Consider the following 54638-nt stretch of genomic DNA (forward strand, 5'->3'; position numbering starts at 1 on the left):
GCTGCGGTGAGCTGGCTGGTGACGCCGTCGTACGTGGTGAAGGTGCCGCGGGCGGCGAGGTGCGGGTGGGCGGGGGCCTCGCGCAGGGAGAGGACGGGGGCGACGCAGGCGTCGCTGCCGTCGAAGACCTCGGTCCACTCGTCGCGGGTGCGGGTGCGGAAGGTGTCGGCGATCAGGGTGCGCAGTTCGTCCCAGCGGGCGAGATCCGCCTGGCCGGGAGCCTTGTCCTCCAGGCCCATGAGGCGGACGAACTCGGCGTAGAACCGCGGCTCCAGCGCGCCGACCGCCATGTGGCCGCCGTCGGCGGTCTCGTACACGTCGTAGAACGGGGCGCCGCCGTCGAGCAGGTTGGAGCCGCGGCGGTCCTGCCAGTGTCCGGCGCCGAGCATGGCGTGGATCATCGACGTGAGATGCGCGGTGCCGTCCACGATGGCGGCGTCCACGGTCTGGCCCTCGCCGGTCGCGCGGGCGTGGTGGAGGGCGGCGAGGACGCCGACGACGAGGTAGAGGGAGCCCCCGGCGTAGTCGCCGAGGAGGTTGGCGGGGATCGCGGGCGGGCCGCCGGCGGGGCCGATCATGCCGAGGGCGCCGGTGACGGCGATGTAGCCGATGTCGTGGCCGGCGGTGGGCGCGAGGGGGCCGTCCTGGCCCCAGCCGGTCATCCGCCCGTACACCAGCCGGGGGTTGCGGGCGCGGCAGTCGTCGGGGCCGACGCCCAGCCGCTCGGCGACGCCGGGGCGGTAGCCCTCGATCAGGACGTCGGCCCGCTCCACGAGGTCGAGGACGGCGGCCTTCCCGTGCGGGTCCTTGAGGTCGAGGAGGACGGATCGCTTGTTGCGGTTGGTCAGGTCGTGCTCCGGGGCGACGCCCAGCCCCGCCCCGCCGGGACGGTCGACGCGTACGACGTCGGCCCCGAGGTCGGCGAGGAGCATCGCGGCGAAGGGACCGGGTCCGATTCCGGCGAGCTCCACCACCCGGACACCGTCCAGCGGACCTGCGCTCGCCATCGAACCCCCTGAAAATCGGGTGTGACACCAATTGTGTAACACCGGTGATGATAAGAACACGTTCCAGCGGGCACAAGGGTCGGCTTCGCCACACCGCCCGCGGTGAGGACTTGTCGACATTCACCGGGCCGGGACACGGCGGCGCGTCCGTCGACGGCGGGGGCCGCCCGCCCTACCCTCAAGCAGATGACCCGCGACCACGACCTCGTCCTGTTCGGCGCCACCGGTTTCACCGGCCGGCTCACCGCCGGGTATCTCGCCCGCCACGCTCCCCCCTCGCTGCGCTGGGCACTCGCCGGCCGCACCCTCGACAAGCTGCGCCGGGTACGGACGGAACTCGCCGCGGAGCATCCCGAGCTGGCGGAGCTGCCGCTGCTGCAGGCCGACGCCACGGACACCGCCGCGCTGCGCAAGGTGGCGGAGAGCACGCGGGCCGTGGCGACGACCGTCGGCCCGTACATCGTGTACGGGGGGCCGCTGGTGGCCGCCTGCGCGGAGGCCGGGACGGACTACCTCGACCTGTGCGGCGAGCCGGAGTTCGTCGATCTGACGTGGCTGCGCCATCAGGACCGGGCGGTGGAGACGGGGGCGCGGCTCATCCACGCCTGCGGTTTCGACTCCGTCCCGTACGACCTGGGCGTGCGGTTCACCGTCGAGCAGCTGCCGGAGCACGTGCCGCTGACGGTCGACGGTTTCGTACGGGTCGGGGGGCGTCCCTCCGGCGGTACGTTCGCGTCCGCGCTGACGGCGTTCTCCCGGGCCCGTCAGACGATGTCCGCCGCGCGCGCCCGGCGGGCGGCGGAACCGCGGCCGAAGGGACGCCGGGTCAGTACGCCGGTGGGGACGCCGCGGCGGGCCGGTGAGGTGGGCTGCTGGGCGGTGCCGCTGGCGACAATCGACCCGCAGATCGTCGGGCGGTCGGCGGTGGCGCTGGAACGGTACGGGCCGGAATTCCGGTACCGGAACTACGCGGCGGTCAAGCGGCTGCCCGTCGCCGTCGGCGGGGTCGCCGGGGTGGGGGCGCTGATCGCGCTGGCGCAGGTGGCGCCGGTGCGGCGGCGGCTGTCGGCCCGGCTCGCACCGGGGACGGGGCCGTCGCCGGAGCTGCGGGAGCGCAGCTGGTTCTGCGTGCGCTTCGTCGGCGAGGGCGGCGGGCGGCGGGTCGTGACGGAGGTACGGGGCGGGGATCCGGGGTACGACGAGACGGCGAAGATGCTCGCGGAGTCGGCGCTGTGCCTGCTGTCCGACGACGTGCCGCCCACCGCCGGGCAGACCACGACGGCGGCGGCGATGGGCGGGGCGCTGACGGAGCGGCTGGTGGGGGCGGGGATCACGTTCCGGGTGGTGGAGGCGTCGCCGTAGGCCCGGTGGTCACGGCTCCGGTGGAGGCGGCACCGGCGGTCACCACTGCACCGCCCGCGCCGGGCCGCAGGGCGCCTCCCGGGCCGTCAGGCGCTCGCGGGCGGCCGCCCGCACGTCCGGGTCCGGGTGGGCGCGCAGCCCCCGCAGCCGGTCGCGCCACGGCTGCGCCCACCGCGACCGCTCGCCGCCGACCGCGGTGAGGACGACCGCGAACAGCCCCTCCCCCGGCGCCAGCGCGTCCGCCGCCGCGCCCAGCGCCTCCGTCCGCCCCGGACTGCCCGCGCCCCGCAGCCGGGCGTCGAGCGCGGGCGTCAGCGCGGCCACGGCCACCGGGCGTCCGCCGCAGAGCCGTCGCACCTCGCGCAGGCCGGACACCAGCGTGTCCGCGTCGGCGTCCAGGTCGAGGGCGTGCAGCCGTATCCTCGCGGCGGCCGTGTCAAAGTCCCGGTGTCCGTGTTCGGCGAGGATTTCGCTGGTCCGCAGGAGGACGGGACGCATCGGCGTCGCAAGCCGGACGGAGCGGGTCGCGAGCTCCCCGGTGAGGTGGTCGATGCGCTGCCGGGCGGGCAGGTCGCGTTCCGGTTGCGCGTCCGGCTGGACGGCGGCGGCCGTCAGCAGCGCGGTCAGGGTGCCGGCGTACGTGTCGGCCTCCTCCGGCAGCATCCGTACGAGGTTGTCCGCCGCGAGCGCCCACGTCGACCGGTCCGTGAGGTCGGTGACGTCCGCCGCCAGCACCCGCGCCATCCCCGGGTCCCACGGCGCCCACTCCACCAGCACCGGATACAGCGCCTGCGCCACGTCCGGGTCCCGGGGTTCGCACGCCGCCCGCAGCAGCGCCGCGTACCGGGGCCGGTGCTCGGGGTCCACCTCGAACACCGTGGCCCGCGCCAGGGCCCGGCGCAGCTCGATACGGCCCTCCGCCGCGGCCCGCAGCAGCGGCCACACCGCCCGTTCGCCGAGCAGCCCCCGGGCGAACGCCACGCACGCCGCCCGGACGTCGTGATGCTGCCCGGGGACGTCGAACGCCTCCCGCAGCAGCCGTGCCGCCTCGGCGGCGGGCAGCCGGACGGCCGCGAGCCGTACGGCCTCCTTGCGGCTGGTGACCTTCACCGTCCGCGGGTCGGACGGCGCGGTGAGCGCCCGCAGCTGGGCGCCCAGCCGCGAGGGCGCCACGTACTGCGCCGCCCGCGTCGCCGCGTACACCGCGACCCGGGCCCTGTCCCCTCCGGCGTGCTCCAGCAGCAGCGGGAGGACCTCCGCCGGGTGATCCGTCCACGGCAACGCGCCGAGGGCCGCCTCCGCGAGGGGGATGCTGGGTGAGCCGGCGTACCGGCGGACGACGTCGAGGCCGGCGTCGGGGATGCGGGCGGCGCTCCAGATGGCGCCGGTGCGCAGATGCGCGACGTGTCCCGCGCCGCCGGCCGTGCGGGCGTACAGGGCGGCGGCGGCCCGGTGCTGGCGCGGTGTCCAGCGGTAGGCGTAGTACGAGGGGGGCGTCCAGTGGCTGCCGGCCGTCAGGAAGCGTCCGTAGGGCGGGGTGGGGGCGAGCGCCGGGTCGAGCAGGTCGGTGCGTCGTCTGACGAGGACGTCCAGCACCGGGGGCAGCACGGCGGCGGACGATTCGAGGGCGACGATCCGCCCGACGCGTTCGTCGCGTCCCCGCGGCTGCTCGAGCCACAGGCCGACGGCGGTGCGGACGGTGGCGTCGCTGCCGTACTGGACGGCCTGCCAGAGGAGGTCCTGGAGTTCCGGCATCCGCCACGCGCGGCGGCCCAGTGCCCGGACGAGTGCGAAGGTCAGCGCGTGGTCGGCCTTGTCGGCGCCCGCCTCCAGCCAGGGGCGCAGGGCGGCGACCACGTCGTGTTCCTGGCCGTGGCGCAGGGCGGTGTCCAGGCGGCCGATGTCGACGCCGCCGCTGTGGCCGGTGAGTCCGGTGAGGGTGTCGAGGGACCAGCCGATGAGTTCCCGGCCGCCGCCAGCGGCGTGTTCGCGCAGGACGGCGAGGGCGAGGGTGCGTACCGCCCGGCGGGTGGCCCAGGAGGAGTCGCGGGCCTCGACGGCGTCCGTCGCGATCCGGGTGAGCGGCTCGGCGGAGGCCGCGGTAAAGCACGCCGCGGGGACGTGGGTGAGGGCCTGCAGGGCGGCGGAGCGGACGGGGTCCTGTTCGTTGCGCAGCCGCTGCAGGTCGGTCAGCAGGACGGCGACCGCCCCGGGGTCGCGGGTGAGGGCGGCGTTGCGGACGAGGAGGGGGTACGCCTGGGCGCGGTCGTCGGCGTCGGAGCGGCTGACGGCGGCGAGGAGTTCGTCGCGTACCTCCGCCGGGGGCAGATGGGCGGCGGCGCGCAGGACGACGGTCCAGTGGGCGCCGGACGCCCGCGCCTGGTCGGTCATCCGGCGGGCCTCGGCGATGCGCCGTCGGTGCGGGAGTACGTCGAGCAGCGCGGGGTCGAGCATGGTGTGCGTGAGGTCCTGGCCGGCGGTCGCGGCGTCCAGGAGCGCGGGGCGGCGGGCGGGCGGGAGCTGCTTCAGCAGGGCGGCGAGGGCAACGGGGCGGGCGGCCAGGGCCTGGGCCAGGTCGGTCAGTTCGGGCGGGTCGTGGCGTACGAGGCGGCGCAGGACGGCCGGTTCGAGGCCGCGGCGCTCCAGCTCGGGGCGCAGCCGCGGGCGCAGCAGCAGCCGGACGGTGCGGCCGGGGTCGGCCTCGACGAGCAGGCGCAGCCGGCCGTAGACCTGCCACGGCAGCACCTCGTACGTCTCGAGGACAGTCAGCACGCCGAGCGGATCGTGGTCGGTGAGGGCGGCGAGGGCGTCGCCGCGCGAGAGGAGCCAGGCGTCGCGTACGCCGGGGGAGGTGTCCTCGAGGGTTCGTACGAGCTCGGCGAGCAGCGGGCCGGGGTGGCGGCGGGCGAGCAGCGGGAAGGAGGACACCCCGCGCAGCAGCCGGGGCAGCAGGCGGACGACGGTTTCACCGGTGCAGGCGGGCAGGAGTCCGGCCGCCTCGTCCGGGCCCCAGCGTTCCAGCATCGGTTCGATCAGGGACTCGGCCAGCGCCGTACGGCCGGCGACCGCGATGGTGCGTACGAGGCGGCGGCGGGCTTCGGCGGGGGCGTCGCGCAGGGCGGCGGTCACGGCGTCGTCGGCGATGCGGCCCTGGCGCAGGGCACGCAGCGCGGGAGCCCGGACGATGGCGTCGGGGTCGGCGAGGCACGCCTCGAGGTGGGCGTCGTGGCGGGCGATCCCGGCGGCGGTGGCGGCGAGACGGCGGCCGTAGGTGCCGTGCGCGGCGAGGCCGCTGAGCAGCTCGTCGAGTCCGCCGTCGGCCGCGGCGGCCCGTACGGCGCGGGCGAGTTCGCGCATGCGCTCGGGGTGGGAGAGCCGGTCGGTGGCGGCGAGGAGCTGTTCGGTGCGCTGGGACATGCGGGGGATTCTCCTCGCCGGTCCTTGCCGACGCCGCCGGTTTTTCCGCTAGTGGGGCAGCTCCTGGCGGTAGTCGGCGAGGGCGGGGGCCGTCTTGGTGGCGAGGAACTCGGTGATCTTGTACTGGGCGACGCCGGCCGTGACGAACGGGTCCTGGGCGACGAGGGCCTCGATCTCGGCGCGGGGGAGGCCGGCGGCGATGACGACGCCGCCCTCGCGCGGGTCCTTGCGGCCCGAGGCGAGGGCGACGCCGTCCTCGTAGAGCTTGCTCAGCCAGGCGACATGGGCGTCGAGCAGGGCGTCGACGCGGTCGACGGGGGCGGTGTAGGAGAGGTCGAGTACGAACATGCCCGCACTCTACGCACGGCCGGTCACCGCAGCCGTGCGACCCTCCCCTGCTCCCCCGCCGCCCAGCAGCCGGCGCGGGTGGCGCAGTCGACGGTGTCGTACGAGCCGGTGTCGAAGGGCTGCCAGGTGCGGCCGGCGTCGGTCGTGACGTCCGTGCCCGTGGGGCCGACGGCGATCGCCGTGCGCGCGCTGGACGGCAGCCAGACGACGCCGGAGCGGTACGCGGGCGGCGGCTGGTTCGCCTGCGTCCACGACGCGCCGCCGTCCGTGGAGCGGGCGGCGGCCCGCGGGGAGGGGGCGCCGGGGTTGAAGTCGCCGCCGACGGCGATGCCGTGCGCGCGGTCGCGGAACGCGAGGGCGAACACCCCGGCGGCCTCGCCGGTGGGGAGCGTCGATTCGGTGGCCGTCCAGGTGCGGCCGCGGTCCGTGGAGTGCAGGACGCGGGCGGTGGCACCGCCGCCGGTGGCGATCCAGGCGTCGGAGCGGCCCGCGGAGGTGAGGCACTGGCCGCTGGCGGCGAACGCGAACTCGCCGGGGAGGGCGGCGGGCATGCCGTCGGAGGGAAGCACGTTCCAGTGGCGGCCGCCGTCGGACGTCGACACGAGGCGGAACTTGCCGTCGACGGGGTCGCTGAGGGCGAGTCCGTTACGGGCGTCGAAGAACGTCATGCAGTCGTAGAAGGTGGCGGGGTGATCGCTGCGGAAGGTCTCCGTCCAGGACCGGCCGCCGTCGTCCGTACGGTAGACACGGGAGTCCTCGCCGGTGCCGATGGAGAGGGCGACGGCCCGCTTGGCGTCGAACGCCTCGATGTCGCGGAACTCCAGCGCCTCCGTCCCGGGCGGACCGACACTCGCCCACGTCGCGCCGCCGTCCGTGGTGCGCAGTACGGTGCCGCCCGAGCCGGAGGCCCAGGCGGTGGTACGGCTGACGGCGGACAGGCCGCGCAGCCGGGCGGTGCTTCCGGTGGGCCTGAGGTCCCAGGCGGTGCCGTGCAGGCCGCCGTGCGGTCCGCTCTCCGTGGCGCGCGGCTCGGCGCCCGCGGCGCCCGTCTGCAGACCCGCGCCGGCCAGGGCTGCCGCGAAGAGCCCGACCGTCGCTGTACGCCTCAGTGTTCCCCGCAGTCTCATGGGCCAGGAAGCTAGCAGCCCGCCGCGCCGGAGGGGAGAGCGCAACGTGCCCTGGCTCATGCCGACATGAGCGCCCGGCGCTCCTCCGCGCTCGCCGACGGCAGCGCCGGATGCCGCCCCAGCAGCACCACCCCGGCGACGATCGCCGCCAGCCCCGCCGCCTCCCAGGCCAGCGCGCCGGTGGTGAGCCGCACCCGGTCGCCCATGAAGCCGACGCCGCAGGCGATCCCGGCGAGCGGCTGGGCGGCCGTCAGCGCGGGCAGGGACGACCGCAGGGGCGCCGTCTCGAAGGCGCTCTGCACCAGCACCAGCCCCGCCACCCCGAGCCCCGCCACCGCGTACGGCTGCCACTGCGCGGCCAGCGCCGTCACCCCGTGGGCCTCGGCGAAGGTCGCGGACGTCCGGGTGAGGGCGTCCTGCAGCCCGTACAGCAGCCCGGCGGCCAGCGCCAGCAGCGTCGCCTCGACGGACGGCCGCGCCCGCCGCCCGCACACCGTCAGCACCAGCGCCAGCCCGGCGACCACCCCGAACACCGTCCAGTGCCGCAGCGGCCCGGCGTACTGCCCCCCGCCGGAGGGCTCCCCGGCGACGATGAACGCCGTCACCCCCAGCGCGAGCAGCACGGCACCCGACCAGCCGTGCCGGCCGAGCTTCTGGCCGGTAAGGCGGCGGGAGAGGGCGAGGGCGAAGAGCAGGTTCGTCGCGGTGAGCGGCGCCACGAGGGTGATCTCCCCGTGCGCGAGCGCGAAGGTGCCCAGCACCAGACCGGCGACCATCAGGGCGATGCCCGCCCGCCACTGGGGCATGCGCGTGAGGTCGAGCAGGAGCCGCAGCGACAGGAAGTCGCTGAGCGGTGCGCGCTGGGCGGCGCGCTGCTGCAGCACGAATCCGGCGCCCAGACAACAGGCGGCACCGACGGCGGAGAGTATGACCAGCACACAGCCACGCTATCGGCCCCGGCCCCGGGGAGCGACCGGTGTCGGCCAAGCCGTCGGGGGGCGGCACGGTTCGCCGCCGCGGCTGCGCCCCGCGGGCCGTTAGGGTGCCGGACATGAACGACGATCCGCCCGCCCTCGCCCTGTTCGACCTCGACGGGACGCTGTCCGACACCCGGCACCGGCTGCACTACGTCGAGCGGACGCCGAAGGACTGGAAGGCGTTCTTCCGGGCCGCCGGGGAGGATCCGCCGCTCGCGGAGGGGATCGCGCTGGCCAAGGAGTGGGCGGCGCGGTGCGAGGTCGGGTACGTCACCGGGCGGCCGGAGCACTGCCGGCGGGCCACCGTGCGGTGGCTGAAAGCCCAGGGGCTGCCCGTCGGCGGCCCGCTGTGGATGCGCGCCGCCCGCGACTTCCGCCCCGCCCGGGTCGCCAAGCTCGAACGGCTGCGCGCGCTCGCCCGGGACCGTGAGATCGCCGTGGTGGTGGACGACGACACCGAGGTCTGCGAGGTGTACGAGAAGGCGGGATTCACGGTCGTACGAGCCGACTGGATGCCCGCGAACGCCACCCTCGCCAAGGCCCAGGAATCCGAGGGCCGGACGTAGGCGGGCCCCAACTCCCCGCGGGCCGGGGCAGGGACTACCCTCCTCGCATGACGTCTCCCGGCACCGCAGATCCCGGCACCGCTGAACCGGACACCGCCGTGCACGAGCCCACCACGGACGGCACCGTCGTACGGCGCACCGGAGGGCTGACGCCGCGGCAGGCCCGGCGGGTCCGGGCGATCACCGCGGGCGTCGCCATGCTCGCGGTGGGCGTCGGGATGGTGCTCCAGCTCAGCCGCCAGCCCTCACTGGTGACCCTCGGCCTGTACGGGGCGGCACTGACGATCTCCGGGACCGCCATCATGCTCAGCCGCATCGGCCGCACCCGGGTGGCGATGGCGGTGCTGGCGGCGGCCGTTGTCCTGGTGGTCGCCGTGGACCCGCTGCTGCGCTGACCGTCCCCCGGATGATCTCTTTCCCTCCTCTTTACCCCTGGTGAGGGATGCTGGACAGCAGCACCGACAGCGCTTGCCGTCGGCATGAGGAGCAGGGGGACACATGGCCGGCAAACCAAAGGCCACGGCTGCCGGGCTGGTCGTCACCGCCCTGATCGCGGTCGTGGTCGTCATCCAGCTCCGCGACGACCCGCCGAACGCCCGTACGACACCGCCCGCGCCCAGCCCCAGCGCCTCCCCCACGCCCTCCCCGAGCGCGTCCACCCAGCAGGCCCGGCCGGCCCGGCCCGGCCCGGTGCTGGCCGTCAAGATAGACAACGCCGCGCCGGCCCGCCCGCACACGGGTCTGGACGCGGCGGACGTGATCTACGTCGAGCGGGTCGAGGCGGGCATCACCCGCTTCATGGCCGTCTTCTCCTCCAGGCTGCCCGACGTCGTCGGCCCCGTACGCAGCGCCCGCGAGACGGATCTGGAGCTGCTGAAGCAGTTCGACGACCCGGTGCTCGCGTACTCCGGCGCGCAGGGCAAGCTCAAGCCGTTCATCCGCGACGCCCCGCTGCGGGCCATGTCGGCGGACGACTTCCCGGGCATGTACTTCCGCGGCACGGACCGCCCCGTCCCGCACAACCTCTACCTGCGCACGGATGACGTCCTCGACAAGGCCCCGGAGCTGGCCACCCCGCAGAACCTGGGCTTCGAACGCGGCCCGGCCCCGGCCGGCGGTACGGCGCAGACGAGCCGCGAGGTGCGCTTCCCGGCGGCCCGCTACCGGTTCGACTGGTCGGCGACCCGGCTGCGCTGGCTCGTCTCGATGGACGGCCGCCCCGGCACCCTTGCCGACGGCTCCCCCCTCGCGCCGGCGTCGGTGATCGTCCAGGAAGTCGACATCCGCAAGGGCTCGTTCGGCGACCGCTGGGGCAACAACTCCCCGTTCACCGACACGGTCGGCACCGGCAAGGCGACCGTTCTGCGCGACGGCAAAGCGTACGACGCGCGCTGGTCGCGGGAGACGGCCGGGGATCTGACGGAGTTCACCACGCCGTCGGGCGAGACGATGACGTTCCCGGAGGGCCAGATCTGGGTCGTGTACGTGCCGAAGGCGTAGCCGCCGATATTCGATCCGCCCGGCGGGCCCCCGATGGCATGCTGAACCCGTGGACACAAACCGCCCGTTGCATGTTCGTTTCCCTGCTGAGCTGCGTTTCTTCCTCGCCCCGCAGTACCGGGCCGGCGGCGCCGCCGACGCGGCCCCCGACGGGACGTCGACCCTCGGGCATGTCGTCGAGGCCCTCGGCGTACCGCTGACCGAGGTCGGCGGGCTGCTGCTGGACGGCGCGGACGTGCCGTTCTCCCGGATCCCCGCCGGCGGCGGGACGGTGGACGTGCGGCCGGTGGCCCGGCCGCAGCAGCCGGACGGACCGCTGAGGTTCCTGCTCGACGTGCACTTCGGATCGCTCGCCCGGCGGCTGCGGCTGATCGGCCTCGACACGGCGTACCACAACGACATGGACGACCCCGAGCTCGTCGTCCAGGCCAACGCCGAGCACCGGGTGCTGCTCACGCAGGACCGGGGTCTGCTGCGCCGCAAGAACCTCTGGTGCGGCGCCTACGTCCGGGGCACGAAGGCCGACGCCCAGCTCGACGACGTACTGCGGCGCTTCGCCCCGGCCCTGCGGCCGTGGACGCGCTGCACCGCCTGCAACGGGGTGCTGGAGCCCGCCGCGAAGGAGGACGTCGCAGGCCGTCTGGCCGACGGCACCCGGCGTACGCAGGACGTCTTCGCCCGCTGCCGGGACTGCGACCAGGTGTACTGGCGCGGCGCCCACCACGCGCACCTCGAGGCCGTGGTGGCCGAGGCCGAGCGCACCGTGGTGGCGGCGCGGACGCCCGAGGAGCTCAGAGGCTGAGCCGTCCTTCGGCGGTCGCCAGGATCTCGGTGACCCGCCGGGCGAAGCGCACGTCGCAGGGGTGGGCCGTCCCGGTGCGGACGGCCTCCAGCAGGGCGTCGACGGCCCGCCCGTACGCGGCCACGGGCCCGGCCTCGTCCCGTCCCGGCAGCTCGGCGAACCCGGCCCGCCCGCGCAGCTCCACGGCGACGCCCGACGCCTCGGGCGGCACGGACATGGTGAGCGTCGCGGTGGACAGCGCACCGCCCGCGTGCCGCAGGGTGAGGTGGACCGCGTCGCCGGGCCCGCGCACGGCGTGGACCTCCTCGGCGTCACCGAGCACCGGCAGCAGCACGGACAGGGCGTGCGGGCCCACGTCCCACAGGGCGCCCTTCTCCTTGCGCCAGGGGGAGGCGGCGTACGGGCTGTCGGCGCCGCCGAACACGGGCGAGAACCAGTCGGCCCGCCCGTGCAGCCAGCCGCCCTCCGCGGCCCGTCCGTCGACCCAGGCGCCGGAGGCGTCGGCGAAGCGGAGGGTGAAGAAGACGACGGACGCCACGCCGGCGGCCGCCGCCTCGACCTCGCGGGCGAGCTCGGGCGTGGTGGCGACCGGCTTGTCGAGCAGCAGGTGCTTCCCGGCCCGCGCGGCCCGTACGGCGAGGGGGGCCTGGATGTCCGGCGGAAGGGCCACGGCGACGGCGTCGACGTCACGGATGAGGGCGTCGGCTTCCGCGTAGGGCCGGGTGGCGAGTGTACGGGCCAACTGCTCGGCGGCCTCCGGCCTGCGCCCCCACACCCCGACGAGCTCCGCCCCGGGGTGCGCCGCCAGCGCGGGCCCGTGCGTGATCCCGGCCCACGGGCCCGTTCCCAGCAGTCCGAACCGCATCCGAACTCTCCCTTCGCCTGGGGCAGAGCCTATCCGGATCACCTCGGGACGCCCGCTCCGGGCGGGGACCCTCAGTCCGCGTCCGGCTTCTTCGCCCGGCTCGGCTGCACCCGCTTCGGCTCCCCCGCCATCTTCGGGTGGTCCGGCGGATACGGCAGATCCCCCAGGCCCCGGTCCTTCTCGTCCCGGTCCGCCAGCTCCAGCAGCCCCTCCAGGCTGAACGCCTGTTCGTCCATGCCCGCGTGGACGTCGCCCTCCGCGGCGTAGCGGGTGGTCATGGTGCGGATGTCGAAGTCGCGGGGCATCACGTCGTCGACCTCCTCCCAGCGCAGGGGTGCGGAGACCGGGGCGTGCGGGGCGGGGCGGACGGAGTAGGCGGAGGCGATGGTGCGGTCGCGGGCGGTCTGGTTGTAGTCGACGAAGATCCGTTCGCCGCGTTCCTCCTTCCACCAGGCGGTCGTCACCCGGTCGGGCATCCGGCGCTCCAGCTCGCGGCCGGCGGCGATCGCCGCGCGCCGTACCTGGACGAAGGACCAGCGCGGTTCGATGGGCACGAAGACGTGCAGGCCGCGTCCGCCGGAGGTCTTGGGCCAGCCCCGGAGCCCGGCCTCCTCCAGGACGGCCCTCAGCTCGTGCGCGGCGCGGGCCGCGTCGCGGAAGTCCGTCCCGGGCTGGGGGTCGAGGTCGATCCGCAGTTCGTCGGGGTGGTCCACATGGGTGGCCCGGACCGGCCAGGGATGGAAGGTGATGGTCCCGAACTGGGCCGCCCAGATGACGGCCGCCAGTTCGGTGGGGCAGATCTCGTCGGCGCGCCGCCCGCTGGGGAAGGTGACACGGGCGGTCGGGATCCAGTCGGGAGTGTTCTTCTGAGCGCGCTTCTGGAAGAACGATTCTCCCGTCACCCCGTCCGGATAACGCTCCAGGGTGGTCGGTCTGTTCCGCAGCGCGCGGAGAATTCCGTCGCCGACGGACAGGTAGTACTGCGCGAGGTCGAGCTTGGTGTAGCCCTTCTCCGGAAAGTAGATCTTGTCCGGGCTGGACAGCCGGACCGTTCGTTCACCCGCTCGGAGTTCCGTCGCCGCACCCATGCGGCACAGGTTAGGGCGATTGTCCGTACTCCGCCTCATAATCGGCGCATGGACCTCCCGGTGATGCCCCCCGTCAAGCCCATGCTGGCCAAGTCGGCGAAGAAGATCCCGCCGGGCATGCAGTACGAGGCCAAGTGGGACGGTTTTCGCGCGATCGTGTACCGCGACGGCGACGAGCTGGAGATCGGCAGCCGTACGGGCAAGCCGCTGACGCGCTATCTGCCGGAGCTGGTGGAGGCGCTGAAGGCGAATCTCCCGGACCGGATCGTGGTGGACGGCGAGATCGTCATCGTGCGCGACGGGCGGCTGGACTTCGACGCCATAACGGAACGGATCCATCCGGCGGCCTCCCGGGTGAAGCTGCTCGCCGGGACGACGCCCGCGAGCTTCGTCGCGTTCGACGTGCTGGCGCTGGGCGACGACTCGCTGATGGACCGGCCGCTCACGGAGCGCCGCGCGGCGCTGGAGCGGGCGCTGGCGAAGGCGCGGCCGCCGGTACATCTGGCGCCCGCGACGACGGACATCGAGGTGGCGCAGGGGTGGTTCGAGCAGTACGAGGGGGCGGGGCTGGACGGGGTGGTCGCCAAGCCGCTCGATCTGCGGTACCGGCCGAACGAGCGGCTGATGACGAAGGTGAAGCACGAGCGGACGGCGGACGTGGTGCTGGCGGGCTTCCGATGGCACAAGAGCGGTCCGGTGCTCGGCTCGATGCTGCTCGGGCTGTACGACGACGCCGGGCGGCTCCAGCACGTCGGCGTCTGCGCGGCGTTCCCCATGAAGCGCCGGGAGGAGCTCGTCGCCGAGCTGGAGCCGCTGCGGATGGACTCCGTCGAGGAGCATCCGTGGGCCGACTGGGCGAAGGAGGAGGCCCACGTGTCGGACCGGCTGCCGGGCGCGCCCAGCCGGTGGAGCGGGCAGAAGGACCTGTCGTGGGTGCCGCTGCGCCCGGAGCGGGTGCTGGAGGTGGCGTACGACCACATGGAGAACGGGCAGCGCTTCCGGCACACGGCCCAGTGGCGCCGCTGGCGCCCGGACCGGGAGCCGGAGAGCTGCACGTTCGACCAGCTGGAGGAGCCGGTGTCGTACGACCTGGCGGAGGTGCTGGGGCCCTCCGGGGACTGAGCTAACCCTCCGCGGACAGCCGCCGGTCCGGCGCCAGCTGGGTCAGGACCCGGCGCAGCATCCCTCTCAGCTGGTCGCGCTCGGGCCCGGTGAGGGGCGCCAGGAGGGACTCCTGCACCGACCCGAGGCCCTCGTCGAGCCGCCCCAGTTCCGCGCGGCCCGCCGTGGTGATCGTGATGACGTTGCGCCTGCGGTCGACGGGGTCGGCGGTGCGCTCGACGTACGCCGCGTCCACCAGCCCGTTGACGGCGGCGACGACGTCGCTGCGGTCGATCCCGCAGCGCCGGCCGAGGACCGCCTGGCTCGACGGCCCGAACTCCTCGAGGGCGGCGAGCAGGGGATACCAGTACGGGCGGGCCGACGCGGCCGCGAAGGCCTCGTGCGACAACCGCGCGGCGTGCACGCCGATCTCCTTGATCAGCCAGCTGCACAGGGACACCAGCCGCTCGGGAACCTGGTCGGGGCTCGAAGTCATGGGGCGAAGCCTAACAATCGTTGGCGTCACCCACTATTGACTCTCACGCCCGAACGGGTGAACGTCCCCGGCCGGGGGGAACACCAGTGCCGTGATGGTCGTTTGGCCTGGCATGCCACTCAACGGAGAGTACGAGCCCGGGTCCTGGGACTGGGCGGCCAAGCAGGCGCAGCTGTACGAGAGCTCGGGCGGGACGGAGGGGACGACGCTGCAGGGGCTGCCCGTCGTGGTCCTGACGAGCGTCGGGGCGAAGAGCGGGAAGCTGCGGAAGAACCCGCTGATGCGGGTGGAGCACAACGGCGAGTACGCCGTGGTCGGCTCGAAGGGCGGCGATCCGGCGCATCCGGCGTGGTATCACAACGTGACGGCGAACCCGCACGTCGAGCTGCAGGACGGCCCGGTGAAGAAGGACTACCGGGCGCGGCTGGTGACGGGCGAGGAGCGGGCGCGCTGGTGGGAGCGGGCGGTGGCGGCGTTCCCCCAGTACGCCGCGTACCAGGCGCAGACGGACCGGGAGATCCCGGTGTTCGTCCTCACCGAGTTCACCCCGTAGCGGGTCGGCCGAGGGTGCGGACCGGCTCGCCGGCGAGGAACGCCTCGATGTCCTGTACGGCCTGCTGGAAGTAGCCGTCGTAGTTGCGCCGGGTGACGTAGCCCAGATGGGGCAGGCCCAGGAAGTTCGGCGCGGTGCGCAGGGGGTGGGCCGGCGGGAGGGGTTCCTCGTCGAAGACGTCGGCGGCGGCGCCGGCGATCCAGCCTTCGCCGAGGGCCTTCAGCAGGGCGTCCTGGTCGATCAGCCCGGCGCGGGAGGTGTTCACCAGATACGCCGTGGGCCGCATCTGCTTGAGCTCCGCCTCGCCGAGGAGGCCGCGGGTGTGCTCGCCGAGGACCAGATGGAGGGTGACGAAGTCGGCCGCCGCCAGCAGGGCCTCCTTCGAGGCGGCGAGCTCCACGCCGGCCTCGGCGGCCCGCTCCTCGGTGAGATTCGGCGACCAGGCGGCGACCTCCATGCCGAACGCCTGTCCGACCCGGGCCACCTGGGTGCCGATCTTCCCCAGACCGATCACGCCGAGCCGCCGCCCGTACAAATCCGTGCCGAGCGTGGACTGCCACCGCCCGCCGGACCGCAGCGCCCCGGCCTCCGGTACGACGTGCCGGGCGAGGCCCAGGATCAGCGCCCAGGTCAGCTCGGCCGGCGGCTCGGAGTTGCTGGACGTCCCGCAGACGGTAACGCCGTGCCGGGCGGCCGCGGCCAGATCCACGGAGGCGTTGCGCATCCCCGAGGTGATCAGCAGCCGCAGCCGCGGCAGCCGGGCGAACAGCGTGGCCGGGAACGGGGTGCGCTCCCGCATGATGACGACGATCTCGCAGTCCCCGACGGCGTCCGCGACCGCGGACTCACCGCCCAGATGATGGTGCAGCGCCCGTACGTCGACCTGCTCGGCGATCCGGGACCAGTCCCCCAGCCCCAGCGCCACGCCCTGGTGGTCGTCCAGGACCGCGCAGCGCAGTTTCACCGTTCCTCCCCGTGGTGCGTCGTCGGCGATGCCGCCGATGGTACGCAGAGAAGGCCGACGGGGTGGCGAAACCGCCGAGGTCCCCGGGACGGCGCCGCCCCGGGGACCCGCGCGGCCCGTCAGTGGGCGCCGCACTCCTGCCCGGAGGCGAACGGCAGCGCACCGTAGCCCGACACGTCCTGCGCGCCGAGGGTGCCGTCGGCGACGGCGTTCAGCACGGCGAGGGCGGGGACGCGGAAGAGGTTCTCCAGCTGGCCGTTGCTCTTCTGGCCGACGGAGCGGACCTCGTAGAAGATCGCGCCCTTCGTCGGCGAGACGGCCACCGGCTGTTCGCCGGCGGGGGCGGTGCCGCTCATCAGCATGCGGCTGAGGGCGGCGTTGGTGATGTCGATGACCGGGTAGTGGGCGACGTTGGCGAGGCCGTACCGGTCGATGGCCTCGGCGCTGCGCATCGTCATCCGCCGGTTGGTGAGCCACTGTTCGGCGGTCATCCGGGAGGGGTCGATGGAGCGGGCGCCGATCTGGAACTGGTTGAGGTCGTCGGTGCCGTTGACGACGGGGGCCTGGCTCATGTGGTGCATGTCGAGGGCCAGTTCGGGCCGGGTGGCGCGCCACAGCTTCCAGAAGGCGACGGACTCGCGCTGGACGAAGTTCTCCCAGTCGCGGTTGAGGTCGGTACGGGTGGGGGTGGTGCTCTGGCGGATGTTGGCCTCGGCGCCGTCGGGGTTGTACATGGGGATGACGACGACGGTGAGGGCCTCGCGGATGCGCCGGGCGTCGGGGTCGCCGGAGGCCAGATGGCGCAGGATCTGCAGGGCGGCCTCGGTGCTGTGGAGTTCGTCGCCGTGGATCCGGGCCTGCAGCCAGAACGTCTTCGGGCCGGTGCCGACGGTGGCGTACAGCAGCTGCCTGCCCTCGCCGGAAGTGCCGGCGGAGGCGACGGTGACGGCGCCGTGGGAGGTGTGCTCGATGCGGTCGAGTTCGGTGACGACGTCGGCGTAGCCGGCGACGCTCGCGCGGCTGACGTTCTGGTCCGGCTGTACGCACGGGCCGCCGGGGTTCTGGGCGGGTTCGGCCGCGACGGGGGTGATCGTGGCGGCGAGGACGGCGGCGGTGAGGGCGAGGGCGCGGAGGCCGCGGTGCGATCTGCTGGTCATGACTGTCTCCCTTTCGGGCAGGACGGTGATGGCGCATGCAGGGGTGCAGTCTGGGGTCATGTGCGTCGACCGGCAAGACTCCTGACGGCACGACTTCCCGGGGCCGTTAACCCGGTGCTGTTCCGGCCGCCGGCTGTCATGATCGGCGGCATGACTGATCGACGTACGTTCGAGGAATTGGTCGCCGAGGCGGACGCCGCTCCCACCGAGGGCTGGGACTTCTCCTGGTTCGAGGGACGGGCCACCGAGGAGCGGCCCTCGTGGGGCTATCAGCGGGCCATGGGCGAGCGGATGGCCGTGGCGCGGGCCGCGCTGGACATCCAGACCGGCGGGGGCGAGGTGCTCGCCGGGGTGCCGAAGCGGCCGGCTCTGTGCGTGGCCACGGAGGCGTGGCCGCCCAACGTCGCCAAGGCGTCGGCGCTGCTGCATCCGCTGGGTACCGTCGTGGTCGCCGACCCCGAGGAGCCGCCGCTGCCGTTCGGGGACGGGGTGTTCGATCTGGTGGTGAGCCGGCATCCGGTGGTGCCGTACTTCGCGGAGATCGCCCGGGTGCTGGCGCCGGGCGGTACGTACTTCGCGCAGCATGTGGGGCCCGCGAGCGCGGCCGAGGTCACCGACTACTTCCTCGGCGCCGAGCCCCGTACGGGGCGGGAGCCGGAGGTCGAGCGGGCCCGGGCCGAGGCGGCGGGGCTGGAGATCGTGCGGCTGCGGACGGAGCGGCTGCGGATGGAGTTCTTCGACGTCGGCGCGGTGGTGCACTTCCTGCGCAAGGTGATCTGGATGGTGCCGGGCTTCACGGTGGAGGCGTATCTGCCGCGGCTGCGGGAGCTGCATGCCGAGATCGAGGCGAAGGGGCCGTTCGTGGCGCACAGTTCGCGGACGCTGTTCGAGGCGCGGCGTCCGGCCTGAGGTCCGTCAGCAGCCGGCGCAGCGCCAGTCCGTCGGCGGCCACGGCCGTCGTGAGCCGTCCCGCCCCGGCGAGGGGTACGGATACGGCGTCCTCGGTGACCCGGACGCCCTCGGGTTCCACCGGCGGTCCCGTGGACAGCAGTTGCCCCACCGCGCGGCGTCCGGCGAGCTGGGCGGGGCCGTCCCAGCCGGGGTGGCCGGGGCCGAAGCCGGTGTGCTGGTCCAGCAGCAGGCGGCCGGCGTGGCGCACGGTGAGGCGGGAGGTGAGGCTGCCGGGCGGTTCGCCGGTGCGGCCGAGGATCTGCTCCTCGCGGTACAGCAGCCGGGCGCCGGGGGCCAGGTCGATCCGGGTGATCACGTCCAGTCGGCTGCCCGCGGCGGCGATCAGTGGTTCGGGCAGCCAGTGGAGTTCGGCGTCCTCGCCGACGGTGATGCGGATCGTGTACGACGCGGGGGCGCCCGTGCGGCCGGGCAGGGCGATCGTGGCGGCGGCACTGGTGAGGGTCAGCCGGGCGCCGGGTTCGACGGCGGCGGTCAGCGCGAGGTGGTCGCCGCCCAGGGGTGCGCTCATCGCGCCGACCAGGCAGACGCGGGCCTCCGTCCCGTACGCGCGGACCCGGCGCAGGGCGAGCGGGCCGTCGCCCGCCAACAGAGGCAGGGACGTGCTGCCCCGGGCGTCGGGCGCCGCGGTGATCCGGGCGTGCGCCGTCAGCCCCACTGCGCCAGCCGTCCGCGGACCCAGTCGGCGACCGGGCGGACGCCGTCCTCGGCCGTCAGTGCGGTGAAGGCGACGGGGTGGTCGCCGCGTTGGGCGGCGGCGTCGGCGGCCATCCGGCCGAGGTCGGCGCCGACGTAGGGGGCGAGGTCGGTCTTGTTGACGACCAGGAGGTCGGCGGTGGTGATGCCGGGGCCGCCCTTGCGGGGGATGTCGTCGCCGCCCGCGACGTCGATGACGAAGACCTGGGCGTCGGCGAGGCCGCGGGAGAAGGTGGCCGTGAGGTTGTCGCCGCCGGATTCGATCAGGATGAGGTCCAGGTCCGGCAGCGCGCGGGCCAGTTCCTCCGCCGCCTCGAGGTTCGCGGAGATGTCGTCGCGGATCGCGGTGTGCGGGCAGGCGCCCGTCTCGACGGCGGTGATCCGCTCGGGCGGCAGTACGGCCTGGGCCAGAAGGTATTCGGCGTCCTCGCGGGTGTAGATGTCGTTGGTGATGACGGCCACCGAGTACTCGTCGCGCAGTTCGCGGCACAGGGCGGCGACGGTCGCCGTCTTGCCCGAGCCGACGGGGCCGCCGAGCCCGATGCGCAGGGCCCGCCCGGGCGGGCCGTAGGTGTGGCGTTCGGGGAACGTGTCCTCGTGGTGGTGGTCCAGATGCATACGGGGTCCCTCCCGGATCAGGAGCCGAACAGCCGCACCGGGCGCGCGGCGTGGCGTTCGGCGGCGATGTCGAGCCACGGGCTCGCGGCGGCGGGCAGCGCGTCCACCCCGTCGCGGCCCGCCCGTACGGCACACGCCGCTGCGTCCGCGGCGACTGCGTCGAGCTGCGGGGCGAGGCGGGCGAGCACCGCCGTCGCGTCGAAGGGGTCGAGGCTCAGCAGCCGTACGGCGGCCGACGCCGGCCCCGACACCGCCTCGTACGCCACGGCGTGCGCGGCGTCGACGGGGGTGAGCCCCGCCGCTCGCGCCGCCGTACCGACGACGACGGGCTGGTGGGCGCCGCGGGGGTGGGCGGCGGCCAGGGCGTCGAGGTCGGGGCCGGGCCAGGCCGCGCGGGCGGCGCGCAGGGCCTGGCGCCCGAGGCGGCGGCTGACCTCGCGCAGCGCCGGCGACGGGGTGCGGGCGTCGGCGGCCTCGTCCAGCGCGGCGAGGCCCAGGCCGGCGCAGGCCGCGGCGGCCAGGGCGGCGGTGGTGAGGCCGGTGGTCGCCAGGCGCCCGGCGCAGTAGGCGTGCAGCGTCGCCGCGTCCCGGACCCGCCCGGCGCGTACGGCCTCCTCCGCGCCGCCGGAGTGGGCGTGGCCGCCGGCGGGGAAGCGTCCGTCGGCGAGGATCAGGAGGGCGGCGCGCGCAACACCGCCCATCAGAAGAGGAAGTACCGCTGCGCCATCGGCAGCTCCGTGGCGGGCGCCGGCTCCACCACGTCCCCGTCGATCGTCACCGTGAAGGTGTCGGGGTCGACGGTGACCCGCGGCAGCGCGTCGTTCTCCCGCATGTCGGCCTTCGACAGCCCCCGGGTGGAGGCCGCCGCCACGGCCCGTTTGCCGGTCGCGAACCCCGCCTCCAGGGCCAGCTCCGTCACGAAGTTGACGGAGTTCGCCGCCGGGGCCCGCCCGTACGACCCGAACATCGGCCGCGGGAGCACCGGCTGCGGGGTGGGGATGGAGGCGTTGGCGTCGCCCATCTGCGCGTACGCGATCTGCCCGCCCTTGACGACGAGATGCGGCCGTACGCCGAAGAACGCCGGCTCCCACAGCACCAGGTCCGCGAGCTTCCCGGGCTCGACGGAGCCGACCTCGCCAGCGATGCCCTGCGCCACGGCCGGGTTGATCGTGTATTTGGCGACATAGCGACGCGCCCGGTGGTTGTCCGCCCGGCCGTCGCCGGGGAGCGGGCCGCGGCGGCGTTTCATCACGTGCGCGGTCTGCCAGGTCCGCAGGACGACCTCGCCGATCCGGCCCATGGCCTGGGAGTCGGAGGAGATGATCGAGATGGCGCCGAGGTCGTGCAGAACGTCCTCCGCCGCGATGGTCGACGGCCGGATCCGGGACTCGGCGAACGCCAGGTCCTCCGGCACGGCGGGGTTGAGGTGGTGGCAGACCATCAGCATGTCGAGGTGTTCCTCGACGGTGTTCACGGTGTGCGGGCGGGTCGGGTCGGTGGAGCTGGGCAGAACGTACGGCTCGGAAACGACGGTGATGATGTCGGGCGCGTGCCCGCCGCCCGCGCCCTCCGTGTGGTACGCGTGCAGGGTGCGGCCCGCGACGGCCGCGAGCGTGTCGCCGACGAAACCGGCCTCGTTCAGGGTGTCCGTGTGGATGGACAGCTGGGCGCCGGTCTCCTCGCACACGCGCAGACAGGCGTCGATCGCGGCCGGGGTGGCGCCCCAGTCCTCGTGGATCTTGAACGCGAGTGCTCCGCCGCGCAGTTGGGCGAGCATGCCCTCCCGGGAGACGGTGCTGCCCTTGCCGAGGAGTCCGACGTTCACCGGGGAGTTCTCCAGGGCGGCGAACATCCGCTCGAGGTGCCAGGCCCCGGGGGTGACGGTCGTCGCCTTCGTGCCTTCCGCCGGGCCGGTGCCGCCGCCGATGACGGTGGTGATGCCGCCGGCCAGCGCCTCGTCGAGGAGTTGCGGCGAGATGAAGTGCACGTGGGCATCGATGGCGCCGGCGGTGAGGATACGGCCGTTGCCGGCGATGATCTCCGTCTCCGGGCCGATGGCCAGCGCGGGGTCGACGCCGTCCATGGTGTCGGGGTTGCCGGCCTTGCCCAGGGCGCTGATCCGCCCGTCGCGCAGGCCGACGTCCGCCTTGACGACGCCCCAGTGGTCGAGGATCACCGCGCCCGTGATCACGGTGTCGGGGGCGCCCTCGGCGCGGGTGCGCAGGGACTGGCCCATCGACTCGCGGATCACCTTGCCGCCGCCGAACACCGCCTCGTCACCGGCGCGTCCGGGGCCGCCGCAGCGGTCCTCCTCGATCTCGATCAGCAGATCGGTGTCGGCGAGCCGGATCCGGTCGCCGGTCGTGGGGCCGAAGAGATCGCCGTACGCCTGCCGGCTCAGCTCAGCCATCGAGCCCTCCCCCAATCTCCCCGCGCAGCCCGGGCACGGACCGCCGTCCGGCGAGCGGGACGAGCGCGACCTCGACGGGGATGCCCGGTTCGAAACGCACCGCCGTCCCGGCCGCGATGTCCAGCCGCAGCCCCCGGGCGGCCGCCCGGTCGAACTCGAGGCCGGGGTTCGCCTCGGCGAAGTGGTAATGGGAGCCGACCTGGACGGGCCGGTCGGCCGTATTGCGTACGATCAGCCGGGTCACGGGGCGGCCCTCGTTGAACGGGATCGCGCCGTCGGCGTACAGCACCTCGCCGGGGATCATGCGATCGGCTCGTGGACAGTGACGAGCTTGGTGCCGTCCGGGAAGGTGGCCTCGACCTGTACGTCGCGGATCATCTCGGGGACCCCTTCCAGTACGTCCTCACGGGTGAGGACCGTGCGTCCGGACGCCATCAGTTCGGCGACGGTACGGCCGTCGCGGGCGCCTTCCAGCAGATGGACGGTGATGAGCGCCACCGCCTCCGGATGGTTCAGCCGCAGCCCTCTGTCCCGGCGTCTGCCGGCCACGTCCGCGGCCACGTGCACCAGCAGCCGCTCCTGCTCATGGGGAGTCAGTCGCACAACCTCTCCTCACCTCGGCCCCCGCTCCGCTCGTCCACGCGGACGGGTCGCGGGTGGAACGCTAGCCGTGATGTTTTTCGGGAGCGTTACGCCGTACGGAAGGATGCTTCGGATGATTGACGTGAGGACCGCCCATACGAGCGAACTCGAACCGTCCGTCCTCGCCGGCGCCCGGCGGCTGCTGGAGGTCGTGTTCGACGGCGAGTTGACGGAACACGACTGGGAACACGCCCTCGGCGGCATCCACGCGCTCGCCTCGGAGGACGGCGAACTGATCGGCCACGCGTCCGTGGTCCAGCGCCGGCTGCTGCACGGCGGACGGGCGCTGCGCACGGGCTACGTCGAGGGGGTCGGGGTCCGCCCCGACCGGCGGCGGCGCGGCGTGGGCGGCGCGCTGATGCGCCCGCTGGAGGGGGTGGTGCGCGGCGCGTACGACCTCGGCGCCCTCGCGTCGTCGGACGCGGGCCTGCCGTTCTACGCGGCCCGGGGCTGGCGGCCGTGGCGCGGCCGGCTGTCGGCGCTGACCCCGCGGGGGATCGAGGCCACGCCGGACGAGGAGGGGTGCGTGTTCGTGCTGCCGGTGTCGGTGCCGCTGGATCTCTACGGCAGGCTGACGTGTGACTGGCGGGACGCGGACGTGTGGTGAGAGGAGCGCCGCTTCCGTTCGAGACGTCGTCAGGAACCCTCGAACGGGCGGTACGCCGTCAGGGCCTCGTTGGCCTTGGTGAGCGTGAGCGCCTCCGGCGCCCGCGCCACCTCGCCGTCGAACGCGAGGAGCTCGCCCGGCCGCAGCCCGGTGAGCTCCAGCCGCCGCAGCCGCGCGGACGCCTGCAGGGGCGCCGAACGCACGGGGCCGGTGAGGGCGGCGAGCAGCAGCCGGGTGCGGGGCAGCCGACCGGCGTACACCACCCGTACGTCGAGCAGCCCGTCGGCGAGGTCGGACCGGCGCACCGGGACGGCGCCCACCCCGCGGTACACGCAGTTCCCGGCGAAGAGCAGCCAGACCCGGCGCGGCTCGCCGTTGATCCGTACGACGGTGGGCTCGCCGGTGCGCAGCACCCGCAGCGCCGCCAGCACACCCGCCGGCCATGATCCGACGTGCGGCGCCCAGGACTCGCGGACACGGACCAGGTCCGGATACGCGCCGAGGCTGAAGGTGTTGACGAAGCGGCGGGGGGAGGCGCCGTCCGACGTGTAGACCCCCAGGTCCACCGCCACCGCCTCGCCGCCGGTCACCGCCCGGCACGTGTCCGTGACGCTGTCCAGGCCCAGGTCGTGCGCGAAGTGGTTGCGGGTGCCGCCCGGGAACACCGCGAGGGGCACCCGGTGCCGGACGGCCGCGTGCGCGGCGGCGTTGACGGTACCGTCGCCGCCGAGGACACCGAGCGCGCCGCCCCGGTCCGCCGCCGCCCGGGCGGCGTCGTCCAGCAGCGCGGCGAGCGGGGTGCCGTCGTCCTCCCGGGGGACGACCTCCGCCAGCGGCAGCAGGGTGCGGATCCGCGCCACGGGGTCGGGGATCCCGCGGCCGCCCGCCGCGTCGTTCAGCACCACCGTGAGCCCGCGCCCGCCCGGCAGCGCGGGGGCGTCGGCACGGGGCCGGGCGGGCGGGGCCAGCTGGGCGCGCGTGGGGACCAGCCCGCGGACCGCGAACGCGGCGCCGGAGCCGAGGGCCAGCCCGGCGAGCACATCGCTCGGATAGTGCACGCCGGTGTAGATCCGGGAGAACGCCACCGACCAGGCGAGGGGGGCGAGCGTCGCGCCCCAGCGCCGGGACTCCAGCGCGGCGCCCACGGCGAACGCGGCGGCGGAGGCCGCGTGCCCCGACGGGAACGACGTGGTGACGGGCTGCCGGTGCAGCCGCCGGACGAGCGGCACGGCGTCCAGCAGCGGACGCCGGCGCCGGGCGGCGCCCTTGACCACGGTGTTGACGGTCGCCGAGGCGAGCGCGAGGGACGCCACGCCGCGCGCCGCCGCCCGCCGGGCGGGCCGCCCTCCGACGGCGGCCATGGCGGCGGCGACGCCGAACCACAGCAGCCCGTGGTTGGCGCCCCGGCTCAACCGTGGCAGCACCTGTTCGGCGGCCGGCCAGTGCCGTGCGGCCACTTCGCGGAACACGGCCTCGTCCCAGCCGGCCAGGGTGCGTGCCGTCGCCGCCGTACGGCCGGTGCGGTCACGGCCCGCCCGCGGGACGGGGGGCCGCAGCGCCGATGCCGGCGAGAGCCGGACGCGGGTCCTGTTCCTGAGCCACATCACCGACGCTCACCATCCCGACCGCTGTTCCGCCTTCGACAACCGAAGCCGCCGCACCGCGTCCGGCACCGGGGCGTCCGGACGGACGGTGACCGGCTCGGGCGTACGGCCAGCGTGACAGCTGACCGTGAGCGGATCAACGCCGTCCACAACGGCCCGTCCTGCGTCTCCAGCACATCACCGATGTCCCGGGCGCGCATCAGCTGGACCGCCCCGCACCGGGGTCGATCCCGCGTCCGCCGCCCTGTCCGTACGCGAGCCCCGCCGCGTACACGTCTACCGGCAGGTGCACGCCCTGGCCGGCGGCGCCCGCGCGGCGGACACGGAGGAGCTGCGCAAGGCGATGCTCGCGGCACGCGGGCTCTTCGAGACGCTCGTCGGCGCCCGGAGCACCGACCGCACCGCGCCGGCCCGCGCCCTCGCCGGCCGGCTCCGCGTCGCGTGGCCCGGCGCCGGGAAGAGGGCGGCATCTTGACCCCGGCACAGGCGGACCCCCTCCTCCCGTTTGACGGGACACGATCCGGGCAGGCGGCACACAGTGCTTCGGACTGCAGGCACGCCCCGCGGGAGCGATCCGGGCTGGCGCCGAGGCACGACCGCCCGCCCGCGCCCGACCGGGCCCGGACGCCTCGCCCCCGCGGTGACGACGAGTTGTCCACCGAGGAGGGAGTCGTACCCCATGCCCCCCGCCATCGGCACACGACGCAAACCCAGGCATCCCCACGACGACGCGCCCGACACGGCCGCCGCGTTCACCAGGCTCGCGGCGATGGACCCCGGACCGGAGCGCGACCGCCTCCGGCACGAGGTCGTCGAGGCGTGGATGCCCATGGCCGCCCGGCTCGCCCGGCAGTTCAAGGGCCGCGGCGAGAGCCTGGAGGATCTCCGTCAGGTGGCGCATCTCGGCCTGGTGAAGGCCGTCCTGCGCTACGACCCGGCGCACGGCTCCGCGTTCGAGAGTTACGCGGTGCCGACCATCACCGGCGAGCTCAAACGCCACTTCCGCGACCACATGTGGGGCGTGCACGTACCCCGCCGGGTCCAGGAGCTGCGCAATCGGGTCCGCGCCGCCGACCACGAGCTGTGCCGTTCGCCGGACGGCAGGCGTCCCGGTGTGGAGCAGCTCGCCGAGCGGTCCGGGCTGACGCCGCAGGAGGTGCGGACCGGGCTGGAGGCGCTGGACAGTTACGCGGTGCTCTCGCTGGACGCCGCGATCGCCGACGCGGAGGACGGCTACTCGCTGCTGGACACCCTCGGCGGCCACGACCAGGGCTACGAGCGGGTGGTACGGCGCGAGGCGGTGCGCCCCTGTCTGCGGAACCTGCCGGAACGGGAGCGCAGCATCCTCTACATGCGCTACTTCCGCGGGATGACGCAGCGCGGGATCGCCGAACAGCTGGGTATCTCCCAGATGCACGTGTCCCGGCTGCTCAGCCGCACCTGCGGCCGGATCCGTGACGAGGTGGAGGCACCGGGCTGACACCCGGTTGGCGTCCCGCACGCCGGGTACCCGTGCGCGACCGGACCGGTGACCCGGTCCGAACCGAAAGGCGGTATTCCATGAGCATGGGCGGATGCATCTTCCTGATCGCCGCCGGAGCCATCCTGCTGGTCGGCGTCGACTGGAATCCGGAGGCGGTCAACATCGACCTGGTGGGCCTGATCATGATCCTCGTCGGGATCTTCGGCGTCGGCGCGTACGTCAGCATCTACAAGCGCCGGCGTATGCAGGCACCCCCGCCGGCGGCGCCGGTGGTCGAGGAGCACCGGTACATCCAGTAGCCGCGGCGGTGACAAATACCCCCGAATGACTCGTACGACGCGGCCTCCGGCTCCTCGCATCGGCCCCTCCGGGAGCGGATAGTCGTACCGAACCCGTACGACCGCGACCGCCTGGAGGCCCCGCCGTGCCCGGTCCCCCCGTCCGCCGGCTCCCCCGCCGCGCCCTCCTCGCCGCCGCGCTGGCCGCCGCCACGGTCCCGGCGACCGCACCCACCGCGACGGCCCGGGCGGCGGACGCGCACGGGGTCGACCACCACGACTGGGCCTTTGCCCGCGACTTCCGCGCCGGCCGCGGCGAGGGCACCCGGGTGCACGGACAACGGCTGGTGATCGGCGAGCCCCGGGGCATCATCACGTACACCGACCCGCACCGCACCATCAAGGCGCCGTCCCCCTGGGAGTACGCGACGTGGCTCTCCCCCCGCCGCGAGCTGCCCGGGCGCGGCGCCACGGAGGCGGTGGTGTCGTGGAACGCCGACACCCCGCGCGGCACCTGGCTCCAGCTCGAGCTGCGCGGCCGCTACAGCGACGGCAGCGACTCACCGTGGGTGGTGATGGGCCGCTGGGCGGCGGCCGACACCGACATCCGGCGCACGTCGGTGGACGACCAGAAGGACCGGGCGGCGTCCGTCTCGACGGACACCTTCGCCCTCACCGACCCCGCGGGCCGCCTCCGGCTGACGTCGTACCAGGTGCGCGTCACCCTCTACCGCACGCCCGGCAGCGACCGCACGCCCCGGCTGCGGCGGCTGTCGGTGATGGCGTCGGGGCTGCCGCAGCGGTTCACCGTCCCGGCGTCCGTCCCCGGCGCGGGCGCGGGGCGCGAGCTGGCCGTACCGGCGTACTCGCAGGAGACGCACGCCGGCCAGTACCCGCAGTACGACGACGGCGGCGAGGCCTGGTGCAGCCCCACGTCCACCCAGATGGTGCTCGCGTACTGGGGCCGCCGCCCCACCCGCACCCAACTGGCCTGGGTCGACCCGGCGTACGCGGACCCCCAGGTCTGCCACGCGGCCCGGCAGACCTACGACTTCCAGTACGAGGGCTGCGGGAACTGGCCGTTCAACGCCGCCTACGCCGCCACCTACCCGGGCATGAACGGCGTCGTCACCCGGCTGCGCTCCCTGGGCGACGCGGAGACGCTGGTCGCCGCGGGCATCCCCGTGATCACGTCGATGTCGTTCCTCCCCGGCGAACTGAGCGGCGCCACGTACGGCACGGCCGGCCACATCATGGTGATCGCCGGCTTCACCGCCGCCGGGGACGTGATCGTCAACGATCCGGCGGGCGCCACCAACAAGGACGTCCGCCGGGTCTACGGCCGCCGGAGCTTCGAGAACATCTGGCTGCGCACCCGGCGCCACGACCGGAAGAAGAAGACGGTCTCCGGCCCCGGCGGCATCGCCTACATCTACTGGCCGGACGAGATCACCGCGAAGCAGCGCGAGGCGCTGGCCACGGCGGCCGGTATCCGCGCCGCCCGGGAATGATCCCCACGGCGGACAGGTTGTCCCGCCGAACGACTGCCGAGGAAAGGACGAACCATGGCCAAGCGGACGGTCGCCGAGCAACTCCTCGAGGTCCTGCTCCAGTACGGGGTCAAACGGATCTACGGCGTGGTCGGCGACAGCCTCAACCCGCTGGTCGACGCCATCCGCCGCAGCGGCGGCAAGCTGGAGTGGGTGCACGTCCGCAACGAGGAGGCCGCCGCCTTCGCCGCCGCCGCGGAGGCGCAGCTCACCGGCTCCCTCGCCGTGTGCGCGGGCTCCTGCGGCCCGGGCAACACCCATCTCGTGCAGGGCCTGTACGACGCGAAGCGCAGCGGGGCGCCGGTGCTGGCGATCGCCGCCCACATCCCCTCGCACCAGATCGGCAGCGGCTTCTTCCAGGAGACCCACCCGGAGCAGCTCTTCGCCGAGGCGGCGGACTACGTCGAACTGATCTCGCAGCCCGAGCAGATGCCCCGTATCGCCCGGATCGCCGCCCAGCAGGCGCTCGGCGCGGGCAGCGTCTCGGTGCTGGTGCTCCCCGGCGACATCGCCGACAAGCCGGCCGCGAACCCCACCGGCCGCAACGTCCCCTGCGTCACCCCCGGCACCGTGGTGCCGCCCGAGAGCGCCGTGCGGGCGCTGGCGGACTTGGTGAACGGCGCGAAGAAGGTCGCCGTGTTCGCGGGCGCGGGTGTACGGGACGCGCACGCGCAGGTGATGCGGCTGGCGGAGACGGTGCAGGCGCCGGTCGGGCACACGCTGCGGGGCAAGGAATGGATCCAGTTCGACAATCCGTTCGACGTCGGGATGATCGGGCTGCTGGGCTACGGCGCCTGTTACGACGCGCTGCACGAGGCCGATCTGGTGCTGCTGCTGGGCACGGACTTCCCGTACGACGCGTTCCTGCCACAGGCGCACACCGTGCAGATCGACCGCGACGCGACCCGGCTGGGCCGCCGCACGCCGCTGGAGCTCGGCGTGCACGGCGATGTGGCGGCCACCCTGGACGCCCTGCAGAGGCTGCTGCGGCCGAAGCGGGACCGGCGGTTCCTGGACGCGATGCTCACCAAGCACGAGCGGGCGCTGACGAAGGTCGTCGAGGCGTACGCGCGCGATGTGGAGTCGCACGTCCCGATCCATCCGGAGTACGCGGCGCGGGTGCTGGACGAGATCGCGGCGGACGACGCGGTGTTCACCGTGGACACCGGGATGAACAACGTGTGGGCCGCCCGCTATCTGACGCCCAACGGCCGCCGCCGGGTGATCGGTTCGTTCAGCCACGGCACCATGGCCAACGCGCTGCCGCACGCGATCGGCGCCGCGTTCACCGACCGGCGCCGCCAGGTGATCTCGCTGTCCGGCGACGGCGGGCTGAGCATGCTGCTCGGCGAGCTCATCACCGTCGGGCAGCACGATCTGGCCGTGAAGACGGTCGTCTTCAACAACGCGTCGCTGGGCATGGTGCGGCTGGAGATGCTCGTCGACGGGCTGCCCGCGTACGAGACGGACCACGCGCCGGTGGACTACGCGGCGATCGCCCGGGGCATCGGCATGCCGTCCTGGCGGGTGGAGAAGCCGACGGAGGTCGAGGGCGTGCTGCGCGAGGCGCTGGGCAGGCCGGGACCGGCGCTGGTCGAACTCGTCACCGACCCCAACGCGCTGTCCATCCCGTCGCACGTCACGGCCTCGCAGGTGGCGGGCTTCGCGCTGGCGGCCGGGCGGACGGTGCTGGACGGCGGGGTGGGGACGATGCTGGACCTGGCCCGGTCGAACCTGCGGAACATCCCGCGCCCGTGAGGGGCTTCCGTCCGGCCCGGCGGCGGAATACGACGCCGCGCACGGACGCTGTCCTTGACAGGAAGTCAACCGGTCACACCATCCTCCGGAGGGCAGTCGGGATGCAGGAGTCCAGAGAGCCGGGGCTGTCCGCGACGGCCCCGATGCGCACCACATGCGGTCGGCTGATCTCGATCCGCCGGCTGCGCCTCGGCGTTCCCGGCCACCGGGTCGCCCGGGTCACCCTGGACGTCGGCCCGGAGCGCGAGGGCGCCTCGCACGCGTGGGCCTCCCTGAGCCCGCACGAGGCGCGTGAGCTGGGCTGGCGGCTGATCGAGGCGGCGGAGATCGCGGAGCACGAGAGTTCGTGACGCGGGAGTACGGCACGGGGGTACGGGACACGATCCGTACCCCCGTGCCGTACTCCCGCCGGACCCTCACGCCTCCGGGATCACCGCCACCGGGCACGGCGCCCGGTGGAGCAGGCTGTGCACCGCGGGGCCGAGCTGGGTCGCCGTGCGGGCGGCGTGGCCGCGGGTGGCGCCCAGGACCAGCAGGTCCGCGCTGACGGCCGCCTCGAGCAGGACGCGCCGTACCGGACCCTCGGCGGTCAGCGGGCGGACCCGGGTCCCGGGGTGGCGCAGGCGGGCGGGGGCCAGGGCGTCGGTGAGGAAGGTCCGGGCGCGGGACTCGTGGCTGTCCGCCTCGTCGAGGGCGAGCATCGGGTGGCCGAGTTCCTCCCGTACGGGGCAGCGCCAGGCGCGTACGGCCTCGAGCGCGGCGCCGCTCGCCGCCGCCTCGCGGAAGGCGAAGTCCAGCGCCGCCGCCCCCGCGCCCCGGTCCCCCACCCCGACCAGCACCCGGCGGCGGCCGGTCCGGGGCTCGCCGCGTACGACGACGACCGGACAGTGGGCGCGGCCGGCCACCGCGAGGCTCACGGAGCCCAGGAGGACGCCGTGCAGCGCGCCGTGCCCGCGGGATCCGATGACCAGCGCGAACCCGTCGCCCCCGGCGGTGAGCAGGGCCTCCGCGGCGGCGTCGGGGATCACGACGGAGTCGGTCCGCACCGTCGGCTGGCGGCGGGCGGCGCGGTCGGCGGCGGCGGTCAGGAGCCGGTCGGCCGTCAGCCGTTCCGCCTGCCGTACGGGGCCGAACGCCGGGTCGAGCCCCTCGTACCGCTCCCAGACGGCGGCGTGCACCAGCCGCAGCGGGATGCCGTGCAGGGCGGCCTCGTCGGCCGCCCAGTCCACGGCCCGCAGGGCGGCCTCGGAGCCGTCGACGCCGACGACGAGTGGCGGTTCCATGCAGACTCACCGGCCTTCGCTGCGCCGTCCCGTTCCGTGCCCCCAGCCTCCACCCCGGCGGCCGCCGTCCGGCAGGGGCTGTTCGGCCCCTGCCGGGGTGCTCAGAGGGCGGCGGTGTAGACCCACGCCCCGTCCAGCCGTACGAAGCGGCTGCGCTCGCGCATCTCGCCGCGCTCCCCGTCCTGCGTGTAGTGGGCGCGGAACTCCACGACGCCGGTGTCGTGGAAGGCGCTGCCCGCCACGGTGTCGAGGATCTCCAGCCGCCGCCAGCGCAGCCCGGGGTCGAAGTCGATCCTGGCCGGGCGGGCGACGGGATGCCAGGTGCGCAGCAGATACGCCTCGTCGTGGACGGCGAAGGCGGTGTACCGGGAGCGCATCAGCTCCTCGGCGGTGGTCGCGGCCGCGGTGCCGGCGTGCAGCCGGCCGCAGCAGTCGGCGTAGTCGGCGGGGAGGCCGCAGGGGCAGGGGCCGGAGTCGGGAGAGGTCTTGCGACGGTGCTTGGACGTGCTCACGGGTCCATTGTGCTCCCGGCGGGCTCCCGCACCCCTCATTATGCAACTGGTTTCACAACGCTTTATGCAACTGGTTGCACAACCGGCGCCGGGCACGCTACAACGGTTCCATGAGCCATGCGTACCCTCAGCTGCTGAGCCCCCTCGACCTGGGGTTCACCACCCTCCCCAACCGCGTGATCATGGGCTCGATGCATGTGGGCCTGGAGGAGGCCGAGAACGGCTTCGCCCGGATGGCGGCGTTCTACGCCGAGCGCGCCCGCGGCGGCGTCGGCCTGATCGTCACCGGCGGCATCGCGCCGAACGAGGCCGGCCGCCCCTGGGAGGGCGGCGCGAAGCTCACCACCGCCGGGGAGGTGGAGCAGCACCGGGTGATCACCGACGCGGTGCACGCCGAGGGCGGGCGGATCGCGATGCAGATCCTGCACTTCGGCCGGTACGCCTACCACCAGGACCTGGTCGCCCCGAGCGCCCTCCAGGCGCCGATCAGCCCCTTCCCGCCGCACGCGCTCACGGACGCCGAGGTCGAGCAGACCGTCGAGGACTTCGCGCGCGCGGCCGGGCTGGCGCGGAAGGCGGGGTACGACGGGGTCGAGATCATGGGCTCCGAGGGCTATCTGATCAACGAGTTCATCGCCGCGGGGACCAATCACCGCGACGACCGGTGGGGCGGCTCGTACGAGAACCGGACCCGGTTCCCGCTGGAGATCGTGCGCCGGGTGCGGGAGCGGGTCGGGCCGGACTTCATCGTGATCTACCGGCTGTCCATGCTGGACCTGGTGCCCGGCGGCTCGACCCTGGACGAGGTCGTGACGCTGGCCAAGGGCATCGAAGCGGCCGGCGCGACGATCCTGAACACCGGCATCGGCTGGCACGAGGCGCGGATCCCGACCATCGCGGCGTCGGTGCCGCGCGGCGCGTACACCTGGGTGACCGAGCGGGTGATGGGCGCGGTGTCGATCCCGCTGGTCACCAGCAACCGCGTCAACACCCCGGAGGTGGCCGAGCGGGTGCTGGCCGAGGGGCGGGCGGATCTGGTGTCGATGGCGCGCCCGTTCCTCGCCGACCCGGCGTTCGTGGCGAAGGCCGCGGCCGGCCGGCCTGAGGCGATCAACACGTGCATCGGCTGCAACCAGGCGTGCCTGGACCACACGTTCAGCCTCAAGATCACGTCCTGTCTGGTCAACCCCCGGGCCTGCCACGAGACGGAGCTCGCCCTGTCCCCCACCCGGCGTGCCAAGCGTGTCGCCGTGGTCGGCGCGGGTCCCGCCGGGCTGTCGTGCGCGGTGTCGGCGGCCGAACGGGGGCACTCGGTCACGCTGTTCGACGCGGCGGACGAGATCGGCGGACAGCTGAACGTCGCCCGCAAGGTGCCCGGCAAGCAGGAGTTCGACGAGACGCTGCGCTACTTCCGCACCCGCCTCGCCGACCTCGCGGTGGACGTCCGGCTGGGCGCCGCCGTCGGCGCGGGTGAACTGACGGGCTACGACGAGGTGGTGGTCGCCACCGGCGTCACCCCCCGCACGCCCGGCATCCCGGGCCAGGACCACCCCACGGTGCTCGGCTATCTGGACGTGCTGCGCGACGGCGCCGCCGTCGGGGAGCGGGTCGCGGTCGTCGGGGCGGGCGGGATCGGGTTCGACGTGGCGGAGTTCCTCACCGACGAGGGCGAGGGCGCCGCCCGGGACCCGGAGGTCTTCTTCCGGCAGTGGGGCGTCGACACCGCGTACACCGGGGCGGGCGGGCTGGCCGCGCCCCGGCGGTCGAAGCCGCCGCGGACGGTGTTCCTGCTGCAGCGCAAGACCAGCAAGGTCGGTGCGGGGCTGGGCAAGACGACGGGGTGGATCCACCGCGCGGAGCTCCGGCAGCGCGGGGTGACGATGATCGCGGGCGCCTCGTACGACCGGATCGACGACGCGGGGCTGCATCTCACGGTGGACGGCGAGAGCAGCGTGCTACCGGTCGACACGGTGGTGCTGTGCACGGGCCAGGAGCCGCGCCGGGAGCTGTACGACGAGCTGCGGGCGGCCGGGGTGGCGGCGCATCTGATCGGCGGCGCGGACGTGGCGGCGGAGCTGGACGCCAAGCGGGCCATCGACCAGGGCACCCGGCTGGCGGCCACGCTCTGACATCGCGCTCTCCCGGGGCCGACCCCCGGGAGAGTCGCACCCGATCGTGTCGGCGCGTCGCCCGTGACTACATTCCGTAGCTGAATAACTTCAGAGAGTGATCAACTTCTCTCATCCACTACCCCGCCCGTCCGCGCTGCGGCGGACCGCAACCGCCTGCGTGACGGCCGCCCTGGGCCTGGCCCTGTGCGTCCCCGCGGCCACGGCGGCGGCCCCGGCCGAGGCCCAGCGGACCACCCCCGTCCAGCTCATCGCGCTGAACGACCTGCACGGCAACCTCGACCCCGTCGACGGCGCGGCCGGCCGGGTCGTCCACCGCGGCGACCCGGTCCAGGCCGGCGGTATGCCGCAGCTGGCCACGCTGGTCGAGCGGGCCCGCGCCGACCGGGCGAACTCGATGGTCGTGGCGGCCGGCGACATGATCGGCGGCAGCCCGCTGCTGTCCGCGCTGTTCCACGACGAGCCGACGGTCCACGCCCTGGAGCAGCTCGGCCTCACCACGTCCTCCGTCGGCAACCACGAGTTCGACGAGGGCGCCGCGGAGCTCGAGCGCATGGTGAACGGGGGCTGCCACCCGGAGGACGGCTGCGCCCCCGGCGACCCGTACACCGGCGCGGACTTCCCGTATCTCGCCGCCAACGTCACCCGCAAGGGCAGCACGACGCCGCTGCTGCGCCCGTACACCATCAAGACGCTGCCCGGCGGGCAGCGGATCGGGTTCATCGGACTGGTCACCAAGAACGCGCCCGAGGCCATCAACAAGGCGCAGATCCCCGACGTGGAGTTCCACGACGAGGTGCCGGTCATCGAGCGCTACTCCAGGGAGCTGCGCCGCAAGGGCGTGCGGGCGCAGGTGCTCCTGATCCACGAGGGCGAGGAGGTCAACGGGGTGGCCGGCAGTGCCGACTGCGACGCCGACGGGCCCGGGTCGGCGCTGCGGGGCCGGATCAAGACGATCGCCGAGAAGGCGCCGGCGCAGGTCGACCTGATCGTCAGCGGCCACTCCCACGACTCGTTCGAGTGCACGGTCACCGACCCGGCCGGTCTGCCCCGGTCGGTGACGCAGGCCGACTCGTTCGGGCGCTCCTTCACCGACCTGCGTTTCAGCCTCGACCGCCGCGGGGAGGTCGTGCGCCGGTCCGTGAGCGCGACGAACCAGGTGGTGCCCGTCACCACGCCGAAGCAGCCCGCGATGACCAAGCTGGTCGAGACCTGGCGCGAGCGCTCCCAGGACGTCGCGAACCGGGTGGTCGGCTATATCTCCGACGATCTGCCGGGCCGCGGCTCGCCGTTGGAGGAGACCCCCCTCGGCAGCATGCTCACCGACGCGCAGACGGAGGCCACCACCGGTTACGGCGCCGACCTGGCGCTCCTGAACCCCGGCGGGATGCGCGCCGACCTGGTGTACAAGGACGGCGGGAAGGTCACGTTCGCCGACGTGTACCGCACCCAGCCGTTTGAGGGCCCGCTGTGGACGATGACGCTCACCGGCGAGCAGCTGCTCACCGTGCTGCGCGAGCAGTTGACCGGCGAGAACGAGTCCGCCCCGCGGTTCCTGCAGCTGTCCTCGGCGCTCGCGTACTCGGTGGACATGAGCCGCACGGGCGGCGACCGGCTGCTGGCGGACACGGTCACGGTGAACGGGGTGCCGGTGACGCCGGACGCCACGTACCGGGTGACGGTGAACGACTTCCTCGCCAACGGGGGCAACGGCTTCCCCACGTTCACCCAGGGCACGGACCGCGAGGGCGGTGACGTGACCGATCTGGACGCGGCGGTCGAGTACCTGCAGAACCACTCGTCCGAGACCGACCCCTTCGACCCCCCGGCGCCCGGGCGGATCACCTTCGTGGGGAGGTGACCGGGGTGGCGCGGTGCGCTCCCTAGGATCTACGGCATGTCCCTCCCGCACGCCATCCTCACCGCGCTGCTCGAGAAGCCGTCGTCCGGTCTGGAGCTCACCCGCCGCTTCGACATGTCGATCGGCTACTTCTGGTCGGCGACGCACCAGCAGATCTACCGGGAGCTGGGCCGGCTCGAACAGGGCGGGCTGATCCGCGTACTGCCGTCGGATCAGCCCGCCCGCGGGCAGAAGCGCGAGTACGAGGTGCTGCCCGCGGGCCGGGCGGAGCTCACCGCGTGGGTGGGCACCGAGCAGGATCCGCGGATCCAGCGGGAGCCGCTGTTCCTGCGGCTGCGGGCGGCGGCCGTGGTGGGTACGGACGGGCTGCTGGCGGAGCTGCGGCGGCACCGGGAGCTGCACACGCGGCAGCTGGCGGAGTACGAGCGGATCCAGGAGCGGGACTTCGCGGCCCCCGATCCCCCGGCGGCGCAGCGGCTGCGGTATCTGGTGCTGAAGGCGGGGATCGGGCTGGAGGGCCACTGGACGGCGTGGCTCACGGAGGCCATCGCGGAGCTGGAGGGGATGGAGCGCGACAAGGGCGCGCCCGGGTGAACACGCGCCGTTTGCGACCATGGACCCATGACTGAGCGAAAGCCGCCGAGTGTGAGTTTCGAGTCATGGGTCGACCGGCAGATCCGGGAGGCCACCGAACGGGGCGCGTTCGACGATCTGCCCGGCAAGGGAAAGCCACTGCCGGGCGACAGCGCGCCCTACGACGAGCTGTGGTGGGTCAAGCAGAAGCTGGCCCGGGAGAATCTGTCGGCGCTGCCGCCCACGCTGGTGCTGCGCAAGGAGGCGGAGGACGCGCTGGAGGCGGCGCGCACCGCGCCGTCGGAGCGGGCCCTGCGGGCGCTGCTGGACGAGGTCAACGAGAAGATCCGCGAGGCGATCCGCCGCCCGCCGATGGGCCCGCCCCTGAACATGGGCCCCATCGACGTGGACGCGGTCGCCGCGCGGTGGCGGGAGGAACGGGAGGGCTGAGACCGGCTCACCCGTAGCCGGTCGGGGACGTCATACGGGGCCCTAATAGGGCAGGGGGCGGCCCGACGGCGTTCTCAGGTCGAGCTCGCGCTCACGGCGCGGGAGCGGCCGGGGACGTACGCGGATACGGATCTGCTGGTTCATGTCGCCCTCCCTGGTGGTGTTCTGTCCTCCTTACCCTCCTCCGGCGGACCTCACCCCGCATCGCCCGTCCGAAGGCCGCGGACCTCCGTCGAAGGAGGCACCCGTGCCCTCGACCGTACTCCGCGGGGACGACATCACCCGGGCGTCACCCTTCCTGAGGCGTAGGGATCCGGACATCGGCGGCCCGCGGCGCCACCGGAGCCCCGGCCGTCTCCCTGCGCAGCAGCCCGGCGCCCGCCGCCAGCCCCCCGGTCAGCACCACGACCACCCCGAAGGACGCCCCCAGGGAGGCGAGATCGGCGATCCCGCCGACCAGCGACGGCGCGATCAGCCCGGAGACGTACGTGAACGTGGCCACGCCGGCGATGGACCGCGCCGCGGACGGCCCGCGGGTCGCCGCCGCCGCGTACGCCAGCGGAAGGACCACGGCGACGCCCAGCCCGATCAGCGCGAACCCCGCCACCGCGACACCCGCCGCGGGCGCCCCGACCACCAGCAGCCCGCCGGCGGTGGCCAGCACGCCGCCCCAACGGACGGTGCGTACCGCCCCGAAGCGGTTGACCACCCGGTCGCCGACCAGCCGTACCAGAGCCATCATCAGCACGAACGCCGTGGTGGTCGCCGCCGCGACCCCCGGGGAGGCGGCCAGCTCGTCCTTCAGGTACACGCCCGACCAGTTGAGGCTCACGCCCTCCGCGAACGAGGCGCAGAACGCCACGACCCCGATGAGCGCCACCGCCCGCGGCGGCAGCGCGAACCGCGGCGCCGCCTCCCTCTCGGGCTCGGCCCGTACGTCCAGCACCCCCCGCACGGCGAGCAGCCCGGCGCCGGTCAGGAGCAGCGCGGTCACCGCGTGATGCAGCCGGGCGTCGACCCCGAGCTGCGCGGCCAGCGCACCGCTCGCGGAGCCGATCAGCGCCCCGGCGCTCCACATGCCGTGCAGGCTCGACATGACCGACCGCCCCAGCCGCCGCTCGGTGTCGGCGCCCACGGCGTTGAGCTGGACGACCGACGCGCCCGCGGCGGCGCCGAAGAGGAACAGCGCCACGGCCAGGGTGCCCAGCCCGGACGCCAGACTCGGCAGCGCGAGTGACAGCGTCCACAGCACCAGCAGCCCGCGCAGCGCCCGGCGGGCGCCGAACCGCCGGCTGATCGCCGCGGTCGCCGGTCCGGCCACGGCGCTGCCGATCGCGGGCAGCGCGAGGGCCAGGCCCAGCCGGCCGGCGGACAGTCCCGCGTGGTCCTGGATCCAGGGGATCCGGGTGGCGAAGCTGCCCGACACCACCCCGTGGACGCAGAACACGGCCGCGATCGCGATGTGTCCCCTCTTCAACAACTGTCGGCCTTCGCCGGACATGCGGTTCCCCTCCATCGTTACTCCCTCCACGGCAGCTAAACTATCAGGGAGCCTTCCAGAAAGAAAGAAATAACAGGAACCCTTCCAGAAAACACGCCGGAAACTTCTGACAGGATCACTCCATGCCACCCGCAACGCCGAGCACCGCCCGCGCCATGAACGACCGGCTGGCCCTGCGCATGCTGCAGGAGCACGGCCCGCTCTCGGTCAGCGAGCTCAAGGAGCTGACCGGCCTCGCCCGGCCGACCGTCTCCGACCTCGTCCAACGGCTCCAGGACACCGGGCTGATCGAGGTCGCCGGCGCCTCGGAGGCCAGGCGCCGCGGGCCCAACGCCAAGCTGTACGGGCTGGTCGCGGACCGCGCCCACCTCGCGGCGCTGGACGTGCGCCAGCAGGGGATCCGGGTGCTGGTCGCCGATCTGCTGGGCACCGAACGGGCCCGCGCCGAGCGGCCGATCGACCCGGCGGCCCCGACCGGGGAGGCCCTGCGGCAGGCGGTGGACCTGCTGGAGAGCGCGGCGGCCGAGGCGGGCGCGGACGCGCTGCACAGCATCGCCGTCGGCGCGCCCGGGATGATCGACCCGGCGACGGGGCAGCTGCGCAACGTGGCCGGTTTCGACTGGCACCGCGAGCTGCCGGCGGTGCTGCACGAGCGGCTCGGGGCCGCGGTGGTGGTGGAGAACGAGACCAATCTGGCGGCCGTCGCCGAGCACCGGCTGGGTGCGGCGCGGGGGCTGGACTCGTTCGTGTTCTTCTGGCTCGGCGAGGGGACGGGTGGGGCGGTGGTCCTGGACGGCGAGTTGCGCCGGGGGCGGTCGGGCGGCGCGGGCGAGATCGCGTTCATGCCGGTGCCGGGCGGCTCGGGGCTGCCGTCGCCGGGTGACTGCACCGGGGGGTTCCACGAGCTGGTGGGCGCGGCGGGGCTGCGTCAACTGGCCGCCGTACACGGGCTGGACCCCTCGGGTCCGGCGGCGGAGCTGCTCGAGGCGGAGGCGGTCGTCGACGTGTACGCCGAGCGCGTCGCCGTCGGGGCCGCGGCGGCCACCGCGATCCTCGACCCGGGATGCGTCGTCCTGGGCGGTGAGCTGGGGCGGGCGGGCGGCGAGGGCCTCGCCGCGCGTGTGGCGGACCGGCTGGCCGGCCTGTCCCCGCTGTCGACGGAGGTCCGCCCGGCGGACTTCGGCGACACGGGCGTCCTGCGCGGCGCCCTCCTGGCCGCCCGGGAGGCGGCACAGGAGGCGCTGTTCCCCGCGGTGGGGTGACCCGCGGGGCTGCGGATCAGTCCTGGGCGAGCCAGAGGTCCGGGCCGAACACCTCGTAGTGCACGTCCGCCGGACGGACGCCCGCGGTGATCAGCTGGGTGCGTACGCTGCGCAGGAACGGCAGCGGGCCGCACAGGTACGCCGTGGTGCCGGCCGGGATGTCGAGGCGGGACAGGTCCACGTAACCGGTGCGCTCGGCCGGCCACTCGCCCACGGGCTTCTCGTACCAGACGTGGCTCTCGGCCGAGTCCAGCTTCGCCGTGTAGTGGTTGAGGTCCGTGCGGAAGGCGTGCGCGAACTCGTCGGCGTCGCCGTGCACGGTGATCACCCGGCGCTCCGAGCCGTCGGCGACCAGCTGCGACAGCATCCCGACGATCGGCGTGGCGCCGATACCGGCCGACGCCAGCAGCACCGGCCCGTCGCCCTCGCTCAGGGACACGTCGCCGAACGGCGGGCTGACCCGCAAGGTGTCACCGGCGGCGACCTTGTCGTGCAGGAAGGTGGAGACCTCGCCGTCCCGCTTGACGGCGAACTGCAGGGCGCCGTCCGGGTGGCCGGAGAGGCTGTACTGGCGGATCTGGTGGGCGCCGTCGGCCAGTTCGACCTGGACGGAGACGTACTGGCCGGGCTTGGACGCCGGCAGCGGGTCTGAGTCCTCGGGGCGGACCAGGAAGGTGGTGACGTCGTCGGTCTCCGGGAAGCGGCTGACGACCCGGTAGGTGCGCCACTGCTTGCCGGGCTCGACGCCGGCCTCCTCGTACAGCCGGGCCTCGATGGCGATCAGGGCGTTCGCCATCAGCCAGTAGACCTCGTCCCAGGCGGCGGCGACCTCCGGGGTCACGGCCTCGCCCAGTACCTGCACGATCGCCGCGAACAGGTGCTCGTGGACGATCGGGTACTGGTCGGGGGTGATCCCGACGGAGACGTGCTTATGGGCGATACGCGCCAGCAGCGCGTCCGGCCGCTCGTCCGGGTGCTCCAGAAGGGCGGTGGCGAACGCCGCTATGGAGCCGGCGAGGGCCTGTCGCTGCGAACCGTTCGCCTGGTTGCCGCGGTTGAACAGGTCACGCAGCAGATCAGGACGGGCGGCGAACATCCGGTCGTAGAAGATCGGAGTGATGTCGCCGATGGCCGCGCCCACGGCGGGCAGCGAGGCGCGAACGGTCGCGGCGGAGGCAGGAGACAGCATTTCTTACTCCCTAATTTGCATCTGAGATGCGCATTTATGGACATGCGGAACGTACCCCGGGCACGGGGAGGTTGTGATGATCCGGTCGGGCTACGCCCTACCCGTCGGGCCGGGCCGTCAGGCTCAGCAGGACGGGGCCGGTCGGCCCCGCGACGAGGTCGTCGATCGTCAGCGGGTCGAGGGAGACGTAGAACGCCTCCTGCGCCTTGCGCAGCGCACCGCGCAGCCGGCACGCCGACCGCAGCGGACACTTCGGCTCGTCCTCGCAGCCGACGACGTCGCCGGCCCCTTCGAGCCGGCGGACCAGCAGGCCGAGCGAACCCGAGTGGCCGGCCCCGGTCAGCACCAGTCCGCCGCCTCTGCCACGCCTGGCCTCGACGACACCCAGATGCTGGAGCCGGCTGACGATCTTCGCCACATGGCTGTACGGAGCCGAGATCGCCTCCGCCACCTCACGGGTGGTCGGATTCGACGTCTCGTCCAGCACCGCGAGACGCATGGCGATGCGCAGCGCGATGTCGGTGCCCTTGGTCAACCGCATGACCGCACACTAACTAATGCGATTCTGAGACTCCAATTCGGGGGGTGTCTTGGCGCCACGCGTCCTGTATGAGACCTGCGCCACACCCGGCGCCCCCATGTCACATTCCCGCCGCGGCGTCCGTCGTGACTGCAGGACCGGGCGCGTCCGGGGCGAGGAGGAGCAACACCGATGAGCACCGAAGTGAGCACCGGCCCGGCCGGGCGCCGGGGCAGGGCCCCCGCCGGGGAGCGGGCGGCGGACTGGGCGGACAGCAGACTGGGGATCTACGGGCTGGCCCGCGGCTACATGCGCAAGGCCTTCCCCGACCACTGGTCGTTCCTGCTCGGCGAGATCTGCCTGTACAGCTTCATCGTCATCATCCTGACCGGCGTCTATCTCACCCTCTTCTTCCACCCGTCGATGAACGAGGTGGTGTACGACGGCAGTTACGCCCCGCTGAACGGCGTGCGGATGTCCGAGGCGTACGCCTCCACCCTGGACATCAGCTTCGACACGCGCGGCGGGCTGCTGGTGCGGCAGATCCACCACTGGGCGGCACTGATCTTCCTGGCCGGGATGGTGCTGCACATGATGCGGCACTTCTTCACCGGCTCGTTCCGCCGGCCGCGCGAGGTCAACTGGCTGATCGGCTTCACCCTGCTGGTCCTCGGCATGTTCGAGGGCCTCTTCGGCTACTCGCTGCCCGACGATCTGCTCTCCGGTACGGGCATGCGCTTCATGGAGGGCGCGATCCTGGCCACGCCGCTGGTCGGCTCGTACCTCTCGATGTTCTTCTTCGGCGGGGAGTTCCCCGGCGACGACGTGGTGCCACGGCTGTACTCGCTGCACGTCCTGCTGATCCCCGGGCTGATGGTGGGGCTGGTGACGGCCCATCTGATCTACGTCGTCTACCACAAGCACACCCAGTGGGCGGGCCCCGGCAAGACGGAGAAGGCGGTGCGCGGGGCGCCGTTCTACCCGATCTACGTGGCGAAGGCGGGCGGGTTCTTCTTCCTGGTCTTCGGCGTGATCACGGCGATCTCGGCGGTGGTGACGGTCAACCCCGTCTGGCTGTACGGGCCCTACCGTCCCGACCAGGTGTCGACGGGGGCGCAGCCGGACTGGTACATGGGGTTCGTCGAGGGGATGATCCGGGCGATGCCCGGCTGGGAGATCACCGTGGGCGGGTACACCCTGGCGCTCGGGGTGCTGATACCGCTGGCGCTGTTCCCGCTGATCCTGATGGTGATCGCGTTCTGGCCGTTCCTCGAGTCGTGGGCGACGGGCGACAAGCGCGAGCACCATCTGCTGGACCGGCCGCGCAACCGCCCGGTGCGCACGGCGGTCGGCGTGGCCTGGCTGAGCCTGTACTTCCTGCTGCTGGTCGGCGGCGGCAACGACATCGCGGCCACCCGGCTGCATCTGTCCATCAACACCATCACCTGGGCGATCCGCGTCGGGGTCTTCGTGGTGCCCGTGGTGGCGTACGTCGTCACCAAGCGCGTCTGCCTCGGGCTGCAGCGCCGTGACCGCGACCGGGTCCTGCACGGCCGCGAGACGGGCGTGATCAAGCGCCTCCCGCACGGCGAGTTCACCGAGGTCCACGCCCCGCTCCCGCAGGCCGACCTGCACACCCTCACCGCGCACGACCAGCCCCGCCCCCTGGACCAGGGCCCCGCGACGGACACCAACGGCATCCCCCGCCCGACGACGCTCACCGGCCGCCTGCGCACCCGCCTCTCCCGCGCCCTGTACGGACCGTCCGCCCAGGTCCCCAAGCCGACCGCGGAGGAGTTCCACGCCCTGCACGACGGCCACGGGCACCGCGAGGCGGTCGGCGGGGGCTCCCGGCCGGGCGGGGCGGAGTGACGGCTCCTCCACCGACCGGGTCGGCGCCCGGCCGCGCCGCCCGGCTGGCCGCCCACCGCGCCGTCGCCGCTTCCCTGACCGGGAGCGGCGACGGCGCCCTGGCCGACCTCCTGGACACCGCCGTGCCGCTCGGCTCCGGCATCGGCGGGACGTCGGCGCTGCTCGAGGTCGCCGGAACCCCGGTCTTCGTCAAGCGGGTGCCTCTCACGGACCTGGAGCGGCGCCCCGAGCACGTACGGTCGACGGCGAATCTCTTCGGCCTGCCCGGCTTCTGCCACTACGGCGTCGGCGCCATCGGCGGCCCGGGCTTCGGGGCGTGGCGCGAACTCGCCGCACACGCGATGACGACGGACTGGGTGCTGGCGGGCGGATACGAGGGCTTCCCGCTGCTGTACCACTGGCGGGTGGTGCCCGGCACGCTGCCGCTTCCCGAGGAACTGGCCGACGTCGAACGGGCCGTCGCCTACTGGGGCGGTGGGGAGCCCGTACGCCGACGGATCGAGGCGCTGCGAGACGCCCCCGCGACCATCGCGCTGTTCCTGGAGTACATCCCGCACAACCTCCACCAGTGGTTGAGCGCCCGCATCGACGCGGGGGACGGCGCCGATTTCGTCGGCGTGGAGCGGGAACTGGCGGCCGGCATCGCGTACATGAACGACCGCGGGCTCCTGCACTTCGACGCGCACTTCGAGAACATCCTCACCGACGGCCGCCGCCTCTACTTCACGGACTTCGGCCTCGCCGTCTCCTCCGCGTTCGAACTCGCCCCCGACGAGGCCGACTTCGTCGACCGCCACCGGGACTACGACCGCGCCCACACCACCACGTACCTGGTCAACTGGCTGATCACCGCCCTGTACGGCTTCCACCCCGCGGACCGCGAGGCCCGCCACGCGCTCGTACAGGCCGTCGCGGACGGCGAACGCCCCACCGGCGTACCGGACGAGGTCGCGGCCCTCCTCACCCGCCACGCGCCCGTGGCCGCGCTGATGTCCGGGTTCAGTCTGGCCTTCCGGCACCGCAGCAGGCGCGTCCCCTGCCCGACGGAGGAGATCGGTCTCCTTTACAAAAACCCTTAGGTGCCCTGACCATCCATATGCCAGACTGCGGGCGTTCATCGCTTCTCGTCCGGGGGAAAAGCATGGTGGATCCGGTCTCCGCACGTTGGACGCGCCTGCCCGAGGGCCCCGACGTCTACGCGGCCGTGCCGGACGGGCAGAAGCCCCGGGCGACCATGGTCGTCGGGATGGAGCTGTTCGGTGTCACACCGTGGGTGGAGCGGGTCTGTGAGCGGCCGGCGGCGGCCGGTTTCGCGGCGATCGCCCCGGACTTCTACTGGCGTTCGGCACGGCGCGCCGGGCTCGGCTACGACGACGCCTGGAAGCGCGTCCCGGGCGCCCTGGAGGGTCTGGCACCGTGACGCTGCTCCGGGTCCGTCCCCGGACCGACGACGACCTCGGGGCGTGCGTGGACCTCCTCGCGGAGGTGCACCGCCGCGACGGCTACCCGGTCAACTGGCCCGAGCGGCCCGCCGAATGGCTCACGCACGACTCGGCCCTGGCCGCCCTGGTCGTCGAGCAGGGCGACCGCCTCCTCGGCCACGTCAGCCTGACCCGCGGCGGGCCGGGGGACCTGGCCCCCGGCCTGTGGAGCGAGCGCACCGCGACGAGCGCGGAGCTGACCGCCGTGGTCAGCCGGCTGTTCGTCGCCCCCCGGGCCAGGGGACGCGGCGTCGGCACCCTGCTGCTCGGCCGGGCCGTCCGGGTGGCGCGGGAGCTGGGCCTGCACCCGGTCCTCGACGTCGTGGCGTCCGACACCGCGGCGGCGGCCCTGTACGAGCGGCTGGGCTGGGAGCGGCTGGCCACCGTCGAGCAGCGCTGGAGCCCGTCCCAGCTGATGACCGTCCACTGCTACGCGGCGGCGCCGTGACGCCGCCCCGGGTCCTAGGCCGTCGCCCGCAGGGGCTCGCCGACCTCGTGCATGTACGCGAGGGCCTGGCGGTAGGACTCGACGATTCCCGTCTCCACGTACGGCAGGCCCAGCGACGCGCAGTGGTCGCGGACCATGGCCTGGGCGCGGCGCAGGTTGGGGCGCGGCATGTTCGGGAAGAGGTGGTGCTCGATCTGGTAGTTGAGGCCGCCCAGCATCCAGTCGGTCACCGCGCCGCCGCGCACGTTGCGCGAGGTGAGGACCTGGCGCCGCAGATGGCCCCACTCGCGGCCGTCGCCCTCGTGCGGCATCTCCATGCCCTTGTGGTTGGGCGCGAACGACATCCCGAGGTGCAGGCCGAACAGGGCGTGGTGCAGCAGCGCGAAGGTCAGCGCCAGCATCGGGGACATCGCGATCAGCAGGAAGGCCACGTACCCGAGGAAGTGCACCGACAGCAGCAGCGCCTCCACGCGCCGCTCGTTCGCCGGCAGCTGCTTCAGGTACTGCCAGCCGGTGATCTTCAGCGCGATGCCCTCCAGCAACAGCATCGGGAAGAACAGGCCGGCCTGGTGGCGGGTGAGCCAGCGGGCGAAGCCCTCGCGTTCGGCGGCCTGGCGCTGGGTCCAGACCAGGGCGCCGACTCCGACGTCGGGGTCCTTCTCGACGTGGTTGGGGTTGGCGTGGTGCCGGTTGTGCTTGTCGTTCCACCAGCCGCTGCTCATGCCGATGAGCAGATTGCCGTGGACGAGGCCGATGGCGCGGTGCAGGCGCCGGTTGTCGGCTATCTGCGCGTGCCCGGCGTCGTGGCCGACGAAGGCCGTACGGGCGTGCAGGACGGCGAGCGGCAGGGCCAGGAACAGCACCCACCACGAGCCGTCGAACGCGAGGACACCGGCCGCCAGAGCGGCCAGGGCCACCAGGTTGAGCGCGATGCCGCGGGTGTACCACCCCGTGCGCCGCTCGAGCAGGCCGGCCTCCTTGACCTGCCGCAGCAGCGGCGCGAATTCGGACCCTTTGGTCCGTGGGGATGGAGCAGTGGCCAGCGACATGGCACCTCCGGTCGAAGATCGGAATCGTGACCATAGACGCTAGGCGTCCGCGCGGTCCAACGCGCTGGTGACAGCACCCGAAGCCTTGCGCGTGTACTGGTACTCGAAACAGGGGGCTAGCCCCAGTGACTCAGGGCCGCTCCACGTCGTAACGCAGCAGTACGACCCCGTTTCCGAAGGTGCGGTTTTCGGTCAGGGTCAGCCGGGTCCGCGTGTCGGTGTCCGGAAAGTTCCGCTCGCCGCGGCCGAGCAGGATCGGGGCCACGTAGACTCGGTACTCGTCGATCAGGTCGTGGGCGGCGAATTCCGCCGCCAGCACCGCGCCGTTCACCACCAGATCGCCGCCGGGCTGCTCCTTCATCGCCCGGATCTTCGCGGGGTCGACCTCGCGCTCGATCGTGGTGTTCCAGTCGGCGTGCTCCAGGGTGCGGGAGTAGACCGTCTTGGGCATGTCGCGCCAGATCGCGGCGAACTCCCGTTCGGTCGGGGAGGCGTCCGGTTTCTGGTCGGCCGTGGGCCAGTGATCGGCCATCAGCTGATGCGTGACCCGGCCGCTCAGGAAGCCGCCCATCGCGCCGAGGTAGTCGTTGAAGTGGGCGTGCAGTTCCTCGTCGACGTAGTGCCAGCCGATGTCGCGGCCGGGGCCCTCGAAGAAGCCGTCCAGGGACACCGAATGCGTGTACACGATCTTGCGCACGGCCTTACCTCCCGTGTCGGATGCCGGAGGCCCACCACCGTAGTGGCGGGGTCCGACAATCCCGGGGTGCCGCGCGCGGGCCCTACCACTTGCCGGGGGCGTAGTCCTTCAGGAAGCAGCCGTACAGATCCTCGCCGAGCTCGCCCCGCACGATCGGGTCGTACACCCGCGCCGCCCCGTCGACCAGGTCGAGGGGGGCGTGGAAGCCGGCGTCGGCCAGGCGCATCTTGTCGGGGTGCGGGCGCTCGTCGGTGATCCAGCCGGTGTCGACGGCCGTCATCAGGATGCCGTCAGTCTCCAGCATCTCCTGGGCGCTGGTACGCGTGAGCATGTTCAGCGCGGCCTTCGCCATATTGGTGTGGGGATGGCCGGGACCCTTGTAGCCGCGGCTGAACTGGCCCTCCATCGCGGACACGTTGACCACGTACTTGCGTCGCGCCGTGGACGCGGCCATTGCCGGGCGGAGCTTGCTGACCAGCAGGAACGGCGCCGTGATGTTGCACAGCTGGACTTCGAGCAGCTCCAGCGGGTCGACCTGGTCGACCTTCTGGATCCAGGTGTTGGTGTCGTGCAGGTCGGGGATCAGCCCGCCCGCGTCGATCGCCGTCCCGGCCTCGATGCGCTCCAGGGTTGCGGAGCCCTTCGTCAGCGCGAGCGCGGTAACGGCGTCCGCGTCGAGGCCGCCCGCGACGCCGCCGCCGGCCGGGAGGGCCTTGGGGGCGCCGCTGCCGAACTGACCGAGCACGGTCATCGCGGGCAGCTCACCGGCCGGCAGCGGGCTGTCCTCGGCGGCGACCAGCGAGGCATACGCCTGCGGGCTGCGGCGGACGGTCTGGGCGGCGTTGTTGATCAGCACGTCCAGCGGGCCCTCGGCGGCGACCTCGTCGGCCAGCGCGACGACCTGGGCGGGGTCGCGCAGGTCGATACCGACGATTTTCAGCCGGTGCAGCCACTCCCCGCTGTCGGGCATGGCCTTGAAGCGGCGCACCGCGTCCGCCGGGAAGCGGGTGGTGATCGTGGTGTGAGCACCGTCACGCAGCAGCCGCAGCGCGATGTACATGCCGATCTTCGCCCGCCCGCCGGTGAGCAGCGCGCGCCGGCCGGTGAGGTCCGTGCGCGCGTCGCGGCGGGCGCGGTTCTCCCGGGCACAGTCCCGGCAGAGCTGGTGGTAGAAGGCATCGACCTCGACGTACCGGGTCTTGCATATGTAGCAGGACCGGGGCCGCCGCAGCACGCCGACGACCTCCGTCGTGGCGCTCGCGGAGAGCGTCTTGCCGAGCGTCTCGTCGTCGATCCGGTCGGCGGCGCCCGTGGCGGTCGCCTCGGTGACCTCCTTGTCGTGCGCCGTCTTGGCCGCACGCCGCTCGGAGCGGCGGCGCTGCTTGACCGTGCGGTAGATGTGCGAGGTCGCCCGGCGGACGGCGATCGCGTCGGGGTGGTCGAGGGGGAGACCGTCGAGCTCGTCGATCACGCTCATGAAGAGCTTCAGGCGCTCCGGGTCGATGCCCGGATGCCCGTAGTCGTCGCCCTGCTGCTCACTCGCTGTCATTGCCCTGTCGCCTTCTGCTCCGCGCGCATCGCATACGCCGTGACGACTTTACGGACAACAGGGCCGCGTCTCCAAACCCGTGATCGGTGCCGCTAGTACTCCAGCCCCGGCAGGCCCTCCGGCATCGGGCAGATCCGGCGGCCGCGGTGGTCAAAGACGTACAGCTGGTCCAGGTCGATCAAGAGCGGGACGTGGGCGCCGGTGCGGACGTGGAGGTCGGGGCGGGTGCGGACGATCAGGTCGCCCTTGCCGAGGTTCGGGGTGTCCGGGGGGTACGGCGGGGGCGGGCCCGGGTCCGTTACGGCGGCGGTGCGGCGGGCCGAGGCGAGGTGTCTGAGGCGGGTCAGGGGGCGGGTGCCGCGGCCGTTGCGGTCGGCGTCGGCGGCGGCCTTGCGGGCGGACTCCAGGTCGGGGATGACGGCGGGGCGGGAGCCGGTGTCGAGGTGGACCAGGCCCTCGTGGCCCTGGTACTCGAGGTGCTCCACGACGCCGGAGGCGGGGACCTCGCCGGGGCGGGCGTTGCCGGGGTGGTCGATGCGGATGGCCTCGGAGCGCAGGCCGACGATGACGGGGCGGCCCTGCTGGATGCGCAGCAGCTGGTGGTCGGGGCTGAGCGGGTCGGGCAGCTGGAGGCGCTGGCGGCCGAGCTCGATGGACATGCGCCCGGTGAGCGGGGCGTGCACCACGGCCTCGAGGAGGTTGATCCGCGGGGTGCCGATGAACGCGGCGACGAAGACGTTGGCGGGCCTGGCGTACGTCGTGCGCGGATCGTCGACCTGCTGGAGCACGCCGTCGCGGATGACGGCGACGCGGTCGCCCAGGGACATCGCCTCGGCCTGGTCGTGGGTGACGTAGACGGTGGTGACGCCGAGTTCGCGGGTGATCTGGGAGATCTCGGTGCGCAGCCGGTTACGCAGCTTCGCGTCGAGGTTCGACAGCGGCTCGTCCATCAGGAACGCGGTGGGCCGCCGGGACATGGCGCGGCCCATCGCGACCCGCTGGCGTTCGCCGCCGGATATCTGGCCGGGGTAGCGGTCGAGCTGGTCCTGCAGGCCGAGCATCCGGGCGGTGGCTTCGACACGGGCGTCCATCTCGTCGCGCCGACCGGAGAGTTTCAGCGGGAAGGCGATGTTGTCGCGGTTGGTCATGTGCGGGTAGAGCGCGAAGCTCTGGAAGATCATCGCCATGCCGCGTTCGGCGGGCGTACGGTCGTTGGCCCACTCGCCGTCGAGCAGTAATTCGCCGCTGGTGATCTCCTCGAGTCCGGCGATCATCCGCAGCACGGTGGATTTGCCGCAGCCCGAGGGTCCGAGCAGCACGACGAATTCACCGGGCGTGACGTCCAGGGAGAAGTCCTGGACGGCGTGGATGTTGTGCGGGTACGTCTTGGAGACGTGGTTCAGCGTGATGGCGCGTGTCATGAAGGTCCCCAGAATTCTGCGACAGGACACGGTTAACGTTGCACTGGGGGATGCAAGGGCTGGAACCTATCCAACCCAACCGTGTTGCGGAAGACTTTGCGCAACATCCCGGGAACTGCGGGCGACGCGACGGTGGCGGAGCCCCCCGGGCCCCGCCACCGTTCGCCTCATCCGGCCGCGGGGGCCGAGGTCCACCACACCGTGCTGTCGGGCGCCAGCACCACCGTTCCCCCACCGCTCTCCGGGGCCTTCGGCGCGGAGTGCAGCAGGGTCCGGCCCTGCGGGGACGGCAGCGTCACCGGGGCGGACGTGGTGTTGGCGGCGCAGGTGAAGACCGTGCCGTCGGGGCCGGTGCGGGTGAACGCCAGCACGCCGTCGGGGGTGTCGAGCCACCGGACCGACTCCCCCGCGCCCAGCGCCGGTTCGGCCCGGCGGGCGGCCAGGGCGGCGCGGTAGAGCTCCAGGGTGGAGGCCGGGTCGCCGGTCTGGGCCTCGACGCTCAGCCCGCCCCAGGTCGCGGGCTGCGGGAGCCAGCTGCCGCCGGGGCCGAAGCCGTACGAGCTGCCGCCGGTCGTCCAGGGGATCGGCACCCGGCAGCCGTCGCGGAAGCCGTCCTGGCCGGCGCCGCGGAAGTACGCGGGGTCCTGGCGTACCTCGTCGGGCAGGTCCGTGACGTCGGGCAGGCCGAGCTCCTCGCCCTGGTAGAGGTACGCGGAGCCGGGCAGCGCCAGCATCAGCAGCGTCGCGGCGCGGGCGCGGCGCAGGCCGAGTTCGCGGTCGCCGGCGTCGCGGATCTGGGTGCCGCGGGCACTGTCGTGGGCGAAGCGGGTGGCGTGCCGGGTGACGTCGTGGTTGGACAGCACCCAGGTGGCGGGCGCGCCGACGGGCCGCATGGCGTCCAGCGACGTGTCGATGACCTTGTGCAGCTCGGCGGCGTTCCAGTGGGTGCCGAGGTACTGGAAGTTGAAGGCCTGATGGAGCTCGTCGGGGCGCACATAGTTGGCCGTGCGCTCCACGGTCGGCGTCCACGCCTCCGCGACGGCGATGCGCTGCCCGTCGTACTCCTCGAGGATGGTCCGCCAGGACCGGTAGATGGCGTGCACGCCGTCCTGGTCGAAGAACGGCATGGCGTCGTTGCCGAGGAGCTTCAGCTGGTCGTGGCCGCCGAGGTCGGGCAGGCCGGGCGCCTTGACCAGGCCGTGGGCGACGTCGACGCGGAAGCCGTCGACGCCCATGTCGAGCCAGAAGCGCAGGATGGAGCGGAACTCGTCGGCGACGGCGGGGTGGTCCCAGTTGAAGTCGGGCTGCTCGGGCGCGAAGAGGTGCAGGTACCACTCGCCGTCCGCGACGCGGGTCCAGGCGGGGCCGCCGAAGATGGACTCCCAGTCGTTGGGCGGCTCGGCGCCGTCCGGGCCCTTGCCGGGCCGGAAGTGGTAGCGGGCGCGGGCCGCCGAGCCGGGGCCGTCGCGCAGCGCGCGCTGGAACCATTCGTGCTGGTCGGACGAGTGGTTGGGGACCAGGTCGACGATGATCCGCAGGCCCAGTTCGTGGGCGTCGCGGATCAGGGCGTCGGCGTCCAGCAGGGTGCCGAACATGGGGTCGATGGCCCGGTAGTCGGCGACGTCGTAGCCGCCATCGGCCTGCGGGGAGGCGTAGAAGGGGCTGAGCCACACCGCGTCGACGCCGAGTCCGGCGAGGTACGGGAGTCTGCTGCGGATGCCCTCCAGATCGCCCATGCCGTCGCCGTCGGCGTCGGCGAAGCTGCGCGGGTAGACCTGGTAGATCACGGCGTCGCGCCACCAGTCGGAGGCGGCCTGCGCCCCGGAGGTGGGGGTGGCTGTGGCGGGCTGCTGGGTCATGGAGGTCCCCGTTTCCGGGCAGGGCCCGGTCGCGCCGGCCCGGTGCTCGTGGCGGGGCCGGCTCGACCGAAGGCGGTTGCGATCAGGATTCTCGTACGGCTGTGTGGTTACGACTTCGAGGCGCCGGCGGTGAGGCCGGCCACCAGATGGCGCTGGATGAGGTAGAAGAAGACGGCTGCGGGGATGCCGATGAGCACACCGGTCGCGGCCATCAGATTCCACTGCTGATCGTGCTCGCTGACAAAGGTCGCCAGTCCGATCGGAAGGGTGTATTTGTCCTCACTCAGCATCAGTACGGACGCGAAGGCGAATTCGCCCCAGGCCGTGAGGAAGGTGTAGAACGCGGCGACCGCGAGCCCGGGCCGGGCGAGGGGCAGGACGAGCCGGTAGAAGGTGCCGAAGGGGGTGAGGCCGTCGACCCGGCCGGCTTCGTCGATCTCCACCGGGATGGTGTCGAAGTAGCCCTTGAGCAGGAAGGCGCAGTACGGGAACGCCGTGGTGCAGTTGGCGAGAATGAGGATCCAGTACGTGTCCAGCAGCCCCAGGTTCGCGGCCAGGTTGTACAGCGGCACGATGAGGATGGCGATGGGGAACATCTGGGTGACCAGGAAGGTCCACATCAGCGGCCGGTGTCCGGGAAAACGCATCCGGGAGACGGCGTAGCCGGCGGAGGCCGACACGAAGACGCCGAGGGCGCAGGTACCCAGGCCCACGATCATGGAGTTGAGGAACCACTGCGTGAACTCGGTGTCGCCGAGAACCGTGGAGTAGTTCGACAGGCTGAACTTGTCGGCGATGTCGCCGGGGTGCAGGAAGTCCGTCTTGTCGGGACCGAAGGAGACCCAGGCGATCCACGCCACGGGGAAGACCGCGATGACGCTCGCGACGATCAGCGTGAGGTGCAGGACGAGCGAGGTCCCGGTCCGGCGCTCGCCGCGCCGCGGGGCCCGCTTCACGGCGGGCGGGGCGGCGTCCTCGGCGGGGGCGGAGGCGGTCAGCGTGTTCTGGGTCATGAGAGGGCCGCCTTCTCGTTGCGGTTCAGCCAGCTGCGGTAGACGGACACGATCACGACCAGCATCGAGAGGATGATCACGCCGTACGCCGCCGAGCCCGCGTAGTCGCGCGGCATCCGGCCGAAGCCGAGCTCGTACGCGAAGGTCACCAGGATCTGCGCCTCGGGTGCGCTGGCGCCGAACAGCAGGAAGATGATGATGAACTGGTTGAACGTCCAGATGAAGCCCAGCATGATCACCGTGCTGCTCACCGGGCGCAGTCCCGGCAGCGTGACGTGGCGGAAGCGCTGCCAGGCGGAGGCGCCGTCGGTCTCGGCGGCCTCGTAGAGCTCCCTGGGGATGGACTGCAGTCCGCCCAGGAGGGAGACCATCATGAACGGCACGCCGCACCAGGTGTTGACCATGATCGCGGCGGTGCGCTGCCAGCCGGGCTCGCTGAGCCAGGCGGGTTCGGGCAGGCCGAGGGAGCCGAAGAAGCTGTTCAGGATGCCGCCGTCGGCGAGGATCAGCCGCCAGGAGAAGACGGTGACGAAGGTGGGCACCGCCCAGGGCAGGACGAGCATCAGCCGGTAGAGGGTGCGCGCCCGCAGGTCCCGGTTGAGCAGCAGGGCCAGGGCGAGGCCGATGAGGAAGTGCAGGGCGACACAGGACACCGTCCAGAAGAGGGTCCAGCCGAACTGGTCCCAGAACCGCCCGGAGCCGTCGCCGGTGAGGATGTCGGTGTAGTGGTCCAGGCCCACGAACTCGAAGGAGTCGGGGATCTTGTTGACGCCGATGGTGCGGCCGACGTTGTCGCTGTTGGCGTCGGTGAGGGAGAGATAGATGCCGCGGCCGAGCGGATAGGCCACGAGCAGGGCCAGCACGGCGACGACGGGCGCCACCATGGCGTAGGCGTACCAGTAGCGGTTGTACGACAGCTTGATGCGGCTTATCACCGTGACACCTCAGGGCGGGTCGGCGGGGGGACAACGGGACCGGGCGCGGCCGGGGGGCTGGTGAGCACAGCCCCTCCCGGCCGCGCCGGCGGATCCGGCGGGATCCGGCTTCAGGAGAAGTCGGGGACGAGCTTCTTGAATTCTCCGGCGATGGTGTCGAGACCGTCCTGGGTGCTGGTCTTGCCCTGGAGGATCTTCGTCAGGTTCTGCGCGAACGCGTCACCCAGCAGCGTGCTGTACTCCGGCAGGTCGGGCCGCGGCTGCGAGGAGGACGACAGGACCTGCTGGAAGTCGGCGACCCCGGGCGCGGCCTTGACCTCGTCGGTGTAGGCGGAGGTACGGGTCGGCAGGGTGCCGTTCTTCAGCGCGATCTGCGCCTGGGTCTTGCCGGAGGTCATGAAGCCGACGAACTTCTGCGCGGCCTCCTGCTTGTCCTTCGGGGAGCCCGCGTAGATCGACAGGTTGTGGCCGCCGGTCGGGGCGCCGGCCTTGCCGGAGGAGCCGGCCGGGACGTTGGAGATGCCCAGGTTCGTCTTGTCGGCGAAGGACTTGCCCTTGTAGATGTTCGTCAGCTCCCAGGGGCCCTGGACGATCATCGCGACCTTGCCGTTGTTGAACCCGTCCATCATGTGGGCGTACGCGTCGGCGGTGACATCGAGCTTGGCGACACCGTCGGAGGCGAGGAGGTCCTTGGAGGCGTCGACGGCCTTGACGGCCTCCGGCGAGTTGATCGTGATCTTCTTCCCGGCGGCGTCGACCATGTCGGTGCCCTCGCCGAAGAGGAAGGGGAGCTCGTAGTACGTGGCGTTGTTCAGCCAGAAGCCGTCGACGCCGGCCTTGGCCTTGACGTCCTTGGCGACGGTCTTGAGCTCGTCCCAGGTGGCCGGGGCCTTGTCGTGGCCGGCCTTCTTCAGGAGCTCCTTGTTCCACATCAGGGCGAGGGTGTCGGTGACGATCGGCGCGCCGTACGTCTTGCCCTGGTACTGGGCCTGCTTGAGCAGGGCCGGGGTGAAGTCCTCCTGCTGGTCCAGCGCCGGGGTGCCGTCCAGCGGGGCCAGGAACTGGGACTTGGCGAAGGAGGCGGTCCAG

54 protein-coding genes (1 of these 54 running past the window's edge) are annotated in these 54638 nt (G+C 73.2%); 24 read left to right on the forward strand and 30 right to left on the reverse strand.

Annotated features, from left to right (window positions below; all coding sequences use genetic code 11):
* Positions 1 to 1007: CaiB/BaiF CoA transferase family protein (locus SRB5_RS24445; protein WP_153455564.1), on the reverse strand; the 1007-nt coding region annotated here is incomplete at its 3' end.
* Positions 1008 to 1193: 186 nt separating this feature from the next.
* Here SRB5_RS24445 and SRB5_RS24450 point away from each other — a divergent pair.
* A complete protein-coding gene (locus tag SRB5_RS24450) occupies positions 1194 to 2369 on the forward strand; it encodes a saccharopine dehydrogenase family protein (protein WP_153455565.1) in 1176 nt (391 codons plus the stop codon).
* 39 nt (positions 2370 to 2408) lie between these two features.
* Here the strand turns inward: SRB5_RS24450 and SRB5_RS24455 are convergent, their stop codons facing one another.
* Genes SRB5_RS24455 through SRB5_RS24470 form a run of 4 tightly spaced genes read right to left on the reverse strand, consistent with a single transcriptional unit; the run spans position 2409 to position 8199 of the window.
* A complete protein-coding gene (locus SRB5_RS24455) occupies positions 2409 to 5786 on the reverse strand; it encodes a hypothetical protein (RefSeq protein ID WP_153455566.1) in 3378 nt (1125 codons plus the stop codon).
* A 48-nt stretch (positions 5787 to 5834) separates the two neighbouring features.
* Positions 5835 to 6134, reverse strand: coding sequence for a YciI family protein (locus SRB5_RS24460; protein ID WP_153455567.1), 300 nt, complete (start codon positions 6132 to 6134; stop codon positions 5835 to 5837).
* Positions 6135 to 6157: 23 nt separating this feature from the next.
* Positions 6158 to 7261: a WD40/YVTN/BNR-like repeat-containing protein gene (locus tag SRB5_RS24465; protein WP_153455568.1), complete on the reverse strand. Its 1104-nt coding sequence runs from the start codon at positions 7259 to 7261 to the stop codon at positions 6158 to 6160.
* 56 nt (positions 7262 to 7317) lie between these two features.
* Positions 7318 to 8199 (reverse strand): DMT family transporter, encoded by an 882-nt coding sequence (locus SRB5_RS24470; RefSeq protein ID WP_323378405.1) that lies wholly within the window; start codon positions 8197 to 8199, stop codon positions 7318 to 7320.
* A 113-nt stretch (positions 8200 to 8312) separates the two neighbouring features.
* Between SRB5_RS24470 and SRB5_RS24475 the strand changes: the two genes are divergently transcribed.
* The 4 genes from SRB5_RS24475 (at position 8313) to SRB5_RS24490 (ending at position 11106) form a co-directional block, all read left to right on the forward strand.
* Positions 8313 to 8804, forward strand: a complete 492-nt coding sequence (locus SRB5_RS24475; RefSeq protein WP_153455569.1) for a phosphatase domain-containing protein — start codon at positions 8313 to 8315, stop codon at positions 8802 to 8804.
* Between the two features lie 47 nt (positions 8805 to 8851).
* Entirely contained in the window at positions 8852 to 9199 is a 348-nt protein-coding gene (locus SRB5_RS24480) for a hypothetical protein (RefSeq protein WP_228390426.1), read from the forward strand.
* 103 nt (positions 9200 to 9302) lie between these two features.
* On the forward strand, positions 9303 to 10304 hold the full coding sequence (locus SRB5_RS24485) for a DUF3048 domain-containing protein (RefSeq protein ID WP_153455570.1): 1002 nt from the start codon (positions 9303 to 9305) through the stop codon (positions 10302 to 10304).
* Between the two features lie 67 nt (positions 10305 to 10371).
* Entirely contained in the window at positions 10372 to 11106 is a 735-nt protein-coding gene (locus SRB5_RS24490) for a Mut7-C RNAse domain-containing protein (RefSeq protein WP_153455571.1), read from the forward strand.
* Here SRB5_RS24490 and SRB5_RS24495 read toward each other — a convergent pair.
* Complete coding sequence (locus SRB5_RS24495; RefSeq protein WP_153455572.1) at positions 11096 to 11971, reverse strand: Gfo/Idh/MocA family protein; 876 nt, start codon at positions 11969 to 11971, stop codon at positions 11096 to 11098. The genes SRB5_RS24490 and SRB5_RS24495 overlap by 11 nt on opposite strands.
* A gap of 71 nt (positions 11972 to 12042) precedes the next feature.
* Positions 12043 to 13059 carry a non-homologous end-joining DNA ligase gene (gene ligD / locus SRB5_RS24500; RefSeq protein WP_153455573.1) on the reverse strand — a complete coding sequence of 339 codons (1017 nt, stop codon included), beginning with the start codon at positions 13057 to 13059 and terminating at the stop codon, positions 12043 to 12045.
* Between the two features lie 48 nt (positions 13060 to 13107).
* On the opposite strand from ligD, the gene SRB5_RS24505 reads away from it, so the two are divergent.
* Positions 13108 to 14181 (forward strand): ATP-dependent DNA ligase, encoded by a 1074-nt coding sequence (locus SRB5_RS24505; protein WP_153455574.1) that lies wholly within the window; start codon positions 13108 to 13110, stop codon positions 14179 to 14181.
* A 1-nt stretch (position 14182) separates the two neighbouring features.
* Here SRB5_RS24505 and SRB5_RS24510 read toward each other — a convergent pair whose 3' ends face one another.
* The gene (locus SRB5_RS24510) at positions 14183 to 14656 is read right to left on the reverse strand and encodes a MarR family winged helix-turn-helix transcriptional regulator (RefSeq protein ID WP_153455575.1); all 474 of its coding nucleotides are present in this window, start codon (positions 14654 to 14656) and stop codon (positions 14183 to 14185) included.
* Positions 14657 to 14768: 112 nt separating this feature from the next.
* Between SRB5_RS24510 and SRB5_RS24515 the strand changes: the two genes are divergently transcribed.
* Positions 14769 to 15209 (forward strand): nitroreductase family deazaflavin-dependent oxidoreductase, encoded by a 441-nt coding sequence (locus SRB5_RS24515; protein WP_153455576.1) that lies wholly within the window; start codon positions 14769 to 14771, stop codon positions 15207 to 15209.
* Here SRB5_RS24515 and SRB5_RS24520 read toward each other — a convergent pair.
* Complete coding sequence (locus tag SRB5_RS24520; RefSeq protein ID WP_323378406.1) at positions 15199 to 16173, reverse strand: D-2-hydroxyacid dehydrogenase family protein; 975 nt, start codon at positions 16171 to 16173, stop codon at positions 15199 to 15201. The two genes, SRB5_RS24515 and SRB5_RS24520, sit on opposite strands and share 11 nt — an antisense overlap.
* A gap of 119 nt (positions 16174 to 16292) precedes the next feature.
* Positions 16293 to 17330: a M14 family zinc carboxypeptidase gene (locus tag SRB5_RS24525; RefSeq protein ID WP_194293021.1), complete on the reverse strand. Its 1038-nt coding sequence runs from the start codon at positions 17328 to 17330 to the stop codon at positions 16293 to 16295.
* Positions 17331 to 17480: 150 nt separating this feature from the next.
* On the opposite strand from SRB5_RS24525, the gene SRB5_RS24530 reads away from it, so the two are divergent.
* Positions 17481 to 18239, forward strand: a complete 759-nt coding sequence (locus SRB5_RS24530) for a class I SAM-dependent methyltransferase (RefSeq protein ID WP_153455578.1) — start codon at positions 17481 to 17483, stop codon at positions 18237 to 18239.
* Here the strand turns inward: SRB5_RS24530 and SRB5_RS24535 are convergent.
* Genes SRB5_RS24535 through SRB5_RS24560 form a run of 6 tightly spaced genes read right to left on the reverse strand, consistent with a single transcriptional unit; the run spans position 18124 to position 22626 of the window.
* Positions 18124 to 18957, reverse strand: a complete 834-nt coding sequence (locus SRB5_RS24535) for an urease accessory protein UreD (RefSeq protein ID WP_323378407.1) — start codon at positions 18955 to 18957, stop codon at positions 18124 to 18126. The two genes, SRB5_RS24530 and SRB5_RS24535, sit on opposite strands and share 116 nt — an antisense overlap.
* The gene (gene ureG, locus SRB5_RS24540; protein ID WP_153455579.1) at positions 18948 to 19613 is read right to left on the reverse strand and encodes an urease accessory protein UreG; all 666 of its coding nucleotides are present in this window, start codon (positions 19611 to 19613) and stop codon (positions 18948 to 18950) included. Before ureG ends, SRB5_RS24535 begins: the two co-directional genes overlap by 10 nt.
* Before the next feature lie 17 nt (positions 19614 to 19630).
* Positions 19631 to 20314, reverse strand: coding sequence for an urease accessory UreF family protein (locus SRB5_RS24545; RefSeq protein ID WP_153455580.1), 684 nt, complete (start codon positions 20312 to 20314; stop codon positions 19631 to 19633).
* Complete coding sequence (locus SRB5_RS24550) at positions 20314 to 22023, reverse strand: urease subunit alpha (RefSeq protein WP_153455581.1); 1710 nt, start codon at positions 22021 to 22023, stop codon at positions 20314 to 20316. Before SRB5_RS24550 ends, SRB5_RS24545 begins: the two co-directional genes overlap by 1 nt.
* Positions 22016 to 22327, reverse strand: a complete 312-nt coding sequence (locus SRB5_RS24555) for an urease subunit beta (RefSeq protein ID WP_153455582.1) — start codon at positions 22325 to 22327, stop codon at positions 22016 to 22018. The genes SRB5_RS24550 and SRB5_RS24555 overlap by 8 nt, the downstream gene beginning before the upstream one ends.
* Positions 22324 to 22626, reverse strand: a complete 303-nt coding sequence (locus SRB5_RS24560; RefSeq protein WP_323378408.1) for an urease subunit gamma — start codon at positions 22624 to 22626, stop codon at positions 22324 to 22326. Before SRB5_RS24560 ends, SRB5_RS24555 begins: the two co-directional genes overlap by 4 nt.
* Positions 22627 to 22738: 112 nt before the next feature.
* Here SRB5_RS24560 and SRB5_RS24565 point away from each other — a divergent pair, with 112 nt between their 5' ends.
* Positions 22739 to 23272 carry a GNAT family N-acetyltransferase gene (locus SRB5_RS24565; protein WP_153455583.1) on the forward strand — a complete coding sequence of 178 codons (534 nt, stop codon included), beginning with the start codon at positions 22739 to 22741 and terminating at the stop codon, positions 23270 to 23272.
* Positions 23273 to 23301: 29 nt separating this feature from the next.
* Here SRB5_RS24565 and SRB5_RS24570 read toward each other — a convergent pair whose 3' ends face one another.
* Positions 23302 to 24876 (reverse strand): bifunctional phosphatase PAP2/diacylglycerol kinase family protein, encoded by a 1575-nt coding sequence (locus SRB5_RS24570; protein ID WP_153455643.1) that lies wholly within the window; start codon positions 24874 to 24876, stop codon positions 23302 to 23304.
* Positions 24877 to 25162: 286 nt separating this feature from the next.
* Here SRB5_RS24570 and SRB5_RS24575 point away from each other — a divergent pair, with 286 nt between their 5' ends.
* The 6 genes from SRB5_RS24575 to SRB5_RS24600 all read left to right on the forward strand — a co-directional run bounded on the left by SRB5_RS24575 (position 25163) and on the right by SRB5_RS24600 (position 30295).
* A complete protein-coding gene (locus SRB5_RS24575; RefSeq protein ID WP_153455584.1) occupies positions 25163 to 25351 on the forward strand; it encodes a hypothetical protein in 189 nt (62 codons plus the stop codon).
* A gap of 204 nt (positions 25352 to 25555) precedes the next feature.
* Positions 25556 to 26356 (forward strand): SigB/SigF/SigG family RNA polymerase sigma factor, encoded by an 801-nt coding sequence (locus SRB5_RS24580; protein WP_153455585.1) that lies wholly within the window; start codon positions 25556 to 25558, stop codon positions 26354 to 26356.
* 80 nt (positions 26357 to 26436) lie between these two features.
* Positions 26437 to 26658 (forward strand): hypothetical protein, encoded by a 222-nt coding sequence (locus SRB5_RS24585; RefSeq protein WP_153455586.1) that lies wholly within the window; start codon positions 26437 to 26439, stop codon positions 26656 to 26658.
* A gap of 125 nt (positions 26659 to 26783) precedes the next feature.
* Complete coding sequence (locus tag SRB5_RS24590; RefSeq protein ID WP_323378409.1) at positions 26784 to 28148, forward strand: peptidase C39 family protein; 1365 nt, start codon at positions 26784 to 26786, stop codon at positions 28146 to 28148.
* A 54-nt stretch (positions 28149 to 28202) separates the two neighbouring features.
* On the forward strand, positions 28203 to 29945 hold the full coding sequence (locus SRB5_RS24595) for a pyruvate dehydrogenase (RefSeq protein ID WP_153455587.1): 1743 nt from the start codon (positions 28203 to 28205) through the stop codon (positions 29943 to 29945).
* Positions 29946 to 30046: 101 nt separating this feature from the next.
* Positions 30047 to 30295: a hypothetical protein gene (locus SRB5_RS24600; protein ID WP_153455588.1), complete on the forward strand. Its 249-nt coding sequence runs from the start codon at positions 30047 to 30049 to the stop codon at positions 30293 to 30295.
* Positions 30296 to 30361: 66 nt separating this feature from the next.
* Here the strand turns inward: SRB5_RS24600 and SRB5_RS24605 are convergent, their stop codons facing one another.
* Entirely contained in the window at positions 30362 to 31228 is an 867-nt protein-coding gene (locus SRB5_RS24605; protein ID WP_153455589.1) for a universal stress protein, read from the reverse strand.
* Between the two features lie 101 nt (positions 31229 to 31329).
* Positions 31330 to 31779 carry a YchJ family protein gene (locus SRB5_RS24610; protein WP_153455590.1) on the reverse strand — a complete coding sequence of 150 codons (450 nt, stop codon included), beginning with the start codon at positions 31777 to 31779 and terminating at the stop codon, positions 31330 to 31332.
* A 71-nt stretch (positions 31780 to 31850) separates the two neighbouring features.
* Between SRB5_RS24610 and SRB5_RS24615 the strand changes: the two genes are divergently transcribed.
* The 4 genes from SRB5_RS24615 to SRB5_RS24630 all read left to right on the forward strand — a co-directional run bounded on the left by SRB5_RS24615 (position 31851) and on the right by SRB5_RS24630 (position 36753).
* Entirely contained in the window at positions 31851 to 33869 is a 2019-nt protein-coding gene (locus tag SRB5_RS24615; protein ID WP_153455591.1) for an FAD-dependent oxidoreductase, read from the forward strand.
* A gap of 97 nt (positions 33870 to 33966) precedes the next feature.
* On the forward strand, positions 33967 to 35730 hold the full coding sequence (locus SRB5_RS24620) for a bifunctional metallophosphatase/5'-nucleotidase (protein WP_153455592.1): 1764 nt from the start codon (positions 33967 to 33969) through the stop codon (positions 35728 to 35730).
* A gap of 36 nt (positions 35731 to 35766) precedes the next feature.
* Positions 35767 to 36324: a PadR family transcriptional regulator gene (locus tag SRB5_RS24625; RefSeq protein WP_153455593.1), complete on the forward strand. Its 558-nt coding sequence runs from the start codon at positions 35767 to 35769 to the stop codon at positions 36322 to 36324.
* 27 nt (positions 36325 to 36351) lie between these two features.
* Positions 36352 to 36753, forward strand: coding sequence for a DnaJ family domain-containing protein (locus SRB5_RS24630; RefSeq protein WP_153455594.1), 402 nt, complete (start codon positions 36352 to 36354; stop codon positions 36751 to 36753).
* 289 nt (positions 36754 to 37042) lie between these two features.
* Here the strand turns inward: SRB5_RS24630 and SRB5_RS24635 are convergent, their stop codons facing one another.
* Positions 37043 to 38254, reverse strand: a complete 1212-nt coding sequence (locus SRB5_RS24635) for an MFS transporter (protein WP_153455595.1) — start codon at positions 38252 to 38254, stop codon at positions 37043 to 37045.
* A gap of 122 nt (positions 38255 to 38376) precedes the next feature.
* On the opposite strand from SRB5_RS24635, the gene SRB5_RS24640 reads away from it, so the two are divergent.
* A complete protein-coding gene (locus tag SRB5_RS24640; RefSeq protein ID WP_153455596.1) occupies positions 38377 to 39516 on the forward strand; it encodes an ROK family transcriptional regulator in 1140 nt (379 codons plus the stop codon).
* 16 nt (positions 39517 to 39532) lie between these two features.
* On the opposite strand, the gene SRB5_RS24645 is transcribed toward SRB5_RS24640, so the two are convergent.
* Both SRB5_RS24645 and SRB5_RS24650 read right to left on the reverse strand, forming a co-directional pair.
* Entirely contained in the window at positions 39533 to 40705 is a 1173-nt protein-coding gene (locus SRB5_RS24645) for a globin domain-containing protein (protein WP_153455597.1), read from the reverse strand.
* A gap of 97 nt (positions 40706 to 40802) precedes the next feature.
* Entirely contained in the window at positions 40803 to 41246 is a 444-nt protein-coding gene (locus SRB5_RS24650; protein ID WP_153455598.1) for an RrF2 family transcriptional regulator, read from the reverse strand.
* Positions 41247 to 41417: 171 nt separating this feature from the next.
* Between SRB5_RS24650 and qcrB the strand changes: the two genes are divergently transcribed.
* The 4 genes from qcrB to SRB5_RS24670 all read left to right on the forward strand — a co-directional run bounded on the left by qcrB (position 41418) and on the right by SRB5_RS24670 (position 45026).
* Positions 41418 to 43097: a cytochrome bc1 complex cytochrome b subunit gene (qcrB, locus tag SRB5_RS24655; RefSeq protein ID WP_153455599.1), complete on the forward strand. Its 1680-nt coding sequence runs from the start codon at positions 41418 to 41420 to the stop codon at positions 43095 to 43097.
* Entirely contained in the window at positions 43094 to 44176 is a 1083-nt protein-coding gene (locus SRB5_RS24660) for a BUD32 family EKC/KEOPS complex subunit (RefSeq protein WP_323378412.1), read from the forward strand. Before qcrB ends, SRB5_RS24660 begins: the two co-directional genes overlap by 4 nt.
* Before the next feature lie 62 nt (positions 44177 to 44238).
* Positions 44239 to 44517 (forward strand): dienelactone hydrolase family protein, encoded by a 279-nt coding sequence (locus tag SRB5_RS24665; protein ID WP_194293022.1) that lies wholly within the window; start codon positions 44239 to 44241, stop codon positions 44515 to 44517.
* Complete coding sequence (locus tag SRB5_RS24670; protein WP_323378413.1) at positions 44514 to 45026, forward strand: GNAT family N-acetyltransferase; 513 nt, start codon at positions 44514 to 44516, stop codon at positions 45024 to 45026. Before SRB5_RS24665 ends, SRB5_RS24670 begins: the two co-directional genes overlap by 4 nt.
* Before the next feature lie 14 nt (positions 45027 to 45040).
* Here the strand turns inward: SRB5_RS24670 and SRB5_RS24675 are convergent, their stop codons facing one another.
* From SRB5_RS24675 to SRB5_RS24710, 8 genes are all read right to left on the reverse strand, one after another.
* Positions 45041 to 46075 (reverse strand): fatty acid desaturase family protein, encoded by a 1035-nt coding sequence (locus SRB5_RS24675; RefSeq protein WP_153455601.1) that lies wholly within the window; start codon positions 46073 to 46075, stop codon positions 45041 to 45043.
* Positions 46076 to 46205: 130 nt separating this feature from the next.
* Complete coding sequence (locus SRB5_RS24680) at positions 46206 to 46772, reverse strand: dihydrofolate reductase family protein (protein WP_323378414.1); 567 nt, start codon at positions 46770 to 46772, stop codon at positions 46206 to 46208.
* An 82-nt stretch (positions 46773 to 46854) separates the two neighbouring features.
* Complete coding sequence (locus tag SRB5_RS24685; RefSeq protein WP_153455602.1) at positions 46855 to 48321, reverse strand: SDR family NAD(P)-dependent oxidoreductase; 1467 nt, start codon at positions 48319 to 48321, stop codon at positions 46855 to 46857.
* Between the two features lie 92 nt (positions 48322 to 48413).
* The gene (locus SRB5_RS24690; protein WP_153455603.1) at positions 48414 to 49742 is read right to left on the reverse strand and encodes an ABC transporter ATP-binding protein; all 1329 of its coding nucleotides are present in this window, start codon (positions 49740 to 49742) and stop codon (positions 48414 to 48416) included.
* Between the two features lie 167 nt (positions 49743 to 49909).
* Positions 49910 to 51601 (reverse strand): glycoside hydrolase family 13 protein, encoded by a 1692-nt coding sequence (locus SRB5_RS24695; protein WP_153455604.1) that lies wholly within the window; start codon positions 51599 to 51601, stop codon positions 49910 to 49912.
* A 107-nt stretch (positions 51602 to 51708) separates the two neighbouring features.
* Positions 51709 to 52614, reverse strand: coding sequence for a sugar ABC transporter permease (locus SRB5_RS24700; protein WP_153455605.1), 906 nt, complete (start codon positions 52612 to 52614; stop codon positions 51709 to 51711).
* Complete coding sequence (locus SRB5_RS24705) at positions 52611 to 53498, reverse strand: carbohydrate ABC transporter permease (protein WP_153455648.1); 888 nt, start codon at positions 53496 to 53498, stop codon at positions 52611 to 52613. Before SRB5_RS24705 ends, SRB5_RS24700 begins: the two co-directional genes overlap by 4 nt.
* A gap of 161 nt (positions 53499 to 53659) precedes the next feature.
* On the reverse strand, positions 53660 to 54638 hold the 3' portion of the coding sequence (locus SRB5_RS24710; protein WP_153455606.1) for an extracellular solute-binding protein. It continues 320 nt past the right edge of the window; 979 of the gene's 1299 nt are visible here — the last part of the coding sequence; the start codon falls outside the window, past its right edge; the stop codon is at positions 53660 to 53662.

This window comes from Streptomyces smaragdinus (assembly GCF_009604385.1).
GTDB classification, from domain to species: Bacteria; Actinomycetota; Actinomycetes; order Streptomycetales; family Streptomycetaceae; genus Streptomyces; species Streptomyces smaragdinus.

What these genes read in the sequence shown, in the direction of transcription:
- SRB5_RS24450 (WP_153455565.1), top strand. Translation starts at nt 1,194, where the DNA reads ATGACCCGCGACCACGACCTCGTCCTGTTCGGCGCCACCGGTTTCACC.
- SRB5_RS24455 (WP_153455566.1), bottom strand. Translation starts at nt 5,786, where the DNA reads ATGTCCCAGCGCACCGAACAGCTCCTCGCCGCCACCGACCGGCTCTCC.
- SRB5_RS24460 (WP_153455567.1), bottom strand. Translation starts at nt 6,134, where the DNA reads ATGTTCGTACTCGACCTCTCCTACACCGCCCCCGTCGACCGCGTCGAC.
- SRB5_RS24465 (WP_153455568.1), bottom strand. Translation starts at nt 7,261, where the DNA reads ATGAGACTGCGGGGAACACTGAGGCGTACAGCGACGGTCGGGCTCTTC.
- SRB5_RS24475 (WP_153455569.1), top strand. Translation starts at nt 8,313, where the DNA reads ATGAACGACGATCCGCCCGCCCTCGCCCTGTTCGACCTCGACGGGACG.
- SRB5_RS24480 (WP_228390426.1), top strand. Translation starts at nt 8,852, where the DNA reads ATGACGTCTCCCGGCACCGCAGATCCCGGCACCGCTGAACCGGACACC.
- SRB5_RS24485 (WP_153455570.1), top strand. Translation starts at nt 9,303, where the DNA reads ATGGCCGGCAAACCAAAGGCCACGGCTGCCGGGCTGGTCGTCACCGCC.
- SRB5_RS24495 (WP_153455572.1), bottom strand. Translation starts at nt 11,971, where the DNA reads ATGCGGTTCGGACTGCTGGGAACGGGCCCGTGGGCCGGGATCACGCAC.
- ligD (WP_153455573.1), bottom strand. Translation starts at nt 13,059, where the DNA reads ATGGGTGCGGCGACGGAACTCCGAGCGGGTGAACGAACGGTCCGGCTG.
- SRB5_RS24505 (WP_153455574.1), top strand. Translation starts at nt 13,108, where the DNA reads ATGGACCTCCCGGTGATGCCCCCCGTCAAGCCCATGCTGGCCAAGTCG.
- SRB5_RS24510 (WP_153455575.1), bottom strand. Translation starts at nt 14,656, where the DNA reads ATGACTTCGAGCCCCGACCAGGTTCCCGAGCGGCTGGTGTCCCTGTGC.
- SRB5_RS24515 (WP_153455576.1), top strand. Translation starts at nt 14,769, where the DNA reads ATGCCACTCAACGGAGAGTACGAGCCCGGGTCCTGGGACTGGGCGGCC.
- SRB5_RS24525 (WP_194293021.1), bottom strand. Translation starts at nt 17,330, where the DNA reads ATGACCAGCAGATCGCACCGCGGCCTCCGCGCCCTCGCCCTCACCGCC.
- SRB5_RS24530 (WP_153455578.1), top strand. Translation starts at nt 17,481, where the DNA reads ATGACTGATCGACGTACGTTCGAGGAATTGGTCGCCGAGGCGGACGCC.
- ureG (WP_153455579.1), bottom strand. Translation starts at nt 19,613, where the DNA reads ATGCATCTGGACCACCACCACGAGGACACGTTCCCCGAACGCCACACC.
- SRB5_RS24545 (WP_153455580.1), bottom strand. Translation starts at nt 20,314, where the DNA reads ATGGGCGGTGTTGCGCGCGCCGCCCTCCTGATCCTCGCCGACGGACGC.
- SRB5_RS24550 (WP_153455581.1), bottom strand. Translation starts at nt 22,023, where the DNA reads ATGGCTGAGCTGAGCCGGCAGGCGTACGGCGATCTCTTCGGCCCCACG.
- SRB5_RS24555 (WP_153455582.1), bottom strand. Translation starts at nt 22,327, where the DNA reads ATGATCCCCGGCGAGGTGCTGTACGCCGACGGCGCGATCCCGTTCAAC.
- SRB5_RS24565 (WP_153455583.1), top strand. Translation starts at nt 22,739, where the DNA reads ATGATTGACGTGAGGACCGCCCATACGAGCGAACTCGAACCGTCCGTC.
- SRB5_RS24570 (WP_153455643.1), bottom strand. Translation starts at nt 24,876, where the DNA reads ATGTGGCTCAGGAACAGGACCCGCGTCCGGCTCTCGCCGGCATCGGCG.
- SRB5_RS24580 (WP_153455585.1), top strand. Translation starts at nt 25,556, where the DNA reads ATGCCCCCCGCCATCGGCACACGACGCAAACCCAGGCATCCCCACGAC.
- SRB5_RS24585 (WP_153455586.1), top strand. Translation starts at nt 26,437, where the DNA reads ATGAGCATGGGCGGATGCATCTTCCTGATCGCCGCCGGAGCCATCCTG.
- SRB5_RS24595 (WP_153455587.1), top strand. Translation starts at nt 28,203, where the DNA reads ATGGCCAAGCGGACGGTCGCCGAGCAACTCCTCGAGGTCCTGCTCCAG.
- SRB5_RS24600 (WP_153455588.1), top strand. Translation starts at nt 30,047, where the DNA reads ATGCAGGAGTCCAGAGAGCCGGGGCTGTCCGCGACGGCCCCGATGCGC.
- SRB5_RS24605 (WP_153455589.1), bottom strand. Translation starts at nt 31,228, where the DNA reads ATGGAACCGCCACTCGTCGTCGGCGTCGACGGCTCCGAGGCCGCCCTG.
- SRB5_RS24610 (WP_153455590.1), bottom strand. Translation starts at nt 31,779, where the DNA reads ATGAGGGGTGCGGGAGCCCGCCGGGAGCACAATGGACCCGTGAGCACG.
- SRB5_RS24615 (WP_153455591.1), top strand. Translation starts at nt 31,851, where the DNA reads ATGAGCCATGCGTACCCTCAGCTGCTGAGCCCCCTCGACCTGGGGTTC.
- SRB5_RS24625 (WP_153455593.1), top strand. Translation starts at nt 35,767, where the DNA reads ATGTCCCTCCCGCACGCCATCCTCACCGCGCTGCTCGAGAAGCCGTCG.
- SRB5_RS24630 (WP_153455594.1), top strand. Translation starts at nt 36,352, where the DNA reads ATGACTGAGCGAAAGCCGCCGAGTGTGAGTTTCGAGTCATGGGTCGAC.
- SRB5_RS24635 (WP_153455595.1), bottom strand. Translation starts at nt 38,254, where the DNA reads ATGTCCGGCGAAGGCCGACAGTTGTTGAAGAGGGGACACATCGCGATC.
- SRB5_RS24640 (WP_153455596.1), top strand. Translation starts at nt 38,377, where the DNA reads ATGCCACCCGCAACGCCGAGCACCGCCCGCGCCATGAACGACCGGCTG.
- SRB5_RS24645 (WP_153455597.1), bottom strand. Translation starts at nt 40,705, where the DNA reads ATGCTGTCTCCTGCCTCCGCCGCGACCGTTCGCGCCTCGCTGCCCGCC.
- SRB5_RS24650 (WP_153455598.1), bottom strand. Translation starts at nt 41,246, where the DNA reads ATGCGGTTGACCAAGGGCACCGACATCGCGCTGCGCATCGCCATGCGT.
- qcrB (WP_153455599.1), top strand. Translation starts at nt 41,418, where the DNA reads ATGAGCACCGAAGTGAGCACCGGCCCGGCCGGGCGCCGGGGCAGGGCC.
- SRB5_RS24665 (WP_194293022.1), top strand. Translation starts at nt 44,239, where the DNA reads ATGGTGGATCCGGTCTCCGCACGTTGGACGCGCCTGCCCGAGGGCCCC.
- SRB5_RS24675 (WP_153455601.1), bottom strand. Translation starts at nt 46,075, where the DNA reads ATGTCGCTGGCCACTGCTCCATCCCCACGGACCAAAGGGTCCGAATTC.
- SRB5_RS24685 (WP_153455602.1), bottom strand. Translation starts at nt 48,321, where the DNA reads ATGACAGCGAGTGAGCAGCAGGGCGACGACTACGGGCATCCGGGCATC.
- SRB5_RS24690 (WP_153455603.1), bottom strand. Translation starts at nt 49,742, where the DNA reads ATGACACGCGCCATCACGCTGAACCACGTCTCCAAGACGTACCCGCAC.
- SRB5_RS24695 (WP_153455604.1), bottom strand. Translation starts at nt 51,601, where the DNA reads ATGACCCAGCAGCCCGCCACAGCCACCCCCACCTCCGGGGCGCAGGCC.
- SRB5_RS24700 (WP_153455605.1), bottom strand. Translation starts at nt 52,614, where the DNA reads ATGACCCAGAACACGCTGACCGCCTCCGCCCCCGCCGAGGACGCCGCC.
- SRB5_RS24705 (WP_153455648.1), bottom strand. Translation starts at nt 53,498, where the DNA reads ATGGTGGCGCCCGTCGTCGCCGTGCTGGCCCTGCTCGTGGCCTATCCG.